At 73.5% G+C, this 57,671-nt stretch carries 44 protein-coding genes and 2 pseudogenes; 22 read left to right on the forward strand and 24 right to left on the reverse strand.

The window, feature by feature from the left end:
- Positions 1-129: 129 nt before the first annotated feature.
- The 7 genes from ABZ340_RS26615 to ABZ340_RS26645 form a co-directional block, all read right to left on the reverse strand.
- A complete protein-coding gene (locus ABZ340_RS26615; RefSeq protein ID WP_358784355.1) occupies positions 130-1,359 on the reverse strand; it encodes a wax ester/triacylglycerol synthase domain-containing protein in 1,230 nt (409 codons plus the stop codon).
- 184 nt (positions 1,360-1,543) lie between these two features.
- Entirely contained in the window at positions 1,544-2,650 is a 1,107-nt protein-coding gene (locus tag ABZ340_RS26620) for a diiron oxygenase (protein ID WP_358784356.1), read from the reverse strand.
- A 22-nt stretch (positions 2,651-2,672) separates the two neighbouring features.
- Positions 2,673-4,046 carry a hypothetical protein gene (locus ABZ340_RS26625; RefSeq protein WP_358784357.1) on the reverse strand — a complete coding sequence of 458 codons (1,374 nt, stop codon included), beginning with the start codon at positions 4,044-4,046 and terminating at the stop codon, positions 2,673-2,675.
- The gene (locus ABZ340_RS26630; protein WP_358784358.1) at positions 4,043-11,413 is read right to left on the reverse strand and encodes an SDR family NAD(P)-dependent oxidoreductase; all 7,371 of its coding nucleotides are present in this window, start codon (positions 11,411-11,413) and stop codon (positions 4,043-4,045) included. Before ABZ340_RS26630 ends, ABZ340_RS26625 begins: the two co-directional genes overlap by 4 nt.
- 425 nt (positions 11,414-11,838) lie before the next feature.
- A complete protein-coding gene (locus ABZ340_RS26635; RefSeq protein ID WP_358784398.1) occupies positions 11,839-13,470 on the reverse strand; it encodes an MMPL family transporter in 1,632 nt (543 codons plus the stop codon).
- Between the two features lie 210 nt (positions 13,471-13,680).
- Positions 13,681-13,935 carry a hypothetical protein gene (locus tag ABZ340_RS26640; RefSeq protein WP_358784359.1) on the reverse strand — a complete coding sequence of 85 codons (255 nt, stop codon included), beginning with the start codon at positions 13,933-13,935 and terminating at the stop codon, positions 13,681-13,683.
- Positions 13,936-14,242: 307 nt separating this feature from the next.
- Entirely contained in the window at positions 14,243-15,214 is a 972-nt protein-coding gene (locus ABZ340_RS26645; RefSeq protein WP_358784360.1) for a short-chain dehydrogenase/reductase, read from the reverse strand.
- A gap of 1,059 nt (positions 15,215-16,273) precedes the next feature.
- On the opposite strand from ABZ340_RS26645, the pseudogene ABZ340_RS26650 reads away from it, so the two are divergent.
- Positions 16,274-16,930: pseudogene (locus tag ABZ340_RS26650) on the forward strand (IS5 family transposase); the annotation flags it as partial.
- A 123-nt stretch (positions 16,931-17,053) separates the two neighbouring features.
- Here ABZ340_RS26650 and ABZ340_RS26655 read toward each other — a convergent pair.
- Positions 17,054-17,905 (reverse strand): SDR family oxidoreductase, encoded by an 852-nt coding sequence (locus ABZ340_RS26655; RefSeq protein ID WP_358784361.1) that lies wholly within the window; start codon positions 17,903-17,905, stop codon positions 17,054-17,056.
- Between the two features lie 102 nt (positions 17,906-18,007).
- Between ABZ340_RS26655 and ABZ340_RS26660 the strand changes: the two genes are divergently transcribed.
- Positions 18,008-18,583: a TetR/AcrR family transcriptional regulator gene (locus ABZ340_RS26660; RefSeq protein ID WP_358784362.1), complete on the forward strand. Its 576-nt coding sequence runs from the start codon at positions 18,008-18,010 to the stop codon at positions 18,581-18,583.
- Here ABZ340_RS26660 and ABZ340_RS26665 read toward each other — a convergent pair.
- The 6 genes from ABZ340_RS26665 to ABZ340_RS26690 all read right to left on the reverse strand — a co-directional run bounded on the left by ABZ340_RS26665 (position 18,493) and on the right by ABZ340_RS26690 (position 24,666).
- Complete coding sequence (locus ABZ340_RS26665; protein ID WP_358784363.1) at positions 18,493-19,287, reverse strand: dienelactone hydrolase family protein; 795 nt, start codon at positions 19,285-19,287, stop codon at positions 18,493-18,495. The genes ABZ340_RS26660 and ABZ340_RS26665 overlap by 91 nt on opposite strands.
- A gap of 17 nt (positions 19,288-19,304) precedes the next feature.
- On the reverse strand, positions 19,305-19,850 hold the full coding sequence (locus ABZ340_RS26670) for a hypothetical protein (RefSeq protein ID WP_358784364.1): 546 nt from the start codon (positions 19,848-19,850) through the stop codon (positions 19,305-19,307).
- A complete protein-coding gene (locus ABZ340_RS26675; protein ID WP_358784365.1) occupies positions 19,847-20,170 on the reverse strand; it encodes a S1 RNA-binding domain-containing protein in 324 nt (107 codons plus the stop codon). The genes ABZ340_RS26670 and ABZ340_RS26675 overlap by 4 nt, the downstream gene beginning before the upstream one ends.
- Positions 20,167-20,538: a hypothetical protein gene (locus tag ABZ340_RS26680; RefSeq protein WP_358784366.1), complete on the reverse strand. Its 372-nt coding sequence runs from the start codon at positions 20,536-20,538 to the stop codon at positions 20,167-20,169. The genes ABZ340_RS26675 and ABZ340_RS26680 overlap by 4 nt, the downstream gene beginning before the upstream one ends.
- Before the next feature lie 554 nt (positions 20,539-21,092).
- Positions 21,093-21,767: a hypothetical protein gene (locus ABZ340_RS26685; protein ID WP_358784367.1), complete on the reverse strand. Its 675-nt coding sequence runs from the start codon at positions 21,765-21,767 to the stop codon at positions 21,093-21,095.
- Positions 21,768-23,721: 1,954 nt separating this feature from the next.
- Positions 23,722-24,666, reverse strand: coding sequence for a hypothetical protein (locus ABZ340_RS26690; RefSeq protein WP_358784368.1), 945 nt, complete (start codon positions 24,664-24,666; stop codon positions 23,722-23,724).
- Positions 24,667-26,497: 1,831 nt separating this feature from the next.
- On the opposite strand from ABZ340_RS26690, the gene ABZ340_RS26695 reads away from it, so the two are divergent.
- Together ABZ340_RS26695 and ABZ340_RS26700 are read left to right on the forward strand one after the other, a co-directional pair.
- Entirely contained in the window at positions 26,498-26,629 is a 132-nt protein-coding gene (locus ABZ340_RS26695) for a hypothetical protein (protein WP_358784369.1), read from the forward strand.
- A gap of 345 nt (positions 26,630-26,974) precedes the next feature.
- The gene (locus ABZ340_RS26700; protein WP_358784370.1) at positions 26,975-27,178 is read left to right on the forward strand and encodes a hypothetical protein; all 204 of its coding nucleotides are present in this window, start codon (positions 26,975-26,977) and stop codon (positions 27,176-27,178) included.
- A gap of 380 nt (positions 27,179-27,558) precedes the next feature.
- On the opposite strand, the gene ABZ340_RS26705 is transcribed toward ABZ340_RS26700, so the two are convergent.
- A complete protein-coding gene (locus tag ABZ340_RS26705; RefSeq protein WP_358784371.1) occupies positions 27,559-28,308 on the reverse strand; it encodes a TioE family transcriptional regulator in 750 nt (249 codons plus the stop codon).
- A 58-nt stretch (positions 28,309-28,366) separates the two neighbouring features.
- Between ABZ340_RS26705 and ABZ340_RS26710 the strand changes: the two genes are divergently transcribed.
- The gene (locus ABZ340_RS26710) at positions 28,367-29,584 is read left to right on the forward strand and encodes an erythromycin esterase family protein (protein ID WP_358784372.1); all 1,218 of its coding nucleotides are present in this window, start codon (positions 28,367-28,369) and stop codon (positions 29,582-29,584) included.
- Here the strand turns inward: ABZ340_RS26710 and ABZ340_RS26715 are convergent.
- Positions 29,581-29,878, reverse strand: a pseudogene (locus tag ABZ340_RS26715) (integrase core domain-containing protein); the annotation flags it as partial. The gene ABZ340_RS26710 and the pseudogene ABZ340_RS26715 sit on opposite strands and share 4 nt — an antisense overlap.
- Positions 29,879-30,087: 209 nt before the next feature.
- Here ABZ340_RS26715 and ABZ340_RS26720 point away from each other — a divergent pair.
- Positions 30,088-30,534 carry a TIGR03618 family F420-dependent PPOX class oxidoreductase gene (locus ABZ340_RS26720; protein ID WP_358784373.1) on the forward strand — a complete coding sequence of 149 codons (447 nt, stop codon included), beginning with the start codon at positions 30,088-30,090 and terminating at the stop codon, positions 30,532-30,534.
- A gap of 356 nt (positions 30,535-30,890) precedes the next feature.
- Here ABZ340_RS26720 and ABZ340_RS26725 read toward each other — a convergent pair whose 3' ends face one another.
- Positions 30,891-31,778, reverse strand: a complete 888-nt coding sequence (locus tag ABZ340_RS26725; protein ID WP_358784374.1) for a DUF2690 domain-containing protein — start codon at positions 31,776-31,778, stop codon at positions 30,891-30,893.
- 8 nt (positions 31,779-31,786) lie between these two features.
- Positions 31,787-32,509: a helix-turn-helix domain-containing protein gene (locus tag ABZ340_RS26730; RefSeq protein ID WP_358784375.1), complete on the reverse strand. Its 723-nt coding sequence runs from the start codon at positions 32,507-32,509 to the stop codon at positions 31,787-31,789.
- Positions 32,510-32,905: 396 nt separating this feature from the next.
- Here ABZ340_RS26730 and ABZ340_RS26735 point away from each other — a divergent pair, with 396 nt between their 5' ends.
- The 15 genes from ABZ340_RS26735 to ABZ340_RS26805 all read left to right on the forward strand — a co-directional run bounded on the left by ABZ340_RS26735 (position 32,906) and on the right by ABZ340_RS26805 (position 51,264).
- On the forward strand, positions 32,906-33,358 hold the full coding sequence (locus ABZ340_RS26735; RefSeq protein ID WP_358784399.1) for a hypothetical protein: 453 nt from the start codon (positions 32,906-32,908) through the stop codon (positions 33,356-33,358).
- 61 nt (positions 33,359-33,419) lie between these two features.
- Complete coding sequence (locus ABZ340_RS26740; protein ID WP_358784376.1) at positions 33,420-33,992, forward strand: L,D-transpeptidase; 573 nt, start codon at positions 33,420-33,422, stop codon at positions 33,990-33,992.
- Positions 33,993-34,478: 486 nt separating this feature from the next.
- A complete protein-coding gene (locus ABZ340_RS26745) occupies positions 34,479-35,888 on the forward strand; it encodes an amidohydrolase (RefSeq protein WP_358784377.1) in 1,410 nt (469 codons plus the stop codon).
- Positions 35,889-36,014: 126 nt separating this feature from the next.
- Positions 36,015-37,466: a nucleobase:cation symporter-2 family protein gene (locus ABZ340_RS26750; RefSeq protein ID WP_358784378.1), complete on the forward strand. Its 1,452-nt coding sequence runs from the start codon at positions 36,015-36,017 to the stop codon at positions 37,464-37,466.
- 17 nt (positions 37,467-37,483) lie between these two features.
- Positions 37,484-38,254: a GntR family transcriptional regulator gene (locus ABZ340_RS26755; RefSeq protein ID WP_358784379.1), complete on the forward strand. Its 771-nt coding sequence runs from the start codon at positions 37,484-37,486 to the stop codon at positions 38,252-38,254.
- 108 nt (positions 38,255-38,362) lie between these two features.
- Positions 38,363-40,603: a molybdopterin cofactor-binding domain-containing protein gene (locus ABZ340_RS26760; RefSeq protein ID WP_358784380.1), complete on the forward strand. Its 2,241-nt coding sequence runs from the start codon at positions 38,363-38,365 to the stop codon at positions 40,601-40,603.
- A 138-nt stretch (positions 40,604-40,741) separates the two neighbouring features.
- A complete protein-coding gene (locus ABZ340_RS26765) occupies positions 40,742-41,683 on the forward strand; it encodes an amidohydrolase family protein (protein WP_358784381.1) in 942 nt (313 codons plus the stop codon).
- 106 nt (positions 41,684-41,789) lie between these two features.
- Complete coding sequence (locus ABZ340_RS26770) at positions 41,790-42,533, forward strand: hypothetical protein (RefSeq protein ID WP_358784382.1); 744 nt, start codon at positions 41,790-41,792, stop codon at positions 42,531-42,533.
- Positions 42,520-44,076, forward strand: coding sequence for a solute carrier family 23 protein (locus ABZ340_RS26775; protein ID WP_358784383.1), 1,557 nt, complete (start codon positions 42,520-42,522; stop codon positions 44,074-44,076). The genes ABZ340_RS26770 and ABZ340_RS26775 overlap by 14 nt, the downstream gene beginning before the upstream one ends.
- 17 nt (positions 44,077-44,093) lie before the next feature.
- A complete protein-coding gene (locus tag ABZ340_RS26780) occupies positions 44,094-44,864 on the forward strand; it encodes a GntR family transcriptional regulator (RefSeq protein ID WP_358784379.1) in 771 nt (256 codons plus the stop codon).
- 108 nt (positions 44,865-44,972) lie between these two features.
- Positions 44,973-47,213, forward strand: a complete 2,241-nt coding sequence (locus ABZ340_RS26785) for a molybdopterin cofactor-binding domain-containing protein (RefSeq protein WP_358784380.1) — start codon at positions 44,973-44,975, stop codon at positions 47,211-47,213.
- Between the two features lie 138 nt (positions 47,214-47,351).
- Positions 47,352-48,293, forward strand: a complete 942-nt coding sequence (locus tag ABZ340_RS26790) for an amidohydrolase family protein (protein WP_358784381.1) — start codon at positions 47,352-47,354, stop codon at positions 48,291-48,293.
- A 106-nt stretch (positions 48,294-48,399) separates the two neighbouring features.
- Positions 48,400-49,143 (forward strand): hypothetical protein, encoded by a 744-nt coding sequence (locus tag ABZ340_RS26795; protein WP_358784382.1) that lies wholly within the window; start codon positions 48,400-48,402, stop codon positions 49,141-49,143.
- Positions 49,130-50,692: a UbiD family decarboxylase gene (locus tag ABZ340_RS26800; RefSeq protein WP_358784384.1), complete on the forward strand. Its 1,563-nt coding sequence runs from the start codon at positions 49,130-49,132 to the stop codon at positions 50,690-50,692. Before ABZ340_RS26795 ends, ABZ340_RS26800 begins: the two co-directional genes overlap by 14 nt.
- Positions 50,683-51,264 (forward strand): UbiX family flavin prenyltransferase, encoded by a 582-nt coding sequence (locus tag ABZ340_RS26805; RefSeq protein ID WP_358784385.1) that lies wholly within the window; start codon positions 50,683-50,685, stop codon positions 51,262-51,264. The genes ABZ340_RS26800 and ABZ340_RS26805 overlap by 10 nt, the downstream gene beginning before the upstream one ends.
- Positions 51,265-51,449: 185 nt before the next feature.
- On the opposite strand, the gene ABZ340_RS26810 is transcribed toward ABZ340_RS26805, so the two are convergent.
- Entirely contained in the window at positions 51,450-51,998 is a 549-nt protein-coding gene (locus ABZ340_RS26810) for a DinB family protein (RefSeq protein WP_358784386.1), read from the reverse strand.
- Positions 51,999-52,363: 365 nt separating this feature from the next.
- Here ABZ340_RS26810 and ABZ340_RS26815 point away from each other — a divergent pair, with 365 nt between their 5' ends.
- The gene (locus tag ABZ340_RS26815) at positions 52,364-53,254 is read left to right on the forward strand and encodes an SDR family oxidoreductase (protein WP_358784387.1); all 891 of its coding nucleotides are present in this window, start codon (positions 52,364-52,366) and stop codon (positions 53,252-53,254) included.
- A 55-nt stretch (positions 53,255-53,309) separates the two neighbouring features.
- On the opposite strand, the gene ABZ340_RS26820 is transcribed toward ABZ340_RS26815, so the two are convergent.
- The 5 genes from ABZ340_RS26820 to ABZ340_RS26840 all read right to left on the reverse strand — a co-directional run bounded on the left by ABZ340_RS26820 (position 53,310) and on the right by ABZ340_RS26840 (position 57,251).
- Complete coding sequence (locus ABZ340_RS26820; RefSeq protein WP_358784388.1) at positions 53,310-53,660, reverse strand: hypothetical protein; 351 nt, start codon at positions 53,658-53,660, stop codon at positions 53,310-53,312.
- Positions 53,661-53,839: 179 nt separating this feature from the next.
- A complete protein-coding gene (locus tag ABZ340_RS26825) occupies positions 53,840-54,568 on the reverse strand; it encodes a GAF and ANTAR domain-containing protein (RefSeq protein ID WP_358784389.1) in 729 nt (242 codons plus the stop codon).
- Positions 54,569-54,706: 138 nt separating this feature from the next.
- Positions 54,707-55,564 carry an MBL fold metallo-hydrolase gene (locus ABZ340_RS26830; protein ID WP_358784390.1) on the reverse strand — a complete coding sequence of 286 codons (858 nt, stop codon included), beginning with the start codon at positions 55,562-55,564 and terminating at the stop codon, positions 54,707-54,709.
- Positions 55,565-55,614: 50 nt separating this feature from the next.
- The gene (locus tag ABZ340_RS26835; RefSeq protein WP_358784391.1) at positions 55,615-56,784 is read right to left on the reverse strand and encodes a zinc-dependent alcohol dehydrogenase; all 1,170 of its coding nucleotides are present in this window, start codon (positions 56,782-56,784) and stop codon (positions 55,615-55,617) included.
- The gene (locus tag ABZ340_RS26840; RefSeq protein WP_358784392.1) at positions 56,781-57,251 is read right to left on the reverse strand and encodes a hypothetical protein; all 471 of its coding nucleotides are present in this window, start codon (positions 57,249-57,251) and stop codon (positions 56,781-56,783) included. Before ABZ340_RS26840 ends, ABZ340_RS26835 begins: the two co-directional genes overlap by 4 nt.
- Between the last annotated feature and the right edge of the window lie 420 nt (positions 57,252-57,671).

The raw sequence follows: 57,671 nt of genomic DNA on the forward strand, positions 1-57,671 counted from the left end.
GCTGGTGGCGTACCTGGCCCACGACGGGCCCGCGCTGCCCGAAGCCATGGACTGCCGGACTTCATCCGGCACACGACCCGAGGACACGCTCAGCCGGAGAACTCACAGCGGGGCGCCCCGCTCCCCCGGTCACGGCCTCGCGGCTCCCCCGGCCACGGCCTCGCGCCACAGTGCCGGAACCGCCGACGCGCCGGGCAACGCGGCATCGTGGACGAGGCCGCACCGGACGACGCCCGCGGCGCGGGTGAAGGAGAGGTACCCCAGCCGGCCGCCGCAGAGATCGGATATCAGCGACGCGGCGCTCAGCGTTCCGTCGAAGCAGGTGAACCCGGCGGGCAGGGTGACGCTGCTGACGATCAGCGGAGCCGCCCGCTCGCCCAGCACGGCACCGGCGGCACGGTGTCCCAGTGCCGCCGGAAGAAGCCTCAGCGCGAGCCTGGACGCGTCGCGGACCCGGTGGCCGCGCAGCGCCCGGGTCTGCCTGTGGACGGGGCGGAGAGCTTGCTCCAGGCCGGAGAGGTGACAGGGAAGCGTGAGACGGTGCACGGTGGTCAACGTGCCCGGGGCGTACCGCTGATGGTCCTGACGGAAGGACATCGGCAGCAGGACCGGCAGCTTTGGGGCCGGGTGCGGGTGCGGGGTTGTGCGCAGCGTGCCGTGCCAGCGTCCGAGCGCGCCCGCCAGACCCGCCAGGCAGACGTCGTTGACGGTGACGCCGTACCGCCTCGCCAGCTCCCGCACACGGGGTTCGGGCACGTCCGCGCAGACCCACCGGGTCCGCTGCGACGGCGCCCGGCGCAGGACGTCCCAGCCCTTGGCCGGGCGCAGCACGGCCAGGCAGGACCGTCCGGCGAGCAGTGCCCCCGCCACGGTGGGCGGGGCGGCACGGTGAGGCCGGGGGCCCTCGGCCGCCCGGTCGGCCAGGAGGGCGAGCAGGGTGTGCGCCGCACCCACCCCGTCCTGGAGGGCGTGGTGGACGCGGTAGACGATACGGAAGCCGGGCCGGCCGGGGACGTGCAGCAGCCGCACGTCCCAGGGAGGGTGCGGCGGCCGGGGCAGCGGCTGGTCCAGGAGTGTCCGGACGGCCTCCGTCATGGCGCCGTCGTCGCAGCAGGCGACGTGGCGCACGTGCGCGTCCTGACGCAGCGGCTCCTGCCGCGAGGTCCACCGGTACCGGCCGGGCGGGGGCGGCAGCGAGCTCAGCGTCGCGTGGGAGGCCGCCCGCCGCACCACCCGCGCGGCGAGGCGCTCGGCCGGCGGCGCCGGGCCGTCGAAGTCCAGCACGAATCCGCAGGCGGTGCCGTTCCTGAGGAAATAGCGGTCCACCGGTCCGGTGGTCTGTGCGCTGCGCGTGGTCAAGCGTGTCTTCCTCGGGGGCGATGTGGTGTGGCCGGGCCGGTCCCGTGGAGGCCGGGCGCGTGCGGCGGCGAGGCCGGTCGGGGCCGGGTCCCCTCGTGTTCCCGGGCGCGGGGGCCCGGTCCGTGCGGCGCCGGTGTCCCGGCGCCTCGGGGGCGGCTGCGCGGACCGCGTGGAGCTGCCGCCGTCACGGGCCCGGGTCCTCTCCCAGGGCGATCATCTCGGTGATCTCCGTGGCGCGCGCCCTCTCCTCGGCGGCGAACCGTTCCGCGTCCAGCGCCTCGGCGATCTCGTCGTCCCGGCGCATCAGCCGCTCCAGGTCGCCGCCCCGTACGTCCCCGTCGCACAGGTCGGCGAACGCCTCCCGGACCTCGGGGCTCCACAGCCCGATGTCCCTGACGCAGGGCGCGATCCGGGAGAACAGCGCCCGGCGGAAGGTCCTGAGATAGCCGCTCTCCTCCGCGATGCGGACGGCCGCGGTACGGGGTACCCCGAAGTTCTCCAGCACGTCGGTGCCGCGCAACCGGTGCCGCATCAGATGGCAGCCCTCGACGACGAACTCCTCCCGCTCGGCCAGCTCGTTCGCGCTCAGGCCGCGGTAGTGGTCGCGCAGGGCCATGCGGCCGAAGGCGACATGGCGGGCCTCGTCCTGCATGACGTAGGCGAGCAGGCTCCGTGGAAGGGGCTTGGCGGTGCTGTCCCTCAGCAGCCCGAACGCCGCCAGCGCCAGTCCTTCGACGAGGACCTGCATGCCGAGATAGGGCAGGTCCCAGCGGGAGTCGCGCAAGGTGTCGTCCAGCAGGGTGCGCAGACTGCCGTCGACCGGGTAGGTCAGGCCGATCTTCTCTCCCAGGAAGCGGGAGAAGATCTCGACATGGCGGGCCTCGTCCATGGTCTGGGTCGCCGCGAAGAACTTGGCGTCGAGGCCGGGCGTGCTCTCCACGATGCGGGCCGAGCAGATCATGGCTCCCTGCTCACCGTGGAGGAACTGGCTGAACTGCCAGGCGGCGAAGTGCCGCCGCAGCTCGTCGCGCCGCTCGCTGCCCAGGCGTTCCCAGTACGGGGTGCCGTACAGGGGGAGCGCCTCGTCGGGGGTTCCCAGGGGGTCGGCGGGGTCCACCTCGGTGTCCCAGTCGATCCGGCGTACGGCGTCCCACTGCCGGTCCTTGCCGCGCTGGTAGAGCGCGAGCAGGCGTTCGCGTCCGTCGCCGTACCGCCAGGAGAAGGTGCTCGCCGCGCCGGCGGGCACCGTCCAGTGGCCGGCCGCGGACGGGGGCGGGATGGGAGATGTCACGGGCGCCGTCCTCCTTCCGGTGTTACAGGGGCTGGTCGACGTGGTCGGGGGTGTAGTGGACGGACCGGGCGTAGGCGTCCAGCAGTCCTTGCAGGGGCTGTCCGGGGAGGCCGGGCTTCCACAGTTCCACCGCCATCTCGCCGTGGTAGAGCATCGGCCAGCGGACGTACAGCCGGGGGTCCGCGGGGTCGTTGACGGCGCGCGAGCGGGCGACGGTGTCGGCGGCCACGTCGGCCATCAGGTCGGTGCCGCAGCCGAAGCCGTAGGGGTACAGCTCGCGGTTGGGCGGCACCGACTCGATCACCGAGGCGTCGGCGCGGCCGACTCCCACATGGGCGTGCACGCCGCCGCGGACGAGGGGCGCCGTGCGCTCGCCGTCGGGGTCCACGACCCACTGCCCGGCCGCCGACCGTCCGAGCCGGACCGTGGGCACGGAGGAGAGCAGGGCGCACACCTCCCACGCCTCCACCGACGGGCCCTTGGGGGCGAGGCCCTCCGGGGCGAGGACCCGCAGGCGGTCGCCGCGGCTTCGGGGGTGGAGCACGGTCACCTCGTCCTCGCGCAGGTCCCGCTTGTCGACGTCCCGGCTTCCGGAGGCGGTGACCACGACGGCGTCGAGGCCGGGGTCGTAGAGGAACAGCATGCCCTCGCTGAGCCGCTTCCAGCCGAGGTACTCGCGGTACAGGGAGGCGAGGCCGTCCGAGACGTAGCGGTCGATGCGGACCGGTTCGGGGAGCAGGCCGAGCCGGCCCATCCGCCGCCCGGCCGCCGCCAGGTGCGCCGGTGCCTCGGAGGCGGCCCAGGCGGTGGCGGGCAGGGCGTCGGGGACCACGTCGTAGCGGTCGCCGACGTCCTGGGCGCAGGCGGCGGTGACCAGCCGGTCCCGGATCCGGTCGGCGAGCCGCCCGGTCTCGGTGGGATGGCCGCCTTCCAGGGTGAACAGGGTGGCCTCCCGTCCGCCGTCGCCGACCAGGACCACGCGGGGGGCCGCGGTCCGCGCCATGACGGTCCGCCCGGTCTCGACCGCCTCGGTGTGCCGCAGACCGGCGAGGCGCTCGGGGACCTGGGCGACCACCACCGTGCGGCGGGAGCCCACCCGCAGTCCCAGCTCGCCGCAGATCCGGGCGCTCAGCGGAGGGCTCTCCTCGGGGACCCGGTCGGGCAGGGGCCGGGGGCCGGCCGGGATGTGGGTGACGATCAGGAGCAGGTCGACGTCGCCGTGCGAGGACTCCACGACGGTGTGGCCCTGTTCCTCGAAGGCCGCGGTGAGCCGGCGGACGAAGACGCCCAGCGCGGTGTCGTCCGGGTGGGGCCGCCCGGCGACCTGCACCACCAGCGGCCGCCACCACGGCAGTTCGTCGAGTTCGACCGCCGGGCGGTCCGGGACGCCGGTCATCGGCTGCCTCCCGCCATCAGCGGCAGGACGCGGCGGGCCAGATCGTCCAGGCAGCTCGCCGCCATCAGTTCCAGGGCGGGGATGTTGCAGCCCAGTGCGCGGTCCACGGCGACGGAGAGTTCGACGACCATGAGCGAGTCGAGTCCCAGCTGGTCCAGTTTGCAGGTGCGGTCGACCCGCTCGGGGGTGGTCTGCGCGACCTCGGCCACCAGGGCCGCCAGTTCGCCGGCGACCGCCTTCGCCGCCTCGTCGTCGGAGAGCGCGGCGAGCCGGGAGCGCAGCGCCTGGGCCCGGCTCACTCCCGCGCGGCCGGCGGCCTGCCGGCATGCGGCGAAGGCCGGCCGGTTCAGCCCGGCGAGCAGCTGTCCCATCGTCTCCCAGTCCACCCGGCCGAACACCCCGACGTCGGGCCCGTGCCCGGTCTGCCGCTCGAAGGCGCCCCAGATCTCCGCCGGCGTGACGGAGCCGAACCCCATGCGGTGCAGCGTCTGCTCGAAGCCGGTCCGGACGACGAAGCCGGTCTCGGCGACGCCGCCCAGGACCTGCGCGGTGCCCGGCAGGCCGCGGGCGCGGCGCTGCCGGACCAGGGCCTCCAGGTAGGCGTTGGCGGCGACGTAGGCGCTCTGGAGCTTGTTGCCGCCGAGGGCGGCCACCGAGGAGCACACGTGGAAGAAGTCCAGCTCGCGGCCGGCGGTGAGGTCGGACAGTACGGCGGCGCCGCGCACCTTGGGGTGCAGGACGGCGTCGAAGCGTTCGGCCGTCAGCTGGGCGAGCGGGGCGTCGTCGAGGACCATCGCCGCGTGCAGGACGCCCCGCACCGGGTGCCCCGCCTCGTCCGCGTCGGTGATCGCCCGCCGCATCGCCTCGCGGTCGGCCGCGTCGGCGGCGAGGGCCGTCACCCGTGCCCCGGCCGCCGCGAGCCGCTTCAGCAGCGCCGGTGCCTCCGGGGAGTCCGCGCCGCGCCGCCCGGCCAGGATCAGGTGCCGGGCTCCCCGGCCCACCAGATGCTCCGCCAGCGCCGCCCCGAGGCCGCTCAGGCCCCCGGTGACCAGATAGCTGGCGGTGGGGTCCGGGGCCGCCGCCGGCACCGGTTGTTCCACCGGGACCGGCTCGCCCAGCTCGATGACGATCTTCCCCAGGTGCCGGGAGTGGCGCAGGGAGCGGAACGCCTCGGGGAGGGCGTCGGCGGAGTGGACCTGGTGGGGCAGCGGCCGGTAGCGGCCCTCGGTGACACGGCGGCACAGTTCGGTGAACTCCTCGGCCGCGACCTGCGGCAGCTGCTCGGGGAGGGTCGCCACGTCGACGCCGAAGTAGGCGATGTTGCGCCGGAAGGGACCGAGGAGCACGGGCGTGTTGGCGTAGAGGTCGCGCTTGCCGAGCTCGACGAACCGGCCGCCGGGGCTCAGGCATTCCAGGCCGCGCGTGATGGCCTCGCCCGCCAGCGAGTTCAGCACCACGTCGACGCCGCGGCCGTCGGTCAGCGCGCGGACGTCCTCGGCGAAGCTCAGGTCCCGTGAGTTCAGGACGTGCCGGACACCGAGCATCCGCAGCAGGTCGCGCTTGGCCGGCGTGCCCGCGGTCGCGATGACCTCGGCGCCCACGGACCAGGCGTACTGGAGGGCGGCCAGGCCCACTCCCCCGGCCGCTCCGTGGACCAGCACCCGCTCGCCGGGGCGCAGGCGGGCCAGGCGTTCCAGCCCGTACTGGACGGTGAGGAAGACCGCGGGCAGGGTGGCCGCCTCGGCGAAGGTCATCCCTTCCGGGATCCGGCCCACCTGTTCGGCCCTCAGGACGATGTGGGAGGCGAACCAGCCGGCCCCGCTGCCGAAGACGCGGTCCCCGGGGGCGAGGCCGGTCACTCCCGCTCCCACGGCGACCACCTCGCCGGCGCCTTCCAGTCCCAGGGCGGGGCCCTGGAGTCCGGGGACCGGCTGGTCGTCCGGGATGAGCCCGGTGGCGAGCATCACGTCGCGGTAGTTCAGGGCGGCGGCCCGGACGGCGACCAGCACCTCGCCGGCCGCGGGGGCGGGGACGTCCCGCGGTTCCCACACCAGCCGGTGGGACATGCCGGGGTCGCGCAGGCTCAGCCGGTATCCGTCGGCCTGCCGGCGTACGGGCGGCGCGGCCGTGGTGAACCGGGGGACGAAACGGCCCGCGCCGGTCAGGACGATCTCTCGTTCGGGCCCGGGGCCGCGCAGTTCGGCGAGGAGCCGCGCCGCGTCCCGGCCGGGGTCGTCCGAGCGTTCCAGCGAGACCATCCGCACCTGGAGGGAGGGGTACTCGCTGGCGACGGTGCGGCCCAGGGCCCACAGGGCGGCGGCCTCGGGGGCCTGGGGGCGTTCCGGGGCCGGGAAGAGACCGGTCGGGGGCAGGACCAGCCACAGGGCGGCTTCCCGGCGCTCCCCGAGGGCGGCCGCCGCGTCCCGGACGTGGCAGGCGGCGCGGGTGATGGCGGCGGCCGGATCGGACGCCGGACCGGTCTCCTCCAGCAGCAGGACCAGGTGGACGGGGGTGTCCGGTTCGCGGGGCACCGTCGTGGCCCGGTCCGGGCCGTCGAGCGGCAGGGGCCGGGTGCCGAGCGCCTCGGCGAGCCGGTCGGGCAGGGCGCCGGGGGTGGCCGCCGCCACCAGCCACCGGCCGGCCGGCTCCGGTGCCGGGGCGGGTGGCGGACAGGCGGGGGCGGGGGTGGCCGCGCGCCGGGCGAGGATCACCGAGTCGCTCGCGCGCCGCGCGTCCGGTGCCTCGCCGGTGCAGGCCACGGCGTCGAATCCGTGTGCGGTGAGCAGGTCCTTCCACTGCTCGCGGCTCAGGAGGGGGGAGTCCTGCCGCAGGGCGGTGTCCGTGTAGTCCCAGTAGTCGTCCAGCACGCCGAAGAAGGTGGACACCCAGTCGCTGTCGTGGCTCTCCAGGGCGAGCAGCATGCCCTCGTCGGCGAGCAGGGTGGCGAGCCGGCCGACGGCGGCGGCCAGGTCCTTGGCGGTGTGCAGCGCGTTGGCGGCGACGACCAGGTCGAAACGGCCGGCGGGCAGGTCCTGTCCGGCGGGGTCGCGGTCGAGGTCGAAGGTGGCGTACTCGACGAAGTCGTACGCGGCGAAGCGGGACTTCGCCTTCGCCAGGAATCCGGCCGAGCGGTCGGTGAACAGGTAGCGGGTGCGTTCGGGGGGCAGTACGGGCAGCAGCGCGCCGGTCATGCCGCCGGTGCCGGCGCCGACTTCCAGGACGCGCAGCGGCCGGCCGGCGGGCCAGTGCCCGGCCATGGCCTCCAGCAGCTTCCCGGCGTAGGCGTTGTGCAGGCGCAGGTGGGGCGCGTTGCCGTAGAGCTGGGTGAGGAAGTGCTGGTCGGCCTCGCCGAAGAGGACCTCGCGGGGGTCGTCCTCGCCCCGCAGCAGCCGGGCGAGCCGCAGTCCGCAGCGCAGGCCGGGCAGGGTCAGGGTCAGCGCGTCGGGCAGGTCGGCGAGGAGGGAGCGGATCCGTTCCAGCGGGTCGGTGGCGGTCGTCTGTCCGGTGAGCCGCCAGTGGTCGGGGGCGGTCTGCTCGGCGAGGCCGGACGCGCACATGGTCCCGGCCAGCCGGCGCAGGTAGGGCCGGTACTTCGGCAGCGCGCCGGCCGCGCACAGGTCGTCGAGTCCGAACTCGGTCCTGTCCGGCAGGAGCGTCTCGACGGCGCGCCGGGCGAACATCGCCGCGATCTCCCCGGTGCGGGCGGTCACCTGCTCGTAGCGGTCGTCGATGCGTGCGCGCAGGCGGGCCCGGGCGGGGGCCGTCTGCGCCATCAGGCCGGCGGGGTCGGGCAGCCGCACCGGTGCGGTGTCGTCGTCCCGCGGGGCTGCCCGGAGCACGAGTTCCTGCACCGTGGCGGCGGTGTCGCCGTGCTGGTCGAAGCGGCGCAGCCGGCAGCCCTCCAGTTCCATGCAGACCCGGCCGTCCGGGTCCGTCAGGGACACGTCCCAGACGGCTTCCCGGCCGGTGGCGTGGACCAGCCGCAGGTGCAGGTGGCCCTCGGGCGCCGGCGGGTGCCACCGGCGTACGGCCGTCAGCTGGGCGGGCAGGAAGAGGGCCTGGCCGGTCAGCGCGGCCAGGAGCGGGGCTCCGGCCTGGAGGGCGCCGTCGGTCACCACCGGGTGGGCGAGGTAGCCGTCCATGCTCTGCTCGGTGCGGTAGGAGGCGAGCAGTTCCCCCTCCCCGAGCCGGAACTCGGTGAGGACCTGGAAGGCGGGGCCGTGGGTGATGCCACCGGCGACCAGGCCCTGGTAGTGCGCGGCGGCGGGCACGGGGTCGGGATGGAGGCGGGCGCGCAGCGCGGCCAGGTCGAGGGGGGCCGGCTCCGGCCGCAGCAGGCGGCGTACGCGCCCCTGCGCGTGGTGCTGCCAGGGGCCGTCCGCTCCGGTGCGGCCGGCGATGGTCACCGTGCCGGTCCGCGGCTCCAGGGTGGTCTGGAGCAGCAGGTCGTCGGTGCTGTCCTCGCCGGGCAGGACGCAGGCGCTGGTGACGGCGAGGTCGGTGACCTCCAGTGCGGTCGTGTCCAGGACCCGGTGGCCGGCGGCGAGGGCGGCTTCCAGGTATCCGGTGGCCGGGAGCACGGTGGTCCGGCCGACGCGGTGTTCGGACAGCCAGGGGCTGCGGACCGTGCTCAGTACGCCGTGCCAGGCGGGCCCGGCCGTGACGGCGCGCTGGCCGAGCAGCGGGTGCCGGGACACGCCGTCGCTGACGATGCCGGACCACCAGCTCGGCTCGGCGTCCCAGTGCCGTTCCCGCTGCCACGGATAGGGGGGCAGTTCCACCGGCGGGACCGGCCGGGGGAAGTGCGCGCCGGTGTCGACCGCGGCACCGGCGGCCAGCAGGTGGGCGACGGCCGTCCGGAGGGCCGCCGGGCCGTCGGCCCGCCGGGAGCCGGTCTTCACCACCGCGGCGGGCGAGGAGCCGTCCTGGGTCAGCCGGCGCAGGTAGGGGCCGAGGACGGAGTGCGGGCCGATCTCGACGAAGACGTCGAAGCCCTCGGCGGCCAGCGCCTCGACGGCCGGGGCGAAGCGCACCGGCTCGCGGACGTTGCGCCACCAGTACGCGGCGTCCAGCGGGACGGTGTCCAGGACGCCGCCGGTCACCGTGGAGGCGAACGGCAGCGCGGGTTTCGTGGACGACAGGCCCGCCAGAGAGGTGAGCAGGGTCTGCCGGATCGGGTCCATGGCGGCGCTGTGGAAGGCGTAGTCGAGATCCAGTTCCCGCGCGAACACCCCGCGTTCCTGGAGGCGTTCGCTCAGGAGTGCCAGGTCGGCGGCCCGTCCGGCGACCGTGGTGTCGGTCCTGCTGTTGACGCCGGCCAGTTCCAGCCGGCCGTCGTGGCGCGCGAGTTCGGCCGTCAGTTCCTCCTCGGACAGTCCGACGGCCGCCATGCGTCCCGTGCCGGCCGTGGCCTCCTGGGCCCTGCTCCGCGCGGCGACCACCCGGGCGGCGGACGCCAGGTCGAGCGCTCCGGCGACGCAGGCCGCGGCGATCTCCCCGACGCTGTGCCCGACGACGGCCCGGGGCCGCACGCCGTGCGTGCGGAGTACCTCGGCCACGCCGAGCTGATAGGCGAACAGCAACGGCTGCGCCACCTCGGTGGACCGCAGCCGCCGCGCGTCGCCCGCCGCCATCGCGTCGACGACCGACCAGCCGAGCAGCTCGTCGAGGACGCCCGCGACACGCTCCACGGCCCGCCGGAAGACCGGCTCGGTCCGCAGCAGTTCGGCCCCCATGCCGGGCCACTGGGAGCCGTTCCCGGAGAAGGCGAACGCCACCCGGCCGTGCGCCACCGCCCGGGCCGTGGCCGAACCCGGCGCCGGGCGTTCCCCGCGGGCGGCCGCCAGCAGGGCGGACGCCGCCTCCTGCGCGGTCTCGGCCAGCACCACGGTGCGGTGGTCGTGCCGGGCCCGGCGGCGCGTCGTGGTGTGGGCGATGCCGTAGAAGTCGCTCGCGTCGGATGCGTGGAGTCTCCCGGCCAGCCGGTCGCACGCCTCGGCGAGGGCGCCCTGGCCGCGGGCGGTGACCATGACGGGCAGCGGGCCCTCGGCCGCCGCCCGGGGGCCGGGAGCGGACGGGGCGGGGCCCAGCAGCACATGCGCGTTGGCGCCGCCGAAGCCGAAGGAGTTGACGCCGACCACCGCGTCGGGGGGCACCTCGATACGGTGCGGCCGGAGGGTGGGGATGAGGTTGAGGCCGGTGAAGCCGATGCGCGGGTTCAGCGGCTCGGCGTGCAGGGTGGGCGGCACCAGGCCATGCCGCAGCACCAGGATGGCCTTCAGCAGGCCGGGCACCCCGGAGGCCGGTTCCAGGTGCCCCAGGTTGGTCTTCACCGAGCCGATGGGCAGGGGGCCGACGGTGCGCCGGGAGCCGAGGGCGCGGCCGATGGCCTCGCACTCGACGGGGTCGCCGATCGGGGTGCCGGTCCCGTGGGCCTCCACGTAGACGAGGCGGTCGGGGTGCACCGACGCCGCCGCGTAGGTGGCCGTCAGGAGGCTCTGCTGGGCCTTCCCGCTCGGCAGGGCGATGCCCGGGGTGCGGCCGTCGTTGTTGGCGCCGCTGCCGAGGACGACCGCGTGGATCCGGTCGCCGTCGGCCAGGGCGTCGGGCAGCCGCTTGAGCAGCAGCAGGCCGCCGCCCTCGGAGCGGACGTAGCCGTCCGCGTCCGCAGAGAAGGCCCGGCACCGGCCCGTGGGCGACAGCATCGACGCGTTGGAGAACCCGGCGAACACGCGGGGGTCCAGCAGGATGTTGACACCGCCCGCCAGGGCCAGCCGGGCACGGCCGGCGCACAGGTGCTCGTACGCGCGGTGGACCGCGGTCAGCGCCGAGGAGCAGGCGGTGTCGAGGGCGAAGCTCTCCCCGTGCCAGTCCAGCAGGTGCGAGATGCGGTTGGCGGTGTTGGCCAGGGCGATGCCCGACATCGAGTGGACATCGCCCATGGCGGGCCTGGACTGCGCCAGGCGGCCGAAGTCGTGGCCGGAGCAGCCGACGAAGACCGCGCCGTCGGTCCCCGCGCAGCGCGCCGGGTCCACGCCCGCGTCGTCCAGCGCCTCGACCGCCAGCTCCAGCAGCAGCCTCTGCTGCGGGTCCATGTGCTGCGCCTCCCGGGGGGAGATGCCGCGGAAGTACTCGCAGTCGAAACCCTGGACGTCCGGCAGGAAGCCGCCGGCCACGGTGTAGGTCCGTCCGGGCCGGCGCCGGCCGCCGTCCAGGAAGTCCGCCGGGTCGAACCGGTCCGGCGGGACCTCCCCGACCAGGTCCTCTCCCTTGACCAGAGCGGTCCACAGGCCGTCCAGGTCGCTGATGCCGCCCGGCAGTCGGCAGGCGGTGCCGATGACGGCGACGGCTTGATCCAGCTCGGCCATGGAGCTCCTCATGTTGGACTGTCGGAAGGTGGGAAGGTCGGAAGGTGGGAAGAAGGCCACTGGGAGTCTCCAGCGCCCGGTCGGCGCGGCGGGAGCGCGTTCACTCGAACGGTCCCCATCACCACCCCTTCAGGTGGCGTCCCGGCTGGGTCCGCCCCGCCGCCGGAACGTATGCGTTAAGAGCCCCGGACAGAAGGGGCGTCCGGTCAGCTCGCGGCGTCCGGTGCGTGCGAGCGCAAGGCGCCATAGCGCCCACGTGGCAGAGCCACGTGGGCGCTATGGCAATGCGGCGAGCGTGCGTGCCGGGCCTCGCGAGCCGGACGCCCCTTCTGTCCGGGGCTCCAAGGCCGCGGTGCGGGTCGCGGTCACCCGCTCTCCACGTCGGCGGGACGGTGTGGCGCGGGTCGCCGGCGCACCGCGGGCGATCACCGGTTCGCCTTCCCGGCCGGCTGCGTCGCCGCCGGGACGAGGACGCCCCGCACGACGGTGGCACCGAGGACGACGATCGCGGCCATCGTGGCGCCGAGGACCACCAGGAGGCTGACCTGGGACGGCATCAGGGCGCCCGTGCCGACGGCGACCACCGGCGCGGCGGCGGTGAACAGCCGGCCGGTGTGCTCGCCACCGAACACGATGGCGGCGGTGTTCCGGCGGGTGCGCCGCCGCTCCTCCGCCATGCGGGAGACGAGGAAGACCTCGTGGTCCGCACAGAGGCCGAACGCCAGAGCGGCGGCGAGCAGCGGCATGGTGATCTCCGGCACGCCCTCGCCGCCTCCGGCCGGCGGCTCCAGGATCTGCAGCCGCTGGAAGAGCAGCACCATCGGTCCGAGCGCCGCGCCGATGGCCGACGCCCCCAGGACGGCGGCCTTCAGCGCGGCCGGCAGGCTCCTGGTGAACAGGAGCAGCATGACGAACACACCGCTGAGCATCAGGGCCGGCCACCGGAGAAGCGCGTCCGTCACGGCCTGCCGGGTGCCGGCGAGGTGGACGGCGGTCCCCGCGACCTGCGCGGGCCCCGGCGCCGGAGTGCCGCGCACCGCGGCGGCCAGGGCGGCGGTGCTCCGCGACTGGACGGGGCCCGCCGCGAACACCACGACCAGCGTTCCGCGCCGTCCGGTCGCCTCGGTGTGCCGTGCCCCGGCGAGCCGTCCGCCGGTGTGATCACCTGCCTCGGTGCTCATCCGGGCAGCGCCGCCAGGCGCCGCGCGCAGGCGTCCAGCTCGGCTGCCCGGGCCGCCGGGTCCGTCCGTGGCAGTACCACCGTCAGTCGCCGCTCGGGCGGGTGGGGGGAAGTCCGCGCGGACGGCTTGCGCGGCGGTCCGCGCCTCGGCGTGGGACGGCAGGACGGTCTCGTCCATCAGGGCGGGCCTGAGCCCGGTGACGGGCGCGGCCAGCCCCAGCAGCAGGGCGGAACCGGCCGCCGCCCACAGCACCGGCCGTCCGGTCACCGTGAGCGCGGCCCGGCGCCAGGCAGGGCTCACCGAGGGGCCGGTGACGGACCGGCGCCACGGCGGCCGGCGGGACGCGCCGAGGCCGCCGAGCCGGCTGCCCGACACGGCCACCAGGGCGGGAAGCAGGAACAGGGTGCCCACCGCGCAGAACGCGACGACGACGAGCGAGGCGATCGCCGGCGACCGGATCGGTCCGAGCGGGAACACCAGCAGCGCCGCCATGGGCCAGGCCATGGTCAGGGCGCAGAAGACCACGGCCCGGCCGGTGGTGGGCATCGCCCGTCCCACGGCCTCCTGCGGGTCCAGGCCGCGGGCACGCTCCTCGCGGTAGCGCGAGAGGGTGAACAAGGCGCAGGCGACGGCGAGGCCGGGGCCGAGGGCGCAGCCGAGTCGACGGCGAAGACCGGGACCGGCGTCAGCCGGGTCGCCACCGCCGGCAGGGCCAGGGCGCCCGGCGCGGCGGTGGCACCGATCACCAGAGGGAGGAGGGTGGCGCCCAGGGAGCCGAAGGCCGGCACCAGGACCAGGAACGTCACGGGCAGGTCGAACAGTTCCGAGTGCGGCAGGTCCCGCTTCGCCTGGTCGGTGGCGGTCACGTCGACCCAGGCGGGGCCGCTCGCCGACAGTCTCGGCTCCGAGGCCGCGGCCCGCAGGGCCGGCATCAGGGCGTGGGCGGTGCGGGCGGCCTCGGTCTCGTCCCCTTCGAAGTCGATGCGCAGCAGGGCGCCGCGCCCGTGGGCCGCGCGGAGCGGGTCCAGCCCGGTGTTCCCGTACGACAGTGCCGACGCGCCCCCGGGAAGCGGGCGGCGCGTTCGGTCAGCCGCCGTCCCTGTTCCGCCGCCTCGGGGTGTCGGCCGGGCGGCCGGAGCGTGCGTACAGGACCAGGCCGGGTGCGCCGGCGGCGAACTCCCGGGCGGCGGTCTCGGCGCGCCGGGCGGCCGTGCCGTCCGCGCTGTAGCCGCCGTTGGACCACCGGTCGCCACCGCTCAGGCCGGCGGACGCGCCGCGTGCGAGCAGGCAGGCCGCCGTGCCGAGCACGAGACGGCCGTGCCGGTAGGACCACCGCGCCACGGCGCCCGGCCACTTCGCCCCCCGCTCGGTGACGTCCTCGTCCGAGGGGGGGCGTCGCCGGGCGGGGAAGGCGTGGCCGCGCGGAGCCGAGGCAGGCCCTCACCCGCGCTCCGAGACGCGCGGTGAGGCGGGATGCCGACGGGGTCCCGCCGTGCGTGGACGTGGTGGCCGCGGTCCCCTTGTCGGGTATCCGGCCGTCCTGTCCCTTCGGATGGCCGGGTCCTGGCCGGCGTGTCGTCCAGCTGGGGCGGCCTCCTGCCCACCGTCCGGCGCGGCGCGGCGGATACGGCAGGGCGCGGTGTCCGGGTCAGCCGGGCTCCGGGGGCGTCGGCCCGGCCGAAGGGGCGGCGCGCCTCGGTGCCGGAGGCGGTGGCGGCGGGACGGCCCCGTGGGACCCGGCCGGCGTGTCACCCGAGGGGGCGGCCCCGGGCGTTCCGTCCTCCAGTGCCCGCAGGAGGTGCCGGAGCCTGGTGTCGCGGCTCAGGAGGCGGTCGCAGAGGGGATTGACCATGCCGCGCAGAATCCCGACCGGCTGCCAGCGGCGGGGGACCGTGATGCTCGCGGTGCGCCGCTCGATGCCCTGGACCACACGTCCGGCGACGGCTTCCGCGGGGATCGCGGCGGCGAAGGGACGGGGAAAGCCGGCTTCGCGCATCCTGGTCGCCAGGTCGTCCCCTCCGAAGGCCGGCCGGGCCATCTCGGTCTCCACCCACCCCGGGTGGAGGACACCGGCGGTGGCACCGTGAGGGCTCAGCTCCACGCGCAGGGCGCGGGTGATCTGCTCGACCGCGGCTTTGGAGGCGGCGTAGGCGGCGTTCACGGCGCCGTTGACGTAGGCGTAGACGGAGGCGTTGACCAAGACATGACCGCGGTGGGCGATGACCTGGGGCAGCGCCGCGCGCACGGTGCGCCAGACGCCCAGGAGGTTCACCTCGACGACGTGCTCGAACACCGCGGGGTCGACGGTGGCGACGGTCGCGGGACGTGCCGGGCCGGCGCCCGCGTTGGCGAAGACGACGTCGAGCCGTCCGAAGCGGTCCACGGTACGGGCCACCGCGTCGTCCAGCGCCGCCCGGTCCGTCACGTCCACGCTCAAGGGCAGCGTTCTCTCCTCGCCCAGTTCGCGGGCCAGTGCGGCGACCGAGGAGGCGGTGCGGCCGGCCAGCACCAGGTTCGCGCCCCGGGCGTGCAGTGCTCGCGCACAGGCTGCTCCGATGCCGCCGGCGGCGCCGGTGATGAGCACGGTCTTGCCGGGGAGCGGGTAATGGGGCACTGACATCGTCCTCGCTGGTGGGCCGGAGTTGCTGGTTCTGCCTGCGTGCGCGCGGGGCGGCAGGGGCGGGGTCGTGGTGCTCGGCGCGGGGCACCGGCAGGACGGTTCCGACCGTCCCGGCCCGGAGCACCGTCCTTCCTGGCCCGGCCGGTTGTGGCGCCCTGGCAGGCGCAGACGGGCGGGGCCGGTCCGAGGGCCGCGTCCGCCGGCGCCGGCCCGGACGCCGCGACCGGCCGGGCGGTACAAGGGTCCCGGTCCGCGCGGATCGCCCGGCCCCGAAGACACGAACGAGCGACAAACGGGCGACACGTGTTGACACATGCGTCCCGGGCGGTCCCGGCGGGGGCGGGAAGGACCGGGGCCGGCAGGGTCCTGGTCTCCGGCACCTTGCGGGGCAGCCGGGGAACGCGGCCCGGCGCCCGCACCGAGGTGGTACGCCCGCTCGGGCGAGCGAATCCGCCGCCCCTGCCGTGCGGAGGCCGTACGGGCACCCGTCTGCACCGCGGAGCCCGCTCTCGCGCCGCCGGGAGGTGGGACCGGGCCCGTGCCGGCGAACGACTGCGCTCAGGCCCGGCATTTCCTCTTGCGTCCCGGTGCCCCGGTGGCGCGTGGCTCGGACGCCGGGAGAGGCGCGGAGTACGCCTCGTCGAGCGGGGCACCCCGATGGCAGTACCGCCGTACCACGTCACCGCCGAGGACGAGGTCCGCCGGGGTGTACCGCTCGGTGCCGGCCGGTCGCACGGCAAGGCTTTCGGGGGCCGCGAACAGCCCAGGACGAGGAACGGGGGCTTCTTGCTGGTCCCCGTGCCGAAGGAGTTCCGGATGGGGCTCATCGGAGCGCAGGGCTCGACCGGTGGGCCAGATTGGCGGCTGGAAGACCGGTACGGGGGAGAGCCCTGTGCGGCGGGCCGCCGCCATGCACTGCCGACGGTCATCCGCCCCGGGGGCTGTCGCAGCCACAGGCCGGGAACCGCGCAGTCGCCCTCTGCGAGACCACGGCGGGCATCGGCCCGGTGGGGCGGGGCGTGTCCCCCGTGATGGGCGCGGCCCGGGCACGATTTCGCGCTGTACACCGGGATCGCCTGGAACCATCTGCCGCAGGAACGCGGCTTCGGGTCGGAAACGACCTGCTGGCGCCGCCTGGCCGAGTGGTCCGAGGCAGGCGTACGGCCCCAGCTGCACGGGGTCCTCCTCACCGGACTCCGCAGCGCGAATGCCCTCGTTTTTCTCCCGTGCAGCCGTCGACGGCTCCCGCATCCGGGCGTTGAAGGGAGGCGCCGAGACTGGACGGAGCCCGGTGGAGCGTGGGAGGACAGGCAGCAGACACCACCTGATCACCGACGCCACCGGCATCCCGCTCGCCGCCACCCCGGCTTGGAGGCAACCGCGACGATGCCACCCGGCTGATCCCGCTCCTCCGAGCTGTGCCGCCCGCGCGCGGCAAGCGCGGCCGGCCCCGACGCCGCCCCGACGCGGTGCTACCGACCGCGGCTACGGCCACGACGAATACGCCGACCGGTCCGGGTTCCCGGAGTGAAGCCGCTGATCGCCCGCCGCGGCACCGGGTAGGGCTCCGGACCGGGCACCCGATGCCGGGGCGTGGAGCGTGCGTTCGCCCCTCTGCCTTGGTTCCGCCGCTTGCGAATCCGGTGGGAGATACGCGACGGCATCCACGAAGCGTTCCTCGCTCTCGGATGCGCCCTCATCTGCCGGCGACGCCTGATGCGATCGCGCAGGAGTGCCGGCCGAGACGAGGTGCCGGACTTTCCGGACGCCGCAGTTGCCGAGAGGCACGCAGCCGTGATGGCGCCGGGATTTCCTGACGTGTCGTGCCGGTCGGGCGGATCAGTGGGTGAAGGCGACGGATTCAGCGAGGTCCTTCTGGGCTTCGAGCGTGGTGAGACGTTCGGTGAGTGCCGCGTGGATTGCGCTGTAGGTGTCGGAGCCGAGGGCCAGGCGCAGGGGCGGGCTCGGGTGGCGGGTGGTGTCGTAGATGGCTGCGGCCAGCTTGGCCGGGTCACCGGTGAAGGCGTTCTCGTCTGCGGTTTGCAGGTAGCGCCGGGTCCGGCCGACGGCATTGTCGCAGTAGACGGTCGTTTCGGTGGTGTATTGCAGGGCTGAAGCGAAGCCGGTGCGGGTGGCGCCGGGCTCGACCAGAGTGAGGTGGATGTTGAAGTCGGAGACCTCGCGGCTGACGCTCTCGGTAAAGCCCTCCAGCCCCCACTTGCCCGCGTGATAGGAGCTGTGAGTGGGGATGCCGACCTGGCCGCCCACACTGGAGATCTGGATGATCCGGCCTCCGCCCTGCTCACGCATCGGCTTCAGGAAAGCCCGGGTGATCAGCATGGGAGCGAGCAGGAGAACCTCGATCTGGTCGCGGATCTGCTCGACGGTCATTTCCTCGGCGGCGCCCACGACTGCGTATCCGGCATTGTTGACCACAATGTCCACCGGCCCGGACCGGAGAGTCCTGCCGACCACCTTGTCCACGTCGGCCGGCCGCGTGAGGTCGAGGATCTCGACAGTCAGCCGGTCGCCGTGCGTCTCCCGCAGGTCTTCCAGAGCTGCGGGACGGCGGACCGTCGCCGTGACGCGGTCGCCGTTCCTGAGGGCGTGCTCGGTGAGATGGCGGCCCAGTCCGCCGGAGGCCCCGGTGACGAACCAGTGACGTAAGACCTTGTCGGAGGGGGCGGGCATGGGAGTCTCCTGGAGTAGCGTGATACCGGAATGCGTTCCGCTCAAGAGTTAAGCGGAATAAGTTCCGGAAAACAACCGGAGACCGACACCGGAGGAACCCGCATGCCCGCCACGCCCCGCCGCACCAGGAGTGACGCGCTGCAGAACCGGGAGCGCCTGCTGGAGGTCGCCGCGCAGGCCTTCGCCGAGCAGGGGCTGGACGCCGCGCCTGCAGCCATCGCCAAGCAGGCGGGCGTCGGTGTCGGCACGCTCTACCGGCACTTCCCGACCCGGGAAGTCCTCATCGACGCCGCCTACCGGCGCCAACTCACCCAGGTGTGCGAGAAGGTGAACGACCTCCTCACCCAGCACCCGGCCGCCGAGGCCACCCGGATATGGATGGAACACTTCATCCACTACGCCACGGCGAAGAGCGGAATGTCCGAAGCCCTCAACGCGGTCATCGCCTCCGGCATCGATCCGTACTCCGACAGCCGTGCACTCCTCACCGACGCCGTCGCCGCCCTCCTCGCGGCCGGCGCCCGGGACGGAAGCCTGCGAACCGACGTCACCCCCGACAATGTCCTCCTCCTCATGGGTGGCATCGCCTATTCCGTGCAGCACGGCACCGAAGAGCAGGCCCGCCCGCTCGTCGACCTCTTCATGGACGCGCTGACCAAGGACTCGACCGCGAGTTGAGCCCAAGCTCCCGGGCCGGCACGCCAACGCGAGCGCGTCCACGATCGATTCGCCGAGTGGCCCTGTCGGCTCTCGCCAGGTTCTGGATGCCGCGCACCGAGTTCCGAGCGCACTCCGCCCGGGGTTCTTGATGCGGTGGGGAGGAAGTCGAGCACCCGTTGGCGGGCCTGCGTTGCGGCCGGTTCGCCGTAGGGCAGGAGGCTGCTGCCGGCGAACAGGTGCCTGCCGCCGGGACAGAGGAACAACTCGGCATCGGCAGCCGCCCCGGCGACCGCGCGGGCGGCGTCCACGTCACCCTCCCCGGCGAAGAACGGATCTGTGTCCATACCGTGGACCTGGACCGGGACGTCCTGGGACCAGGCCTCACCGAAATCCGAGACCGGGACCGCATGCCTCGAGCAACAGCGCTTCCTTTGCGCCGGGGCGAGTCGGTGCCGGCTTCTGCGCGGCATGACGCCGAGTGAGAATCCGACGTGGACGAGCTCCGCAGGCAGCCCCTCGGCGGCGGCGATTCCGCACTCAGTGGTCATGCCGAACCCGGCGTTCCCGGCGTAGCCGACGCCTTCCTCGAGGCTGTCGAACACCTGCCCCTCGTACAGGTCTGGGGCATGGACGGTGTGTCCGGCCCGTCGCAGGTACTCGGCGAACTCGCGAACGCCGGTGGTCAGCCCATGTCCATGGCGGAAAACCGGCACCTCGGCCATGTCGCTTCCCTCGTACTTCAGAAGCTCCAGCTGTAGAGCCCTCCACCTCTGCTCACCGCAGACGCCGCGAGCCTGGCAACTCCCTGCAGGACCGCCGGCAGATCATCGTCGGTCATATCGTCCCCGTCGGCATGCCTGAGCCTGGTGGCCCAGCGATCTGCGAGCGCCTCCAGCTCGGCTGGGCCGGCGCCGGCCAGCGCCCGGGTCAGCCGCTGCGGCAGAGCAAACACCTCGATGCCATCGTTCAAGGGGGCCGTGACCTGGTCCGGCCACGGCCACCGAAGGAGCCGATCAAGCGGCGGAACCTCGGCCGAGGGCTCCTCGAAGTACATGTCCCACTCGGCGATGGCACTGTCCGGCTCGATGAAACGGCAGGTCACCGTCTCGAATGTCTGATCAGGTCCCCGCAGGCGCGTCGCGGCGGCAGTCTCGTCGTCGGGAGCGAGGAAGAACACGGTGTCGTGGGCCATCTCGACATGATGGCCCTGCGCGGACTCCTGTGCCGGCACGGCGACGCTCTTCGCGGTGATCGAACCGAATCGGGCACCGGCATGTCTGTTCACCAGGTTCCGTCCGTTCCGCCGGCGGCGCTCAGCCGCACCCGACGACGCCGGAGGTCGGCCTCGGCGGCCTTCACCGTGATCAGCTCGCCTTCCTCGACAAGGTGATCCGGGCTCTCGGCCGCCTCATCGGTCAGCTCCGAGAGGTGAAGGAACCCCACAACGTCTGGAGCAAGCTGCACGAACACGCCAAAAGGAAGGATCTCGGTGACTGGCCCGGTGAGGACCCGGCCGACCTGATCCGCAAACCGAATGAGCGGATCTTCCTGCAGAGCCTTCAACGAGAGCGTGACCTGCCCGGAGCGCGTCTCGGCGATGATCACCTCAGCGGTGAGACCGTCCCGGTGACCACCTGCCCACGTTCGAAAGCGAGGAGAAAGGACCGCAAGGCCGGAATCTCGCACGCCCTGGCGGAGAGGTGAAGCCGGCCTTCGTGCCAACGCCCGATCTCTTCGGCCTCGATCTCCTGGCCGACCTCGACCAGCTCGGACGGATGTTCCGTCCGACGCATCGATGCCTCATGTCGAGGGATGCGGGCGATCCCGGCTTTCTCGCCTTCGGCATCCACGAGCTGCACCAGGACGTCCGCTCCGTCGAACCCGGTGACCTTCACCGTTCTCACGGCCCCCGGCCGAAGCCGGTCGGCCAAGGACTGCATGCGCGGGTCGGGGGCAGGGGCCGGCTCGGACATGGAGGTGAGCCCAGTCGGCACCGGCCGAACCGGTTCCCGCTCTCGTGACCAGGTCCCGACCAGCGCGTCACGGCTCGACCTCAACGGAGCGTCACCTGATCGAGACCCGCGATGCAGCGCCTCCACCCGCACACCACGGGCCCCGGTCACAGGTGCGGCCCGCAGTTTCAGCGAACCGCTGGAACCCGGGGCGCAGGAACCGGCCGAAATACAGGTGTTCGAAATCTCTGCCGGGTCGTTGGACCTCACGACACAGCCACAACCACGCAGACGGAGGACCGACGTCGACCACGACCGAACCAGACCACGACATGCCGCAGATCGCGCGGAAGACGGCAGCAGCCGACGGGGTCTCAAACGCCGAACACGAGCTGTAGGGCGGACGGCTCCGCTACGACCAGTCCTACGTCCGCCATGAGGGCCCGCTGACCCGGCTCGGCTTCGGGCACATGGCGGCCGCGCTGCCGCGCATGTCGGCGTACACGCGGGCATACCCAGCCGCGTACAGGTGAACGTGCTCAGCGTTCGGGTACGCCTGATCGTGGGCAGCGCCGTTACAGAGCCCAGATGTGGAGGGCGTGGTTGAGGCTGGACACGGTGTACCAGGTGCCGTCTCCGAGAGCCTTGGGCAGGCCGGGCACCTCGAAGGGATAGGCGATCTGGCCGATCAGCTGCATGTGGACCGCGTCGACGAGCCAGTGCCGGCCTGTGCCGAACTCCTCGTCGCTCTCGACGGTCCCGACTACGAGGGTGTTTTCGTCGACGAAGCCGCCCTCGTAGTCGAAGAACGCCTGCGCCTCGTCATCTGTGGTCTCCTCCTCGAACACGGGATGCGGGGGAAGCACCTCCGCGTTCAGTTCGGCCACCACGGAGCCGTCGGCGACCCGATGAACGGCGAGAACGTCCTGGTCATGGGTCACTGTGAGCAGACGGTCTCCGCTCGGGCTCACCCCCAGCAGGACGCGGTCCTCGTCGCCGAAGCTGTGGACAATGAGGGCGTGACCGTCCCACTTTCCCCAGCGCAGGGGTGATCCGTCCTGGCCTTCTCCGATGGTCAGACCCATCTGGCCGGGGTCCGGATGCGGGACGTGGACGGAGCCCGCCGCGGCCGTGCGAGTCTGGGTGCGGGCCAGCACCGTGCCGTCAGCGGCGTCGATGACCAGCCACTCTTCCCTGCGGTCGTGGTCCGGAGCGTCGTGCTCCAGAGGACCGTGGACATGGGCCCACACGGTCTTCCCGTCCGAGGAGAAGCCGGCCGAGCCACGGTTGGCATAGCGGTGGTCTCTGTTGTCTGCGTACTCGGAGAAGTCTGTGTGCCCCGCGCACCCTGCCCAGCAGCGGTGCCGCAGTTCCCACCGTGGGCTTCCCGACTGGTCAACGGCTCGCAGTGCATGCGGTCCGGCGAAGACAACCAGGTCAGCGGCAGGCGACACTGCGCTTGTGCCGAACCGGCGAGGCCAGGGCGCCGGAAAGGAGACGGTCGAGGTCGTGGCCGGTGGCTGGTCTTCTTGGACGATCAGCTCTGTGTCCCCTCGCTGTACGAGGAGCCGCGGTGTGGGCCGGGGCTCCAGATGAGGCGCTGCGTCGGCCCCGGAGAACGGGAGAGGGGCCGCGAGCGTAGTCACAAGGCGAGCAAGGCGGGGCACAGGCGCTCCGAAAGGACTGGGGGACTCTTGCCGGGACTCTATGACAGGCCGCTGGCCCCCTGCGCAGTCAGCCCTCTCCACAGCACTGACCAGGATGCACGGCACCGGAGGGATGCAGAAAGAGGGCACGTTTCTCCGTACCCGCCTGGGCACAGAAGGGCGTACCCCGACACCGGCCTGTTACGGGGTTTTGTGGTGGCTGCCGGCCGGCGGTGGTCTGCCACTGGCTGTCGGGGGACCGAGGTGATCGCCATCCGTACCGCGACCGCGCGGCTTACTTCCCTGGTGCAGCAGGACAACTGGCTGCACCAGGAGTTGCTGTTCCTCGCCGGCACGGAAGACGCCGTCGAGGTGGCGAGTGAGCACGCCATCCCGCGCACCGGCACGCCATTGCCCTCACCGGCGCGGGAGGTGCGGACGGAGAGGGTGCCGTTCACCTACCCGGGAGCCGGCTCTCCTTCCCTGAAGGGGGTGAGCGCGCGAGTACGCCGTTCAGCGGCGTGTCCGAGCGCCGCCTCCCGGTTCCCCGCACGCGGACGCCCGAGAAGGTTTCCGGCTGTCTGCGCGGCACGTCCTGTGCCCGCCCCGGCTGTCCGCCGCCCGCCACCGCGCGTTCGGGGCCGAAGCCCTCCGCCTCCTCGACGCGCACGCCGCGGGCGGGGTGCCGCAGGAAGAGGCCGTTTTCACCGTGCTGCCCGCCCGCCGCCCCGGAGGACACACACGACCGGCGCACAACGGCGGCACACCGAGCCGCTCGACGTCCGCCTCATCGCACTCCGCGACGGCAAGGCCGGACCCGGAGTGCTCCTGTCGCACCGGGACGGCGCCGTCCGGAGGGGCGGCTCCGGCGCACTACGGCCATGAGCGCGCCTCCTCGTATTCCGCCGTTCTTCACCATGGCGTCGTCAGGCGCGCCTTGGGCCGTTTCCTCAGGTGACAGGGGACTCGGGGCGGGACCGGCACGCGGTCCGGCGGAGTGTGCGGCAGTGTCTGTGCGAGCGCTGTGAAGCGCGTCTGCCGAGGTCAGCCGCTTCGGCCGGTGGACGCCTCGCCGGATGCCCCACTGCAGACGTACGCGCAAGCCCGGCACGAAGTCGCCCCGATGCTGCTGGACCGGCTCGCCGACGCCGAAGAGGCCATCCGTGGCGGTCTGCGCTGACACACCCGCCACCGGGCAGGCGGTGGATCGATGAGCAAGTTCCCTGCCCGGAGCAGAGCGAACCCGCGCGCGCGTCGCACCCTCCAGGGTTCCGCGGACCCGTCGGCTTCCGGCTGCTCCACGGCCAAGGTGCGCCCACGTCCACGGGAGAACCGCTGGTCACCGGCTATGTGTCAGCCGCAATGGCCCCATCCCTCAGCAGCCGCGCCAGGCCGCGGCCACCGAGCCCGCCGGGCTGCGCGAGCGTGCCGAGCGCGCGGCCCGGCAGGGCAGGACCGCACGGAGCAGTGCGTGCCACGCGGCCGAGTCCCGTGTGCCGGCTTACGGGGCCGGACCGCGTGTCGCGCGAGAAGACGCTGACGGGGTGGGCCCGTCATGTCACAGCAGCCCTCCCAGCGGCAGGATGCGCTCGGTGATCCGTCCACACAGCTTCCCTTGGGCGATGTCGGCCTCGGCGAGCCAGTCGGCGGCGATCAGCAGTTCGGCGTGCTCGGCGACTTGCTCGGGCGGCACGCCGCAGAAAGCGGCGGCGTGGTCCAGGTGGAGTCCGCCGTCCTCGGCGTGCCCGAGGCGGCCGTCGGGGCGGGTGTGGGCGACGGTGTACAAGGCCAGGAGCCGGGTGGTGGCGCCCAGCTTCTTCTTGCGGATCTTCCGGTCGCCCACGACTTTCTGGGCCCAGCCGGAGAGCCTCGCTCGGGTGGTCTTGCCGAAGTCGAACGGGCGAGGGTGTTCGGGCAGCAGCGCGGGGACGGTGAGGGTGGTGGGGTCCTCGGGCCGGGAGGCCATCACCTGGGCGACGGTGCCGGGCAGGCGCAGCCAGCCGGCGTCGACCAGCCGTTCCAGTACCTTCTCGGCCTCGCCTTGGAGCCAGCCGGTGAGGTCCTGGCCGGTGACGTTCCCGGTACCGGCTCTCGCGGCACGCAGGGTGAGCATGAGCACCGCCAGGCGCACCTCGGCGTCCGGGTGGGGTGTGTGGGCGGTGACGTAGTCCAGCACGGTGCGGGCGTGCGCGGCCTGTTGCCGGGTCAGCAGCCGTTCCACCACCGGCTGGTCACCGGAGGCCGGGTCGCCGACGGGCCGGCCGGTGCGGTTGGCGTGCATCTCGCGAGTGGTCTGCGCGGCTTTCTCGGCGCGCTCCGCCTCGTGGCGCAGGGAGACGTCGCCGCTCACGTCGGCCCACAGGCGGAAGGCGCGGGCCTTTCGGTCGTGGAGTTCGGCGAGGAGGGCGAGGTCGGGCTCGGTGCGCTGCTGGTAGGCGCGGAACGCGTCCCCGAGCTCGACGAGTTCCACTCGCAGGACATCGGGTTCGAGGTCGTGCGGCACGACCCGCTGCGCGATCTTCCCCCATCGCTTCGTCCGCCGGGACGCTGCTCCCGGTGAGGCGGCGCGGGCACGCGGCACCGGACCCGGTGCCGTGGCCGGGGAAGACGAGGCCCCGGCCGCCTGGGGAGGACTGTGGTCGGAGAAGACCGTCGGCACACCGTTCGCCCCTGTGGCACCTGCGGGTTCCCGCTCCGCGGCCGGCTTCGCGATCGCCGCCCGGTCCGCCGTGGCCGTGGCGGTGCGGGCCGGGGAGGGGGCGGTGTCCAGGACACGGCACTCGGGAGTGGCGGCTGCGCACCGTGCGCACATCTCCGCGATCCGCCACAGCCTTCCCGTCCGGTCCGCGTACACCGTCAGGACGATCGGGCCCCCGCATCTCACCGTCCCCGCTGCCGGCCGCGTCCCGTGGCGCCGTCCGGCGGCGGGGACGGGGGTGTGCCACGCGCAGTCGGCGGCATGGCAGGCACACCACGCCTCACCGTGTGGCCCACCGCCCTCGCGGATACGGGCCAGGTGCATGTTGACGTGTTCGACCGCGGCCTTGCGTCCCGCAGCGGCGCCGCCGGGAAAGCGTTGATCGGCGCAGGCGGGGCGGGAGCAGGAGAGCCTCACCGCGCCGGCGGAGAGGCGACCGTAAGGGTCCAGGCGCACCGTCCATACCCGCCCCGCGACGCGCTCCTGCTGCGTGTCGGTCTCCACCGCCATGTTGCGTCCTCCAGCGTTGCTTGTTCTCCGGGCGGTCCCCATCATCGGGGATACCAGAAGCGCCCGGCCCGGCCCGGCGTGTCGGCATCCCGTCCCTCGGAGCGGCGAGTTCGAGCGGCGCCGTGAACATCTGCTGCGGCGTCGGGCGCGGTGGGCCGGTAGCGTACTCCGGACGACCGCGGGAAATGATACGACTTGGCTGGTTGTCATCCGGGAGAATCCGGCATCGGGCAAGTCGTCGGTGGCGGCGAAGGTCCGGGACCGGTTCGGCCGCGGTCCGGTTCTGGTCGGGCAGGGCAGCCTCCGCAGAGCCGTACTGCCGCGAGCGTGGCCTTCTTCCCGGTGGGTCCGTGACCGTCGTCGGCGCCGTCAGCCCACCGTGCGCCATGACCGACCGCGTCATGAACAGCACCGGCCTGGCGCGGCTTCCCGCACATGCCGGGTGAGGCCCCTTCGTGGGCTTCTCCTCTCAGGTCCATGAGCCGCAGACGGACTGACGGTCGGTATCTGTCCCCAAGCGGACCGATGCGGTCAGTCATGCACCGAGAAAGTGGGTGTTGTGTTCTTCTCCGGGACTTGAGGGATTCGGTCGGCCGGTGACCGCATATGGTCAGGTGATGCTTGCGAGGGATGTGTGGCCTGTGCACTGCACGAGCCGGGATCTGCCACAGCAGCGTGAGCTGCCGTGGCTCCCGCCGAACGCGCCTCACGAGCACGGGTCGGGATGGGATGAGGCCGTGGTTCCCGACGGGATGCCCTACCCGCTGTCACCGTGCTTCGCGGACGATGTCGAGCTGAATGCGTACTGGTTGCGCCCCGAACTGATCGAGACGCCGCTCGACAGATCCGGGATGTCGGCGGCGGCTCCTGCCAGGGCCGGCACATCGGTGAACCGCTCGGCTCCCCGGTGGACTCTCTGTTCACCGTCTACGGCGAGCACCAGCGCCCCGCCCGGGCAACCCGCTGCCCTGGACACAGCCTCACTGCGCTCGGCCACGCCCAGGGCGTGGCGGCATGACCGCCCCATCCCGGCCAGGCCACTCGTCGGCGCCGCCCGCCCGCGGCCCGACGGATGATTCGCTCCCGGCCGGACCGCCTCCTCCGGTACCCGGGACTGAGGGGATGAATGAGCAACAACATCGTGTCGGTCTCCGATCGAAGGGTGGCGGCGATCCCCGTCCGGGAGTGCGGCGAGGATCTGCGTGCCGTCCGCGACGACGACGCAGAGGTGCGGTCGGCGGCGGACGGCTCCCGCTGAAGCGCGACCGTGTTCCCTCTCGCCGAGGCCGAGCGCCTGTCGTTCAGCGACTTGACGACGGGTGACCGCCCCGAGGCCCTTCTGAACTCCTGAAAGGATCAGTTGGCTTGTCGTTCCGAGCCCCCAGCGCGTCTCGCCGGTCTTCAGGATCCCGGACGGCGAGAGGACGGACCGGGGTTCTGCTTTGCCGGCCGGAGACATGGCATGTGCCCGCACCGCCGCGGCGGCCTGCGCAAGGGCGTCACTCAGGCGGGGAACCGCCACGTGATCCGTGACGAGAACCGCCCGCAACCGGCCCCGGCCCCCTGGAGGGCTGCCCTACGAGACCACCGGATACTTGCCGTCATGTCCCTGAATCCCGATGACGAGATCCACAGCCGCGCGGAGCCGGCAGCTTTCGTCCGTGAGCTGCACCAGGACTTCCTGCGGCAAGGCGATGCGTGGGAGAACAGCACACGCGCCCGCTCCCCGGAAGCCCTCGCCGCATGGGTGGACGACTCCCCGGGCTGGTACCGGAACTTCGGCAAAGAGCTTCCGGCAGGAGGTTGACTGGACCTTCATCGCCCGCGCGCTCCAGGCAGCCAAGGTCTACGAGTAGTCCATGGCCGGTCTTGTGCCGCAGGGATCCATCGTCACAGCGGGGGCGGTGCGCAGTTCCTCGGCTGCGCTGCGGTTCTCGTCCGGGCCCAGGACGGCGCTGGGCCGGCAACGCGTCCGGCACCGGCCGCACGTGCGGCTGCCGGCCGGTCACCACCGCACGGCGCCGACCACACGTCATCACCGGCTCGTCGGACGTATCGAACGAACCGGCCGACTACCGGTGGACGTCACAGCGGGACCGTCCGCCGCGGGAAGACACTCGCCGCTCTGCGGCGGCCCGAAGGCCGAAGAACAAGCCGAGCAGGCGTTCTTGGCCTCGAAACCGCGGATCAGGCCCCACTTGGTCCGCGCTCGCGGAGGTATGCCTCCAGCTCTGCGGCTCCGGTCAGCATCGCCCGCCCACGGGCGGACAGCCGACCGTGCCAGTCGCGCAGGGCTGCCTCCAGCGGCTCCAGCCCGCCGGCCGCCCGCACCCGGGCGATCAGCAGGGCGATCTGCTCCAGCGGGTAGCCGCCCCGCCTGAGCTGGTGGGCCAGCCGGGCGTCCCGTACGTCGGCCTCGTCGTAGACGCGGTAGCCGGTCTGCGGGTCGCGGCGTGGGCGCACGAGCCCGGCGCGCTCCCATTTACGCAACGTCGCGGGCCGGATCCCGAGCTTTCCCGCCAGCGGCCCGATGAACGTGCCGTCGGTGCTGGGCACCGCGGCCGGCTCGGGCCCGGACGCCGTGGTGGTCTCCAGGTCACGGAGGGCTTTCTCCACGGCCCGGAGGGTCCGTCGGTCGTCGAGCAGCTGGGCGTGGCTCTCGTCGATGAGACGGAACGCCTCGTCGGCCGCGCCCTGGTTCACGGCCCGCATGATCGAGGCCGCCCTCTGGTGACCGTGGCCGGGCACCAGGGCGAGGAACGCGCGCAGGGCTCCCGCGTGCAGCGAGGTATAGGTGCGGTAGCCGTGGGGGGTGCGACCGGCGGCCGGAAGGATGCCGGCCTCCTCATAGTTCCTGATCGCCTGTGTGGACAGACCGTGCCCGCGCGCCAGGTCGACCGGCCTGAGCCGATCGCCGCTTTGAGGGTTTCGCTGCACTCGGCCGACGATATCGCGGAAAAGTTTCAACCGAAGGTTGAACGATAGCGTTGAAGGCATGGCTACCGACATCAAGGACACCGCCCATGCCGTCGAGGCCGCCGCCGTCATGAGGCTGCTTCCGGCCCGGCCACGGCTGCTCGCCCTGGGGGAGCCCACTCACGGCGAGGACGCTCTGCTCGACCTGCGCAACGAACTCTTCCGCCGGCTTGTCGAGCAGGAGGGCTACCGGACGATCGCGATCGAGAGCGACTGCCTGAGGGGCCTGGTCGTCGATGACTACGTCACCTCGGGCACGGGCACCCTCGATGAGGCCATGGAGCGCGGATTCAGCCACGGGTGGGGCGCGTCCGCGGCCAACCGCGAACTCGTGCGCTGGATGCGCGCCTACAACGTCCGCGCCGACAGCGACGGCCGGCCCGTCTCCGAGCGGCTCCGCTTCGCCGGTTTCGACGGTCCGCTGGAGATCACCCACGCCGCGAGCCCCCGGCAGGCCCTCACCGCGCTCCACGGCTACCTCGCGGCCCGGGTGGACCCGGACCTGCTCCCCTGCACCGCGGACATCCTCGACCGCCTGCTCGGCACCGACGACCGGTGGACCGACACCGCTGCGATGACGGACCCGGCCCGGTCCGTGGGGCAGTCGGCCGAGGCCGGCCGGCTGCGCCTGCTCGCCGACGACCTGGTGGCGCTGCTCGACGCGCAGACGCCGCACCTGCTCGCGGCGACCTCGCGGGACGATGTGGAGCGGGCGCGCCTGTACGGGCGTACCGCGGCCGGCCTGCTGCGCTACCACCACTGGATGGCCGACACCTCACCGGCCCGCATGGCACGGCTGTGCGCGCTGCGGGATGTGATGATGGCCGACAACCTCCTCGCCGCCGCCGCTCGGGGCCCCGTCCTCGTCCACGCCCACAACTCCCATCTCCAGCGGGAGAAGAGCACGATGCGGATGTGGGAGGGGCCGGTGGAGTGGTGGAGCGCCGGTGCGCTGGTGAGCGCCCGGCTCGGTGAGGAGTACGCTTTCGTGGCCACGGCCCTCGGCACGATCCGGCACCGGGGAGTGGGCACCCCGCCCCCGGACACCGTCGAAGGACTCCTGTACGCGCTCCCGGAAGACCGGTGCGTCGTCGACGCCCCACGGCTGGCCGCCGTCCTCGGGGACGCGCGGCCCGCGCCCCGCGTATCCCCCTGGTTCGGCTACGCACCGCTCGACCCGGCCCGCCTGGCGGGCAACGACGGCGTCGTGTTCGTCAAGGACGTCCCGCAGAGCTAGCCGTACGGGGCCAGGACGTCGGTCACGCCTGTGCATAGTCGCCAGACCGGCGGTTGGCCTCCTGCTGCACCGTGGGGCCGGCGGTATTCGTGGTGGATGTTCCAGACGCTGAGGGCGTCACGGCGTTGGTCTTCGGAACCGTCTGCGGGTGTGGGGGAACTCTTCGGCGATGATCCGGTCGTAGCGCTCCACCGTGCCGTTGCGGCGAGGCGTGTACGGCGTGATGCACTGGTGACGCGCACCGGGCGGGGCCCGGGCGAAGGCGCCGGCGCGGCGGCAAGTGCCGTTGCTCGTTGTACCTGCAGCCGACGCCCAGGAGCCCCGCGTTCTTCCGGCACCCGCCAGGACGAAGTGAAGAGCTGCTCAGGCGTCACCGACCTGACGTCCCGCAACAACCAGCGCGCCCGGTTCACCACACGGTTCGTGACCGAGCGCCTCGGCCGGCGAGTGCGTGCTCGAGACCTCCGGGCCGCTCCGCCGATCATGGTTGGTAGCCTCCCGGAATGACTGCGACCTTCGGCCAAACCGTCCGCGCCCGGCTGCAAGCCCCCAACATCTGGTACGTCGGCACCGTGTTCGCCGACGGAGCGCCACAGGTCAGCCCGATGTGGGTGGATCTGGAGGGAGAGGGGGAGCTGTCGTTCAACACCTCGGTGGGCCGGGTGAAGGAGGAGAACCTGCGCCGCGACCCCCGTGTCTATCTCTCGCACGCGGACGCCGCCGATCCCTTCGACCGAGTGCAGATCAGCGGTGTGGTGGCCCGCTTCATCGAGGGCGAGGAAGCGCACGACCGGATGGACCGGCTGGCCCGGAAGTACCTGGGCAGCGAGCGGTTCGAGTGGCTCATGCCGGGAGAGCAGCGGGTCGCGGTGATCGTGCGTCCGGTCAAGGTGCGGCACATCGTCGGGGTGGAGCGGTTCCGGCCCGGCGGCCCCGTTCCCGCTCCCTGACGGCGCGACGCCGGCAGGGGAACGATCCGGTCAAGACCAGGACGGCAGGGAAGAACGGCGAGGGCTACGGCACCGGTCTCCGGAAGCACGTCCTTCCTGTCGACGCGGACGAAACCGCCCGTGCAGCCGCCGACCGACTGGAGCGGCTGTGATCACCATGCCCCACGGCCACGCCCCTCCCAGCCGGGACGACCGCGTACCGGCGACTGCCGCCGGCCACCGGGCGCTCATCGGGTGACGAGCCGAACACCACAGCATCGGCGCCGCCCCTTGCCCGTGCCCGGCTCCGTGGCGTTCACAGGTTCGGCCTCCCTGTGCCGTCGAGAGGGTGAAGCACGCGGCCGCCCGCTGCCTCTTCAGCCTCCGATGCACACCCGGGGGCCCTGCTTGGGCAGGTAGCAGGCGCTGACCTGTCCGGGAGTGTCCGTCGTCAGCATGGGTGTGGTGTGATAGCCGCCGGTCTTCGCCGGGTCGTCGTCGGTCACACCGAGCTGTTCCTCGCCCAGGGTGACGACGAGCCGGTCCCCTGGCCGGGAGAACCACATACGGCCCCATGCCGCCCGGCACGCCGGGCGGTAACGGATCTCGAACCGCACACCGCTGTCGGTGCGTTTCCCCGCGACCGCCTCCGAGCCGCTGACGCACCACGCCGCCGCGGGGTTCTCACCGTGACAGGCGCGGCCGGTGCACAGCGTCTGCGCGGTGGAGACGGCCACGGCGGGCCCCGGTGCGGTCGTCCCTCCCACGCTGCCGGCCAGCCACCAGGTGAGGGGAAGAGTGACGGCGGCCACCAGGACGGCGGTGATCGCGACCGTCCGCAAAGAGTAGTGCCGCCAGGCGCCCTTGTCCCTTGACGCCGGAGCCGAGGCCGACGGGGCAGGTGTGGTCTGCGCCGGATGCCGCCCTGTCGTCGTCCGCGCCCGTACCGGGGCCTGGGGCACGGGCGCACCGCCCGCCGGTGCTCCGCCGAGCGACGCGCGGCCGCTCCAGGTGAGTTCCGCCAGCTCCCACAGGGCGAGAAGCGGGCCGGTGGGCTGTCCGGCCAGTCGGCACAGGGCTTCCACCGCCTGCCGCGGGGGCAGGGCCCTGCCGTTCAGGCAGCGGTCCCAGGAGGACTTGCTGTACGCCGTCCGCTCCGCCAGCGCAGCCAGGCTCACATCAGCGTGGTCCTTCAGCTCACGCAGCCTGGTGACGAACCGCAGGCACTCCGGGCTGAGTGTGTCCGGTAACGGTTTCCACGGCATGGTCGTGTTCACCACTCCCGGCGCAGCACGGGCCAGGTGTGCCGGCCGACGATTCCGTCGGGCACCTCGCCGGCGTCCCGCTGCGCCCGCCTGGCGGCGTTGCGCGTGGCGATGTCGTACAGGCCGTCCACCCGGCCGGTGTCGTAACCGTGGTAGCCGAGCAGGCACTCCGCCTCCGCCACTGCCTCCCCTGCGTAGCCGAGCGCGATCGTCTTCTTCCATGTCCGGCTGTGTCCGGCGTGAAGGGCACCGTCTTCCGATCGCACGTCGCATCGCACCGGTGCCGGCCGTGTCGCCGCCTGTGCCTCTTGCCACGGCTTCAGGCCGAGCAGGGCACCGGCTGTGGCGGCGACGACGAAGGCCGCCGTCACCACCAGCGCGAAGAGCGATGCCCTGACGCCGGTGCGGGTCACGGGTTCCGGGCCAGTCGTCGGGCCTGCGGTGTCCTCGCCTCCGGTGGAGGAGGCGGGCCAGACCGTCTCCGCGACTTCCCGCAGCGCGAGCAGCCGGACCGGATCGGCTCCGCTCAGCTCGCACAGGCTTTCCACCGCACGTTGCGGCGGCAGAGTGTGCCCGTTCAGGTACCGCTCCCACGACGATCTGCTGCAGCCGGTCTTGGCTTCCAGCGCTGCCAGGCTCAGCCCACCGCGGTCCTTGAGTCTGCGCAGCTGTCCGACCAGTTGGCGGACGCTGGGGTCCGTCCCCTCGGGCAGCGGCTTCCAACGCGGCATTCCCACCCCCGGTGCACCAGCCGTCGATCAGTCCGTGGCTCCACCTTTTACCGAAAGTCATCGCCATGGAACAAATCGTGATCTCTGTTCGCACACCCGAACGAGAACTCGTGTCCCGGCATGAAAGCGCCGTCCCGGTGGAGAAGGGCCGTCCCACCGCACCGTCCCGCACGTCCCGCCGTTCCGTCCCGAATCTCGGTGTCTTCGCAGGTCAACGCGCGGGACATCCCGTTTCCACCGCACCGCCCGGCCGAAGCTGGCCGGGACGGCGGCCGCGCCGACACGATCGGATCCACCGGCGGCGCGGATCACCCCCGCACCGCCCCGGACCCACCGTGAAGGAAAGGAAATCCCGTGACCGTCAAGCGTCTTGCGCACCGTGGTTACGCCGCTCTCGTGGCCGTCGCCGCAGCGGCCGCCGTCTGCCTGCCCGCCGCCACCGCGGAGGCGAGCGGCACCAAACTGACGCACAACCAGGCCGCCGCCAAGCTCCGGGCGGCCGGCATCACCTGGTCCTCCAGCGGCAACTGCTCCGACCGCAACCGGAAGACCTGCACCTCCTTCTCCCAGATCAACTCCGGCACCGTGAACGGGATCATCGCCTTCAAGCGCGCCAGCGGCTGCCGGGTCAACATCACCGGCGGCACGGAGACGGGACACGCCCGGGGGACGTACAGCCACTGGAACGGCCACAAGGTCGACATCACGCCCACGACCTGCGTCAACCGGTACATCAAGGGCCACTACAAGTACGTCGGCAAGCGGGGCGACGGCGCGTCCATGTACCGGTCCGCAGCCGGCAACGTCTACGCCAACGAGGGCAACCACTGGGACATCACGTACAAGTGACCGGCGCGCGAACCACCGGACACATCCTGCAACCGCCAGTAAAGGAGGTACCTCCGTGTCCATGAGCGTGCCCGTGTTCATCCGGTCCGCCGTCATCACCGTGGCGGCCGCGGCGGTGCTCGTGCCCGCCGCCGCGGCCGCCCTCGGCGGACATGCCGCTCAGGCGCAGACGGCCACCACCCTGAAGTTCGTCCGCAACGCCGCCGACCCGCAGAAGTCGCAGCTGACGGTATTGCGCGGCGACCGCGCCGTGGCGTCCTACCGCGCCGGTTCCGGCCTCGGTGCCGGCCATGCCAAGGGACGGGACGACTGTGCGAAGAACCAGGGGTGGCTGCCGAAGGGCACCTACACCGTCGGCGCCCGCCACACGCGCTACAACGGCACCGTCATCAAGGGTTACGCCATTCCGCTGAGCGACAAGCTCTGCGCGAACGGTCGGACCGAGCGCACGGACCTGTTCATCCACAGCGAGATGACCCGGACCGGCGGACAAGGACGGCCGGAGAACCAGCGCTGGGACGGCCCGGCCGACTACAGGTCGCAGGGGTGCATCAAGCTCTCCCCCGCCGACATCAAGAAGCTGTTCGCCGTCCTCGCCGACGGACCGGCGCCGCGCCGGCTCACCGTCGTCTGAGCATCCCAGGAGCGCAGGGCGCCACGGGAGGTCGGGAGACCTTCCCCGTGGCGCCCTGAAGCGCTCGGGTCCGCCTCATGACGTTCGGCACTGCGGCCGGAGGGGGCGGGCCGCGCGACGGCGCAGGCTCCGGCTTTCGGGCCGCCCGGGTCTTCGTCCCGGACCGCCTCGATCAGCGCGTCCGGGCCTCGGCCTCGGCCGGCAGACGCCGCTGCCGCCGCTGCCGCTGACGCGGGCGGGAAACACCGCCTCGGACTACGCGGCGAGGTGATTCCCGATCTCACCGGCATCTCACCGGCGGCTCGGGAGAGCCCGTCGCGTCCGGAGCCGTCTCTCTCCCCCTTCGCTCTCCCTGTCCTCTTCTCTCCCCCGGGCATCAGCCTCGTACCGCCCAGAAGTCCGGGCGGTGCGTGGAGGGTTGACAGTCCGTTTGGCCGGAATATGTTGCATGCAATATGGAACATGTCATCGATTCCGGGGGGTTCTGTGACCGGTTCACACGTACGGCACTGTGATCTGCTGCTGTCCGGCGGCCGGGTCGTCACCGTCGGGGAGCGGCGGGCGGTGTACGAGCCGGGTTCCGTCGCGATCGCCGGCGGCCGCGTCGTGGCGGTCGGCCCCGCCGCCGAGACCGACGCGGCCTGGCGGGCCGCGAGGACCGTGGACTGCCGCAACCGCGCCGTGCTGCCGGGGTTCACGGACGGGCACACCCATCTGTTCCAGTCACTGGCGCGCGGTCTGGGCGAAGGGCTGCCGATCTGGCCGTGGCTGAACGAGTTCATGTGGCCCTACGCGATCGCCGTGGGGTCCGAGGACGCCCGTGTCGCGGCCACCCTGGGCGCGGTGGAGGCGCTGCGCTCGGGGATCACGTCGGTGGTCGACCACCACTACGGGCCCACCGATCCCGGGACCGTGCTCGCGGTGGCGGACGCGATCGAGGCGGCCGGGCTGCGCGGTGCCGTGGCGCGGGGCATGCTCGGGACGAAGACCGCCGTCGCGGCGGCCCGGGGACTTCCGGACGCCCTCTACCGGTACTCGACGGCCGAGGAGCTGGAGCTGACCCGGGCCTGTCTGGAGAAACGGCCGCCCGGGTCGCGGGTGACCGTCTGGCCGGCTCCGCTCAACCTGAGCTACGGGGACCTGGATCTGACGCGGGGCGCGGTGGCGCTGGCGCGCGAGTTCGGCACCCGCTGGCACACCCACTGCTGTGAGGGCGCCAAGGATCCCGCGAGCTTCCTGGAGGCGTACGGCGTACGGCCCGTGGAGTGGCTGGAGCGGGAGGGGCTGCTCGACGCGCGGGCGACGCTCGCGCACGCGATCTGGCTCGACGGCGCCGAAGCCGAGTGGATCGGCGAGCGCGGGGCGGGGGTCGCCCACAACCCGCCGTCCAACGCCTATCTGGCGTCGGGAGTGATGCCGTTGCGGGAGCTGCGGACGGCCGGCGCGACGGTGGCGCTGGGCACGGACGGGCCGAGCGCGGGGCACCGCCAGGACATGTTCGAGGTGATGAAGCAGGCCCTGTTCGCCCGGCGGCTGCACACCCTGGACCCGGCGTCCGTGCGGGCGGAGGAGGTGCTGGAGCTGGCCACCCGTGAGGGTGCCCGCTACGCGGGGACGGGCGCGGGCGAACTGCGGCCCGGGGCCCCGGCCGACGTGGCCGTCGTGGCCCTGGACCGGCCGCACCTGACGCCGCTGCACCGGGTGGTGCCCGCGCTCGTGTACGCGGCGCGCGGCGGGGACGTGGTGATGACGATCGTCGGCGGGCGGGTGGTGTTCGAGGACGGCCGCTGCGTCCTGGTCGACGAGGACGCCCTCTTCGCCGAGGTGCGGGAGCGGGCCGAACACCTCGTGCGGCGGGCCGGGTTCGACGGCCTGCGGGTGCCCTGGCGGTTCTGACTCCCGCACCGCCGGCGGGCCGCGGCCGGTGTCCGCGGCCCGCCGGGTTCTCATGGCTGCCCGTCCGCGGCCCCGTATGTGTGGCACAGACGACGCCCCCTTCGGGCGGGCGGAGGGAGAACGCACATGTCGTTCCGGAAAGCGCGGCGGAGGGGTTCCGACCCGGTGGAGGCGGTGCCGGCCGTGTGGCGGCTGGTGGTGTACGGGGTGCAGCACGTGCTCGCGTTCTACGCGGGGGCGGTGGTGATGCCGCTGCTGGTGGCGGAGGGGCTCGGCCTGGGCGGCGAGGACATCGGGCGGCTGGTGAACGCGTCCCTGCTGACGTGCGGGATCGCCACGCTGCTGCAGTCGGTCGGGCTGCCGGGGGTGGGGATACGGCTGCCCGTGGTGCAGGGCACGTCGACGACGGCGGTGCCGTCGCTGGTCTCGGTGGGGCTGGCGGCGGGCGGGGCCCACGCGGGGCTGCCGACGGTGTTCGGGGCGGTGATCGCGGCGGGGCTGGCGCTCTTCGTGATCGCGCCCGTGTTCAGCAGGCTGGTGCGGTTCTTCCCGCCGCTGGTGACCGGGACGATCGTGACGATCGTCGGGATCACGCTGCTGGCGGTGGCCGCCCGGCAGGTCGGCGGCGGGGACCCGGCCGCGAGCTCCTTCGGCTCCCCCGCCCACCTGGGGCTGGCGGCGGTCACGCTGGGCGTGATCGTGGTCCTGCACAAGGTGTCGCGGGGGTTCCTCGCCACGGTGGCCGTGCTGGTCGGGCTGGCCCTGGGCACGGCCGTCGCGGCACTCGCCGGGCAGGGGGACTTCTCCGGGATCGGCCACTCGCCGTGGGTGGGCATCGCGGCGCCGCTGCACTACGGGACGCCGCAGCTGGACGCGACGGCCGTACTGTCCCTGTTCCTGGTGATGGTCATCATCGCGGTGGAGTCCATCGGGCAGTTCTTCGCCGTCGGGCGGATCGTGGGCCGTGAGGTGGACGGCCGGCAGGTCACCCGGGCACTGCGCGCGGACGGTCTGGCGACCGCCGTGGCCGGCACGCTGAACTCCTTCCCCAGCACGGTGTACTCGCAGAACATCGGGCTGATCCAGCTCACCGGGGTGAAGTCGCGGTGGATCGTCGCGGCGGGCGGCGGGATCATGATGGTGCTCGGGCTCATGCCGAAGGTGGGTGCCGCGGTGGCGGCCATGCCCGCCTCGGTGCTCGGCGGCGCCACCCTGGTGCTGTTCTCCTCGATCGCCGTGGTGGGCGTGCAGATCCTCGGCCGGGCCGACCTGTCCGACCACCGCAACACCGTGCTCGTCGCGGCGAGTCTGGGCATCGGTTTCCTGCCCACCGCCTTCCCGCAGTTCGCCGAGCGGATGCCGGGCCGGCACCTGCATGTGCTGTTCGAGAGCGGCATCATCCTCGGCACGCTCGCGGCCGTCCTGCTCAATCTGTTCTTCCATCACCTCCCGCTTCCGGGAGGCGGGAAAAAGCCGGACGGTTCCGTTGACCCGCCGGAACATTACATGCAACATGTAGGGAATAGCGGGGAGTTGACGGGACAAGGCCACGAGGCGGGCGGGAACGCCCGTCCGTGACAGGGGAGTTGGAGGACATGCCGACACAGAGGTCACCGCGGGCGGTGCGCGGGGAGACGGGGTCCGGGGAGTCGTTCCGGCCGGTGAATCCGGTCTCGGCGGGGAGCCTGCTCGCGGAGCGCGCCTACGAGGAGCTGAAGGGCGCCGTGCTCGCCGGCCGGCTCAGTCCCGGTGACGCCTTGTCCGTGCCGGCGCTCGCCGCCCAGATGGGCATCAGCCGCAGTCCCGTCCGGGAGGCGGTGCAGCGGCTGATCCACGACGGCCTGGCCACGCACGTGGCCCACCGGGGCGCGGTGGTCGCCACCGTCGACATCGAGGACGTGCGGCAGCTGTACGTCGTCCGCGAGGTGATGGAGGGGCTGGCGGCCCGGCTCGCCACCGAGCGCCTCGACGCCGCCCGGGTGGCCGGGCTGCGGGAACTGCTGGAACGGCACGAGGCGCAGGTCGCCTCCGGGTTCGACGAGCGGACCCACACGGACATGGACATGGCCTACCACCGTCTGATCCGGGAGGCCGCCGGGAACAGTCATCTGACGGCGGCGCTCGACACCGTCCAGGGCAAGGCCCATCTGGCGCTGCACTCGCTGTGGCGCAGCCCGGAGGGGGCCCGGCTGGCGGTCGAGGAGCACCGGCGGATCTTCGAGGCGATGGTCTCCGGGGACCCCGACGCCGCGGAGCGGGCCGCCCGGGAGCACATCCGGCGGCTGCGGATCCGGCTCTCCCAGGCGGTCGGGTCCGGGCCGCCGGGTCCGCGGGACGCGGACGCGCCCGTCCGGCCCATCGCCTGAGCGCCGGGGACCGGCCCCGGTCCCCGGACACCGGCCTTCGAGCCCCGCGGCTCGGGCCCCGGCGGGGCGGCCGTCTCTCTCATCCCCTGCGAGAGGAAGTGACCGATCGTGAGGAGCACCATCGGACCGGCCGCGGGCACGCGGCACGGTGTGGGCGAGAGCGTGCGGCGGCCCGACGGGCGGCTGAAGGTCGGCGGCGCGTTCGCGTACGCCTCCGATCTGCGCTGGGACTCCATGGTGTGGGGGGCCACCCTGCGCAGCCCGCACCCGTCGGCGCGGATCGTCCGGCTGGACGCCTCGCAGGCCCGGCTGCTGCCGGGCGTGGTGGCGGTGCTGACGCACGAGGACGTGCCGGGCTCCCCCCGGTACGGGATGAAGGTCGCCGACCAGCCGGTGCTCGCCGCCGGCCGGGTGCGCCACCAGGGCGAACCGGTGGCGCTGGTGGCCGCGGAACACCCCGAGACGGCCCGCCGGGCGCTGCGGCTGATCGACGTGACGTACGAGGAGCTGCCCGCGCTCACCGATCCCGAGGTGGCGGTGGCGGGCGGCGGCCCGCCGGTGCACGAGCGGCGCGTGGACGGCGGCAGCGGCAACGTCGTCCGGCACGTCCGCATCCGCCACGGCGACCTGGCCGAGGCCCGGCGCCTGGCCGAGGTCGTCGTGGCGGGGACGTACGAGGTCGGCATGCAGGACCAGGCGTTCCTCGGCCCGGAGGCGGGGCTGGCGGTACCGGGCGAGGACGGCGGGGTGGACATGTACGTGTCCACCCAGTGGCTGCACGACGACCGGCGCCAGATGTGCGCGGCGCTGGGACTGCCGCCGGAGAAGGTACGGCTGACCCTGTCGGGGGTGGGCGGCGCGTTCGGCGGGCGGGAGGACGTGTCCGTGCAGATCCACGCGGCGATGCTCGCGCTGCACACCGGCCGCCCGGTGAAGATGAGCTACCACCGCGAGGAGTCCTTCTTCGGGCATGTGCACCGGCACCCGGCCAGGATGCGCTTCGAGCACGGCGCCACCCGGGACGGCCGGCTGGTCTACGTGAAGGCGCGGCTGCTGTTCGACGGCGGCGCGTACACGTCCACCTCGCAGGTCGTCATCGCCAACGGCTCCTACTTCGCGGCGGGCGCCTACGACGTGCCGCACGCCGAGATCGACGGCTACGCGGTGTTCACCAACAACCCGCCGTGCGGGGCCATGCGCGGCTTCGGGGCCGTGCAGTCCTGCTACGGCGTGGAGTCCAACCTCGACAGACTCGCCCGCGCGCTGCGGATGGACCCGCTGGAGCTGCGGCTGCGCAACGCGATGACGACGGGCACGGTCCTGCCCACGGGGCAGTCCGTGGACGGCCCGGCACCGGCCGCGGAGCTGCTGTGCCGGCTGCGCGACCGGCCGCTGCCGCCCCCGCCCACCGGGGCGTTCGCCCGTCCCGGCGGGCTGAACAACACCTCGCACGGCGAGGGGGTCCGGCGCGGTGTCGGTTACGCCATCGGGGTGAAGGCCATCGGTTTCTCCGGCGGCGTCGACGACCGGTCGACGGCCCGGGTGCGGCTGTCCCTGGCGGGCGGCGAGCCGGTCGCCGAGGTCCACACGGCCGCCGCCGAGTGCGGGCAGGGCATCGTGACCGTGCAGGCGCAGATCGTCCGGACCGAGCTGGGGGTGGAGCGGGTGGTGGTGCTGCCCGCGGACACCCGGGCGGGCGACGCGGGCTCGTCGTCGGCGTCCCGGATCACCTGGATGAGCGGCGGCGCGGTGCGGGGCGCCTGCCGGGCCGTGCGGGAGCGGCTCGCCGAACGCGGTGACGGGCCGCCGGCCGAGCTGCTGAAGGACGGCCCGGTGGAGGCCGAGTACACCTACGCGCACCGCCGCACGTACCCGATCGACCCCGAACGCGGGCAGGGGGACGCGCACATCGCGTTCGCGTTCGCCGCGCACCGGGCCGTCGTCGACGTCGACACCGAACTGGGACTGGTGAAGGTGGTCGAGCTGGCCACCGCCCAGGACGTCGGCAAGGCGGTGAACCCCCTCGCCGTGGAGGGGCAGATCGAGGGCGGCACCGCGCAGGGACTGGGCCTCGCGCTGATGGAGGAGCTCCAGGTGTCCGGCGGCCGGGTGCGCAACCCGTCGTTCACGGACTACCTCATCCCCACCATCGCGGACATGCCGCCGGTCCCCGTCGACCTGCTCGAACTGCCGCACCCCGACTCGCCGTACGGGCTCAACGGCGTCGGTGAGCCGCCGGCCCTGTCCTCGACCCCGGCCGTCGTCAACGCGCTGCGCGCCGCGACCGGCCGGGAGCTGCCCCGGGTCCCCGTGCGGCCCGACGACTTCCTCGACCTGGAAGGGAGGTGATGCGGGCCCGCCCCCGGGTCCCCCGACGGTTCACCCCGGCCCGGCGGAGGCCCCTTGCGGTCCACCCGCCGCGGACGACGGTCCAGCGACACACGGCCAGAACCTCTTGGGCCTGAACCACTGGGAAGGAACAGCACCTTGATCATCGACACCCACATGCATCCGACGAACATCGTCGACCAGGCGTGGCGGCACGACGGCTCCCCCTTCACGGGCGAGCGCACCCTGGAGATGATGAACGGCCCGTACATGATCAACGGCAAGCCGCGCCGCATCGACTACGGCTGCATCATGCCGCCGCCCGGCAACAGCGTGTGGCAGGACGGGATGCGCACGGGACGCGAGGGCATCCGCGACTACATGTCGTACATCACCGAACTGGTGACGACGTACCCGGACCGGTTCATCGGGAACTTCATGTACAACCCGCGCTTCGGGCCGGAGAACGGGGCGAAGGAACTGGAGTTCCACGTCAAGGAGTACGGCTACAAGATGATGAAGCTGCATGCGAACATGCATGCCTACCGGCCCGACCGGGCGCTGGACTGGCTGCGGCCGGTGCTCCGCGTCTGCGACGAGCTGGGCGTCGTCGTCCTCATCCACACCGGTGACGGGCCGTACTCGATCCCGACGCAGTTCTACCCGGTCATCCGGGAGTTCCGGGACGTCAACTTCATCCTGGCGCACTTCGGGGTGCAGACCGGCGGCGTGTACTGCTTCGAGGCGCTGTACATGATCCTCGACTCGCCGAACGTGTACGGGGAGTCGGGCTGGCTGCTGCAGTCGCGGATCGTGGAGTTCGCGCAGCAGATGGAGCGCCACCAGCTCGTCTTCGGCACCGACTCGCCGCCCAACGAGCCCGGCATGTGGGCGCGGGAGCTGGAGGTGCTGTGCGGCCCGCCGCCGCAGGGCATGAACCTGTCCGAGGAGGACCTGGAGGGCTACCTCGGCAACAACATGGCCAAGCTGCTCGGGCTGAAGCCGACGCCGCCGCCGCGCAACCAGGAGGAGGCGCAGCTGCGGCTGAAGGACACCTACGCCTCGCTGGACACGGCGGGCCCGTCCTCGGTGCGCGCGTAGCCGCGCGGACGCGGCGCTCCCGCCCCGGTGCTGGCCCGGCCCGTACGGCCGTACGGGCCGGGCCAGCCCCGTCGCTCCCCTCCCCCGATCGAGAAACGGGTGCCTCATGCAGCGCATCGGTCATCTTCTGCCCGTCCCCTGTCTCGGCGCCGCCCGGTGGGCCGCCGGGATCTGTGCTCCCGGCTCCGCCGAGACGGTGCATCCGACGGCCCGGGCGGTCCTCCCGGAGGTGCTGTACGGACCGGCGGTGGCCCCGCCCCAGGCGCGGGAACTGCTGCGGGCCGCCGAGCAGCTGGCGCAGGTCGGGGCGGACGCGGTGGTGTGGGGCGGCAGTTCGGCGGATCTGCACGGCGCGGCCCACGCCCGTGCCGTCGCCCGGTGGATCGAGGAGGCGGCGGGGGTCCCGGCCTCGACGGTCACCCTCGGTCAGCTCGGCCTGCTGCGCCGGCAGGGCCTCGGCTCGCTGGCCCTGGTCACGGCCGGTTCCGCCGGCGTCGCGGGCCGCCTCGCCGACACGTACGTCGCCGAGGGGCTGAAGGTGGCCTCCGTCACGGCGCTGGGCCTGCCCACGGCGCGGGAGGCGGCTGAAGTACCGGTGGCGCGGTTGCGCCGGCTGCTGCTGGAGGCGGACGTGCCGGACGCCGAGTGCCTGGTGGTGGCGGGTACGGAGCTGCCGGTGGCGCCGGTGGCGGCGCTGCTGGAGCGGGAGCTGGGCAAGCCGGTGTACGACGGGGCGCGGGTCGCCGTGCGCACGGGCCTGGACCTCGTGGGTCTGGCCGTCGACGCGCCGTCGTGGGGGTCCCTCTTCACGGCGGGCGGGCACACGGGGGTGTGCTGTGACAGCCACTGAGGCCGCCGGGACCGGTCGCGGCCGGGCCCAGGATCTGCGGGGCTTCCTGGCGGCGCTGCGGTCGGCGCACGCCGGTGAGGTGCTCACCGTCGAGGAGGAGGTCGAGGGCGAGGCCCTGGCGGCGCTGGTGGCGGAGCTGGCGTCCCGGGGCCGGGACGAGGTGCTGCTGTGCCCGCGGGTGAAGGGGGCCGGCGCGACGGTCGTCACGAACGTGTTCGCCTCCCGGCGGCGGATCGCGCGGCTGCTCGGCACCGGCCCCGCGGGGCTGCACGGCGCCTACCACGAGGCCGCCGCCCGCGCGGTGGAGCCGCGCGTGGTGCCGGACGGCCCGGTCCTCCAGGCGGTGCGCGAGGGCGCCGCGGTGGATCTCACGGACCCCGCGCAGCTGCCGGTCCTGCGGCACTTCGCCTCCGACCGCGCGCCCTACATCACCGGCGGTGTCGTCGCCGTCGAAGCACCGCCGTACGCCCCCGGACGGGCCGGCAACCTCAGTTTCCACCGCGCCCTGGTGCACAGCCGCACCGAGCTGGCCACCAGCCTGCACTCGCGCGGGCACCTGTGGCAGCTGCTGCGCATGGCGGAGGAACGCGGGGAGCGGCTGCCGGTGGCGATGGTGATCGGCGCGCACCCCCTGTTCCTGCTCGCCGCCTCCGCGCGGGTCGGCCCCGGCACCGACGAACGGGACATCGCCGGGGGGCTGTTCGGAGCGCCCCTGGACGTGGTGCGCACCCCGCGGTACGGCATCCGGGTCCCGGCCGGCGCCGAGATCGTCCTGGAGGGCGCCATCGACCCCGGCCGCCACGCCGACGAGGGCCCCTTCGGCGAGTTCTCCGGCTACTCCTCGCACCGCTCCACCCGCAACGTGCTGACGGTCGAGACGGTGCTGCGCCGACGGGACGCGCTGCTGCTGGACGTGACCGGCGGCAACAGCGCCGACCATCTCAACCTGGCCCGTGTCCCTCGCGAGGCGGACGGTCTGGCGACCGCCGTGGCCGGCACGCTGAACTCCTTCCCCAGCACGGTGTACTCGCAGAACATCGGGCTGATCCAGCTCACCGGGGTGAAGTCGCGGTGGATCGTCGCGGCGGGCGGCGGGATCATGATGGTGCTCGGGCTCATGCCGAAGGTGGGTGCCGCGGTGGCGGCCATGCCCGCCTCGGTGCTCGGCGGCGCCACCCTGGTGCTGTTCTCCTCGATCGCCGTGGTGGGCGTGCAGATCCTCGGCCGGGCCGACCTGTCCGACCACCGCAACACCGTGCTCGTCGCGGCGAGTCTGGGCATCGGTTTCCTGCCCACCGCCTTCCCGCAGTTCGCCGAGCGGATGCCGGGCCGGCACCTGCATGTGCTGTTCGAGAGCGGCATCATCCTCGGCACGCTCGCGGCCGTCCTGCTCAATCTGTTCTTCCATCACCTCCCGCTTCCGGGAGGCGGGAAAAAGCCGGACGGTTCCGTTGACCCGCCGGAACATTACATGCAACATGTAGGGAATAGCGGGGAGTTGACGGGACAAGGCCACGAGGCGGGCGGGAACGCCCGTCCGTGACAGGGGAGTTGGAGGACATGCCGACACAGAGGTCACCGCGGGCGGTGCGCGGGGAGACGGGGTCCGGGGAGTCGTTCCGGCCGGTGAATCCGGTCTCGGCGGGGAGCCTGCTCGCGGAGCGCGCCTACGAGGAGCTGAAGGGCGCCGTGCTCGCCGGCCGGCTCAGTCCCGGTGACGCCTTGTCCGTGCCGGCGCTCGCCGCCCAGATGGGCATCAGCCGCAGTCCCGTCCGGGAGGCGGTGCAGCGGCTGATCCACGACGGCCTGGCCACGCACGTGGCCCACCGGGGCGCGGTGGTCGCCACCGTCGACATCGAGGACGTGCGGCAGCTGTACGTCGTCCGCGAGGTGATGGAGGGGCTGGCGGCCCGGCTCGCCACCGAGCGCCTCGACGCCGCCCGGGTGGCCGGGCTGCGGGAACTGCTGGAACGGCACGAGGCGCAGGTCGCCTCCGGGTTCGACGAGCGGACCCACACGGACATGGACATGGCCTACCACCGTCTGATCCGGGAGGCCGCCGGGAACAGTCATCTGACGGCGGCGCTCGACACCGTCCAGGGCAAGGCCCATCTGGCGCTGCACTCGCTGTGGCGCAGCCCGGAGGGGGCCCGGCTGGCGGTCGAGGAGCACCGGCGGATCTTCGAGGCGATGGTCTCCGGGGACCCCGACGCCGCGGAGCGGGCCGCCCGGGAGCACATCCGGCGGCTGCGGATCCGGCTCTCCCAGGCGGTCGGGTCCGGGCCGCCGGGTCCGCGGGACGCGGACGCGCCCGTCCGGCCCATCGCCTGAGCGCCGGGGACCGGCCCCGGTCCCCGGACACCGGCCTTCGAGCCCCGCGGCTCGGGCCCCGGCGGGGCGGCCGTCTCTCTCATCCCCTGCGAGAGGAAGTGACCGATCGTGAGGAGCACCATCGGACCGGCCGCGGGCACGCGGCACGGTGTGGGCGAGAGCGTGCGGCGGCCCGACGGGCGGCTGAAGGTCGGCGGCGCGTTCGCGTACGCCTCCGATCTGCGCTGGGACTCCATGGTGTGGGGGGCCACCCTGCGCAGCCCGCACCCGTCGGCGCGGATCGTCCGGCTGGACGCCTCGCAGGCCCGGCTGCTGCCGGGCGTGGTGGCGGTGCTGACGCACGAGGACGTGCCGGGCTCCCCCCGGTACGGGATGAAGGTCGCCGACCAGCCGGTGCTCGCCGCCGGCCGGGTGCGCCACCAGGGCGAACCGGTGGCGCTGGTGGCCGCGGAACACCCCGAGACGGCCCGCCGGGCGCTGCGGCTGATCGACGTGACGTACGAGGAGCTGCCCGCGCTCACCGATCCCGAGGTGGCGGTGGCGGGCGGCGGCCCGCCGGTGCACGAGCGGCGCGTGGACGGCGGCAGCGGCAACGTCGTCCGGCACGTCCGCATCCGCCACGGCGACCTGGCCGAGGCCCGGCGCCTGGCCGAGGTCGTCGTGGCGGGGACGTACGAGGTCGGCATGCAGGACCAGGCGTTCCTCGGCCCGGAGGCGGGGCTGGCGGTACCGGGCGAGGACGGCGGGGTGGACATGTACGTGTCCACCCAGTGGCTGCACGACGACCGGCGCCAGATGTGCGCGGCGCTGGGACTGCCGCCGGAGAAGGTACGGCTGACCCTGTCGGGGGTGGGCGGCGCGTTCGGCGGGCGGGAGGACGTGTCCGTGCAGATCCACGCGGCGATGCTCGCGCTGCACACCGGCCGCCCGGTGAAGATGAGCTACCACCGCGAGGAGTCCTTCTTCGGGCATGTGCACCGGCACCCGGCCAGGATGCGCTTCGAGCACGGCGCCACCCGGGACGGCCGGCTGGTCTACGTGAAGGCGCGGCTGCTGTTCGACGGCGGCGCGTACACGTCCACCTCGCAGGTCGTCATCGCCAACGGCTCCTACTTCGCGGCGGGCGCCTACGACGTGCCGCACGCCGAGATCGACGGCTACGCGGTGTTCACCAACAACCCGCCGTGCGGGGCCATGCGCGGCTTCGGGGCCGTGCAGTCCTGCTACGGCGTGGAGTCCAACCTCGACAGACTCGCCCGCGCGCTGCGGATGGACCCGCTGGAGCTGCGGCTGCGCAACGCGATGACGACGGGCACGGTCCTGCCCACGGGGCAGTCCGTGGACGGCCCGGCACCGGCCGCGGAGCTGCTGTGCCGGCTGCGCGACCGGCCGCTGCCGCCCCCGCCCACCGGGGCGTTCGCCCGTCCCGGCGGGCTGAACAACACCTCGCACGGCGAGGGGGTCCGGCGCGGTGTCGGTTACGCCATCGGGGTGAAGGCCATCGGTTTCTCCGGCGGCGTCGACGACCGGTCGACGGCCCGGGTGCGGCTGTCCCTGGCGGGCGGCGAGCCGGTCGCCGAGGTCCACACGGCCGCCGCCGAGTGCGGGCAGGGCATCGTGACCGTGCAGGCGCAGATCGTCCGGACCGAGCTGGGGGTGGAGCGGGTGGTGGTGCTGCCCGCGGACACCCGGGCGGGCGACGCGGGCTCGTCGTCGGCGTCCCGGATCACCTGGATGAGCGGCGGCGCGGTGCGGGGCGCCTGCCGGGCCGTGCGGGAGCGGCTCGCCGAACGCGGTGACGGGCCGCCGGCCGAGCTGCTGAAGGACGGCCCGGTGGAGGCCGAGTACACCTACGCGCACCGCCGCACGTACCCGATCGACCCCGAACGCGGGCAGGGGGACGCGCACATCGCGTTCGCGTTCGCCGCGCACCGGGCCGTCGTCGACGTCGACACCGAACTGGGACTGGTGAAGGTGGTCGAGCTGGCCACCGCCCAGGACGTCGGCAAGGCGGTGAACCCCCTCGCCGTGGAGGGGCAGATCGAGGGCGGCACCGCGCAGGGACTGGGCCTCGCGCTGATGGAGGAGCTCCAGGTGTCCGGCGGCCGGGTGCGCAACCCGTCGTTCACGGACTACCTCATCCCCACCATCGCGGACATGCCGCCGGTCCCCGTCGACCTGCTCGAACTGCCGCACCCCGACTCGCCGTACGGGCTCAACGGCGTCGGTGAGCCGCCGGCCCTGTCCTCGACCCCGGCCGTCGTCAACGCGCTGCGCGCCGCGACCGGCCGGGAGCTGCCCCGGGTCCCCGTGCGGCCCGACGACTTCCTCGACCTGGAAGGGAGGTGATGCGGGCCCGCCCCCGGGTCCCCCGACGGTTCACCCCGGCCCGGCGGAGGCCCCTTGCGGTCCACCCGCCGCGGACGACGGTCCAGCGACACACGGCCAGAACCTCTTGGGCCTGAACCACTGGGAAGGAACAGCACCTTGATCATCGACACCCACATGCATCCGACGAACATCGTCGACCAGGCGTGGCGGCACGACGGCTCCCCCTTCACGGGCGAGCGCACCCTGGAGATGATGAACGGCCCGTACATGATCAACGGCAAGCCGCGCCGCATCGACTACGGCTGCATCATGCCGCCGCCCGGCAACAGCGTGTGGCAGGACGGGATGCGCACGGGACGCGAGGGCATCCGCGACTACATGTCGTACATCACCGAACTGGTGACGACGTACCCGGACCGGTTCATCGGGAACTTCATGTACAACCCGCGCTTCGGGCCGGAGAACGGGGCGAAGGAACTGGAGTTCCACGTCAAGGAGTACGGCTACAAGATGATGAAGCTGCATGCGAACATGCATGCCTACCGGCCCGACCGGGCGCTGGACTGGCTGCGGCCGGTGCTCCGCGTCTGCGACGAGCTGGGCGTCGTCGTCCTCATCCACACCGGTGACGGGCCGTACTCGATCCCGACGCAGTTCTACCCGGTCATCCGGGAGTTCCGGGACGTCAACTTCATCCTGGCGCACTTCGGGGTGCAGACCGGCGGCGTGTACTGCTTCGAGGCGCTGTACATGATCCTCGACTCGCCGAACGTGTACGGGGAGTCGGGCTGGCTGCTGCAGTCGCGGATCGTGGAGTTCGCGCAGCAGATGGAGCGCCACCAGCTCGTCTTCGGCACCGACTCGCCGCCCAACGAGCCCGGCATGTGGGCGCGGGAGCTGGAGGTGCTGTGCGGCCCGCCGCCGCAGGGCATGAACCTGTCCGAGGAGGACCTGGAGGGCTACCTCGGCAACAACATGGCCAAGCTGCTCGGGCTGAAGCCGACGCCGCCGCCGCGCAACCAGGAGGAGGCGCAGCTGCGGCTGAAGGACACCTACGCCTCGCTGGACACGGCGGGCCCGTCCTCGGTGCGCGCGTAGCCGCGCGGACGCGGCGCTCCCGCCCCGGTGCTGGCCCGGCCCGTACGGCCGTACGGGCCGGGCCAGCCCCGTCGCTCCCCTCCCCCGATCGAGAAACGGGTGCCTCATGCAGCGCATCGGTCATCTTCTGCCCGTCCCCTGTCTCGGCGCCGCCCGGTGGGCCGCCGGGATCTGTGCTCCCGGCTCCGCCGAGACGGTGCATCCGACGGCCCGGGCGGTCCTCCCGGAGGTGCTGTACGGACCGGCGGTGGCCCCGCCCCAGGCGCGGGAACTGCTGCGGGCCGCCGAGCAGCTGGCGCAGGTCGGGGCGGACGCGGTGGTGTGGGGCGGCAGTTCGGCGGATCTGCACGGCGCGGCCCACGCCCGTGCCGTCGCCCGGTGGATCGAGGAGGCGGCGGGGGTCCCGGCCTCGACGGTCACCCTCGGTCAGCTCGGCCTGCTGCGCCGGCAGGGCCTCGGCTCGCTGGCCCTGGTCACGGCCGGTTCCGCCGGCGTCGCGGGCCGCCTCGCCGACACGTACGTCGCCGAGGGGCTGAAGGTGGCCTCCGTCACGGCGCTGGGCCTGCCCACGGCGCGGGAGGCGGCTGAAGTACCGGTGGCGCGGTTGCGCCGGCTGCTGCTGGAGGCGGACGTGCCGGACGCCGAGTGCCTGGTGGTGGCGGGTACGGAGCTGCCGGTGGCGCCGGTGGCGGCGCTGCTGGAGCGGGAGCTGGGCAAGCCGGTGTACGACGGGGCGCGGGTCGCCGTGCGCACGGGCCTGGACCTCGTGGGTCTGGCCGTCGACGCGCCGTCGTGGGGGTCCCTCTTCACGGCGGGCGGGCACACGGGGGTGTGCTGTGACAGCCACTGAGGCCGCCGGGACCGGTCGCGGCCGGGCCCAGGATCTGCGGGGCTTCCTGGCGGCGCTGCGGTCGGCGCACGCCGGTGAGGTGCTCACCGTCGAGGAGGAGGTCGAGGGCGAGGCCCTGGCGGCGCTGGTGGCGGAGCTGGCGTCCCGGGGCCGGGACGAGGTGCTGCTGTGCCCGCGGGTGAAGGGGGCCGGCGCGACGGTCGTCACGAACGTGTTCGCCTCCCGGCGGCGGATCGCGCGGCTGCTCGGCACCGGCCCCGCGGGGCTGCACGGCGCCTACCACGAGGCCGCCGCCCGCGCGGTGGAGCCGCGCGTGGTGCCGGACGGCCCGGTCCTCCAGGCGGTGCGCGAGGGCGCCGCGGTGGATCTCACGGACCCCGCGCAGCTGCCGGTCCTGCGGCACTTCGCCTCCGACCGCGCGCCCTACATCACCGGCGGTGTCGTCGCCGTCGAAGCACCGCCGTACGCCCCCGGACGGGCCGGCAACCTCAGTTTCCACCGCGCCCTGGTGCACAGCCGCACCGAGCTGGCCACCAGCCTGCACTCGCGCGGGCACCTGTGGCAGCTGCTGCGCATGGCGGAGGAACGCGGGGAGCGGCTGCCGGTGGCGATGGTGATCGGCGCGCACCCCCTGTTCCTGCTCGCCGCCTCCGCGCGGGTCGGCCCCGGCACCGACGAACGGGACATCGCCGGGGGGCTGTTCGGAGCGCCCCTGGACGTGGTGCGCACCCCGCGGTACGGCATCCGGGTCCCGGCCGGCGCCGAGATCGTCCTGGAGGGCGCCATCGACCCCGGCCGCCACGCCGACGAGGGCCCCTTCGGCGAGTTCTCCGGCTACTCCTCGCACCGCTCCACCCGCAACGTGCTGACGGTCGAGACGGTGCTGCGCCGACGGGACGCGCTGCTGCTGGACGTGACCGGCGGCAACAGCGCCGACCATCTCAACCTGGCCCGTGTCCCTCGCGAGTCGGAGATGGCGCACAAGCTGCGCGAGCGGTTCCCGGAGGTCACGGCGCTCCACTACCCGGCCTCGGGCACCCACTTCCACGCCTACGTGGCGCTGCGTCCGGGCCGGCCGGGGCAGGCCCGGCAGGTCATGCTGGGGCTGCTGGGCTGGGACCCGTACCTGAAGACGGTGGTCGCGGTCGACGACGACGTGGACGTCACGCGTGATGCCGAGGTGCTGTGGGCCCTGGCCACGCACCTCCAGCCGGACCGCGACGTGTTCGTGGTCGACGGCCTGCCCGGCAGCCCGCTGGACCCGTCCTCCTCCCCCGAGGGCACCACGTCCCGGATGGCGCTGGACGCGACCCGCTCCCCCGGCTTCGACGGCGAGCGGATCCGTATCGCGCCGGAGCACCTCGCGGCGGCGCGCCGCCTGCTGGACATCCGCACGCGGCTTCCGGGGGCCGGCGCGCGGCCGGACGGCGCCGGACGGCGGACGGGTCTCCCCGGCCGGCCGGGCGATGACGACACGGAAGGGCCGGGCGGCGCCGGGCCGTCGGGCGGCACGGCGGGGCGTGCCTGCGGCGGGACACCATGCGGCTGATCGTCGGCATGACCGGGGCGACCGGAGCGATCCTCGGCATCCGGCTGCTGGAAACCCTGCGCCCGCTGGCCGGGGTGGAGACCCACCTCGTCCTCAGCCGCTGGGCACGCACCACGATCGAGCTGGAGACGGACCGTACGGCAGGGCAGGTGGCCGCGCTCGCCGACGTCGTGCACCGTCCGGGGGACCAGGCCGCCGCCGTGTCGTCGGGCTCGTTCCGGGCCGACGCCATGGTCGTCGTGCCGTGCAGCATGAAGACGCTCGCCGGGATCCGGGCCGGATACGCGGACGGGCTCATCGGGCGGGCCGCCGACGTCACGCTCAAGGAGCGCCGTCCGCTCGTGCTGGTGCCCCGCGAGACGCCGTTGCACGAGATCCACCTCGAGAACATGCTGGCCCTGGCCCGGATGGGCGTGGCCGTCGTCCCGCCGATGCCCGCCTTCTACGACCGCCCCGCCACCGTCACCGCTCTCGTCGACCACATCGTGGCCCGCGTCCTCGACCAGGTGGGGCTTCCCGGCCCGCCGGTCCCCCGGTGGGCCGGGAAGCCGGACGCGGCCGGCGGCCGGTGACCTGCCGCGCGGCTGCGGTCCGGGCCACGGCCGCCGACCGGGTACGGGCCGGACGGGCGCTCGTCACCCGGGCGCGGACCGGACGGAGCGGAGGAGCACGCGCCGCGCGTGGGCGACGAGCGCGCCGGCCGGCCGTGGGCGGGTCGCCGGTCCGCCCACGGCGGCGGGACGCGGACCGCCCGACGTCACACCCCGACCGCGCCGTCGATCCGTTCGCGGATCAGGTCGGCGTGTCCGTTGTGACGGGCGTACTCCTCGATCATGTGGATGAGCACCCAGCGCAGACAGACCGTGCCCCGCCAGGGGTCGTGGCCCTCGATGCCGAGGTGCGGGGCGTCGGCGACGAAGGCTTTCGCGAAGGCGACCTCGGCGTGCCAGGCCGCCCAGGACGCTGCGACGGCCTCGGGGCCGGCGCCGTCGAAGTCGCCCTCGGGGACCTCTGGGGAGGAGAAGCGCAGCTCGGCGTCGTACCCGGCGAGCACGGCACGGAACCAGCGTCGTTCCACGTCGGCGAGGTGCCGGACGAGGCCGAGCAGGGAGAGCGAGGACGGGGACACGGACCGCAGGGCCATCTCCTGCGGTCCCAGCCCGGAGCACTTCAGCTCCAGAGTGGCGCGCTGGGCGTCCAGCACGGCCACCAGCATGCTCCGCTCGTCACCGGTCGCGGGGCCGGCGAACCGGTGCTCGCTGCCGGTGCCGGTGAACAGTTCGATCCGCCGGTCGGGAATCTTCATGCCCTCATCCTGGCCTCCGGGCGGCCGTTCCCGGTACCCGCGGCGCACTTCCGGTACGTGGCGGTGGGCTCCCGGGACTCGAGCACGGGCCGGCATGGCGGGCGCGGCCCGGGCCGCCCGCGCCCGCCGCGCCTGCCGCACCCGCCGCCTCCCGGCCGGGTCCGGCCGGGAGGCGGCGGGGAGGCGTACGGCACGCTCCCGGCGGAGCGCCTCGCGGGGAGCGTGCCGCCGGACAGGCGGCCGGGGCGGCGCGCGTCCGGCAGGTGACCGCGTACGGCCCCGGACGCGGCGGACCGGGCTTTTCGTCCGGCGTGATCCGGGAACCCGGTCGTCCGCCCGGTTCACTCGACAGACAGGAGGCCATCGTGGCGGACGACCAGCACTCCCGGCAGGACCCCACCACCCGGCACCCCCGCCCCGACTTTCCCCAGCAGGACCAGGCGCACCCGGGCTGGACGGGGCCGATGGACCCGCCGCCCGACCACGGTGAGGAGACGTACCGGGGCTGCGGCCGCCTGGAAGGGCGCAAGGCGGTCGTCACGGGCGGGGACTCCGGTATCGGCCGCGCGGTGGCCCTGGCCTTCGCGCGTGAGGGCGCCGACGTGCTGTTCACCCACCTCGACGAGGAGGAGAGCGACGCACGGGAGACGGCGCGCCTGGTGGAGGGCGCGGGCCGCAAGGCCGTGGCCGTCTCCTGCGACATCCGGGAGGAGGACAACTGCCGCGCGCTGATCGACCGGGCCGTCGCGGAGTTCGGGCGCGTCGACGTCCTGGTGAACAACGCCGCCTACCAGATGGCGCAGCCGGACGGCATCGAGGCGATCCCGACCGAACAGTTCGACCGGGTGATGCGGACCAATCTCTACGGCATGTTCTGGCTGACCAAGTTCGCCCTGCCGCACATGCCCCGGGGCGGCAGCGTCATCAACACCACGTCGGTCCAGGCGTACCAGCCGAGCCCGCATCTGCTGGACTACGCGATGACGAAGGGCGCGATCGTCACCTTCACCCAGGGTCTGGCCCAGATGGTCGCCGGGCGCGGGATCCGCGTGAACGCGGTCGCGCCGGGTCCGGTGTGGACGCCGCTCATCCCCTCGACGCTGCCGGACACGGCGGAGTTCGGCAAGCAGAGCCCGCTGGGGCGGCCGGCCCAGCCGGCCGAGCTGGCCCCCGCGTACGTCTACCTCGCCTCGCAGGAGGCGAGCTTCGTCACCGCGGAGATCCTCAACGCGACCGGCGGAACGCCGCTGCCCTGACATGGGCTCCAGCCCTGACGCGCCCGGGCGTCCCGCAGGGGGGCGCCCGGGCGCGTCAGGCCGCCGCGGTGAAGCAGGCGGCGACGGCCGTGTCCATCCGTGTGTACAGGGCCAGGCGGGGGTAGGCCGCGTCCGCGCGCTCCCCCAGCAGACGCCGCAGCGGGGCGCTCCGGGTGACGACGGACATCGACACGCCGTGGCGGCTGCACAGCTGATGGGCGCGGAGCACGGCGCTGACCGTGGCGTCGCTCGCGGCCGGGTCGGTGAGGTCGACGACGACCGGGGTGGGCACATGCGCTTCGATCAGGTGGGTCATCCGGGTGGACAGCGCTGCCCGCCCGTCGATTCCCGGGTCCCGGTCCACCGTGATGACCAGAACACCGTGCTCCGTGGTGTGTGACAGCATCGCAGTCTCCGTTCCGAGGCCGTGCGGGATGGGTGCCCCGTGAACGTGCCCCGTCATGGATGTGCCATGCACCGGGTCCCGGTGGGACGAGGAGGTCGCGGTGAAGCGGCGGCGGCCGGCCTGTCCGCCGGCTCCCTCGCCCGCCGCCCGGGGAGGACCCCGTCAGGGGCGGGGGCCCGTCAGGGGCGGGGGCCCATGTCCGGGGCGGTGGGCGGCCGGCCGGTGAGGTCGGTGATCAGTTCGGTGCAGAGGTCGCGGAGTTTGAGGTTGCGGTGCTGGGAAGCGGTGCGCAGGATGCCGAAGGCCTCCTCGGCGGTGCAGCGCCGCCGGCCCATGACCACCCCGAGGGCCTGGTCGATGACGCTGCGCGACTGCATCGCGGTACGCATCTGGTCGGCGAACTCCCGGGTGTCGGAGAGGCGCTGGGCCAGTGCGATGCCGCCCGTGGCCTGCGCGGCCAGCGAGCGCAGGGCATCGAGGCCGATGTCCCTGAACGCGTGGGGCGGGCCGGCGTAGAGGTTGAGGGCGCCGGCGGTGCGGGTGCGGGCGGCGATCGGCAGGGAGAGGGAGGAGCGGATACCGCAGGCCGCGGCGTAGACGGGGTAGTCGCCCCAGCGGTCCTCGCGCAGCATGTCGTCGATGACGATTTCCTCTCCGGTGCGCAGGGCCCGCAGGCAGGGTCCGTCGTCCTGGCCGTACTGCTTCTCGTCCAGCTTCGGCGCCGGCGGGCCCGCGCTCACCACCGTCAGGGGCCTGCCGTCGCGTTCCAGGGTCACCCCGGTGCCTTCGACGTGGGACAGCTCCAGTGCGGCGTCGGCCAGGGTCTGCAGGAAGTCTTCCAGTGACTCGGTCTCGAGCAGCCACTGGGTGATCGGGGTGCTGCTGTCGTACGTATGGTCAGCGCTCACCGCACAGTCCTTCGCGGGGGACGGGGTTCTCGTCTCGTGGCCGGTCCGGCACGGACACCTCACCGATGTACCGATCTGCCCCTTATAAGCCACCCTACACAGAGGCGCACGCGGGGCGGCCCTCGATGGGGCCGGGGTCTACAGGACCGTCGGGACCGCTCCGGAGCCGCCGGCCAGACGGGCACGCCGGCCGTGGCGGCAGTGCACGATCCGGTCGCCCAGCCCGATGCCGTCGGCCGCGGTGAGGAACGCGTCCAGCGGCGAGCGCATGACCGTGTAGTCGCCGTAGTGCACGGGCAGGAGCAGGCGGGGGCCGAGGCGCCGCGCGAGCTCCGCTCCCTGCGCTCCGTCCATGGTGACCAGGAAGCCTCCGGGCAGCCGGGTGCCTCCCAGGTGGAGGACGGCCAGGTCGGCGGCCGGGAAGCGGTCGGCGATCTCGTCGAGGCCGTCGTACACCAGCGTGTCGCCCGAGAGGTACAGCCGCAGTGCCACCGGCCCCGCGACGGGACCGAATTCCAGCATGCTCCCCATCACCGGCGGCAGCAGACCGCGCAGCAGCCGGTGACCGGCGTGCCGGCCCGGCAGGGCGGTGACCTTCACCTGGACCCCGCCGCGCCGGAGCGTGAGCGCCTGCCAGGTACGCAGCCCCGCCGTGCGGTGGAAGCCGTGCACGACCTTGAGGCGGCGCGCGGCGTGCGGCGTGGTCAGGACCGGCACCGTGTGGTCCAGCCGTCGGCGGGTCCGGCGGTCCCAGTGGTCCCCGTGCAGGTGGGACAGGACGACTCCGTCGAGGCGGGGGAGCCCGTCCACGTCGAGGGCCGGTTCGGTCAGGCGCCGGCTCAGCAGGCCGTAACCGAGGTAGGCGTACTGCCCGCGGTGCAGGAAGTTGGGGTCGGTGAGCAGGGTGAGCGGGCCGTACCGCAGGAGGACGGTCGCGTTGCCGATGAAGTGGACGTCGAGCACACCGTCGCCGGCGTGCTCCGTGCTCCGTGTCATCGTGCTCCCCTCCGGGCGTCGGAGTGCCCGCGCCGGGCGCCGGACGAGCGCTACGGGCGGATGACGGCGCGGACGCAGCCGTCGGTCTTCTGCTTGAACAGGTCGTACGCCGTCGGTGCCTGGTCGAGGGGGACGCTGTGGGTGGCCAGGTGGGAGGTCCGCAGCTCACCGGCGGCCAGTCGCTCCAGCAGCATGGGGATGTACCGCTGGCCGTGCATCTGGGCCCCGCGCACGGTCAGTCCCTTGTTGATCACGGCGCCGAGCGGGAACTTGTCGACGGCACCGGCGAAGACGCCCAGGATGAAGACGGTGCCGGCCTTGCGGCAGGCGTGGATGGCCTGGCGTACGGCGGTGGGGCGGTCGGTGTGCAGGCGCAGCTGCTGTTTGGCCTGGTCGTACAGGTACATCGGGCCGTCGCTGTGGGCCTCCATGCCGACGGCCTCGATGCACACGTCCGGGCCGCGTCCGCCGGTGCGTTCGCGCAGCTCGGCGGCGACGTCCGTGGCCGTGTAGTCGATGGTCTCGCAGCCCGCGTACCGCTCGGCCATGGCCAGCCGCTCGGGGATGCGGTCGATGGCGACGACCCGTTCCGCGCCGAGCAGGCTCGCCGCCCGGGCCGCCATCTGCCCCACGGCGCCGCAGCCCCAGACGGCGACGACGTCGCCGGGTTTCACCCCGGCGAGGTCGGCGCCCATCCATCCGGTGGGCACCGAGTCGGAGACGAACAGGGCGCTGACGTCGTCGATCCCGTCGGGGACGCGGAAGGCGCCGTAGTCGGCGAAGGGGACGCGGACGTACTCGGCGTGGCTGCCGCGCAGGCCGCCCATGGCGTGGGAGTAGCCGAAGATGCCGGCCGTCTCGTAGCCGAACAGGGCCTGGCCGATGCCGGGGTTGGTGTTGGTGTTGTCGCACAGGGACCACAGGTCGTTCGCGCAGTACCAGCAGCGTCCGCAGCCCACGAACGAGCAGACGACGACCCGGTCGCCCACCCGGTGGCGGCGCACGCCGGGACCGGTCTCCACGACCTCCCCGACGAACTCGTGCCCGATCACGTCCCCGGCGCGCATCGCCGGGATGTATCCGCCGATGAGGTGCAGGTCGGAGCCGCAGGTCGTGCCCGCGACGAGCCGCACGATCATGTCCTGGTCGTTGCGCAGTTCCGGGTCGGGGACGTTCTCGACGGACAGCTTGTTCACGCCCTGCCAGCACAGCGCCTTCACAGCACTCCCTCCCCACCGGAACGGCGGTCGAGCAGCCCGATCAGCTTGCCGGCCGGGGTCGGCCGGGTCGTCGGCGGCGCGTCGGGGCGCAGCACTTCCCCGGCCTCCAGGAGGGCCTTGGCCTCGCGCAGCGCGAGCCGGAGTTCCTGGCGGGGGTCCTCGCCGGCCAGCCGTGCGGGCAGCGAGGAGGACGTGCCCTCCGGCGCCGGCCCGGCCGGCCGCACGGCCAGCTCCGTGCCGCGGTCGCCGGGTGCCGGCCGGATCCGTACGTCCACCGAGTCCCCGAACCGGTCCAGCGGCGGGGGCGGCTTCTCCTCCGTCCCCACCTCCGCGACCGGCCGGTTGACCGTCACGGTCAGCCACCGGCCGTCCGGCCGGCCGCCGGGGCGGGAACCGGACCTGGCCCGCCACGCCGCCGCGACGCCCGCCGCGCCGACGAGCGGCACCATCCACACCGTCTTCCTCATACGACCGTCTCCGCTCCGGCGCGTGACCTCGCGCGTGACCATGACCGTCCCGCGCCGGGTTTCCGCGACCGGCGGGGCCAAACGACGGCCGGACGCCGAACCGGGCACCGCCTGATCCGCACCTCGCCGACGACGGCACCGGTACCCCGGGAACGCGTGGAACCGGCGCCGGGGAGAACCGGCCCGACCACGGACCCCGGCCGGTGGAGCCATGCGGACGCCACCACCGGCCGGGAGCGGATCACGCGGGCCGGGCTGACGGCCGGGCGGGAGGAGTCCGTGCCGGAGGGCGACGGCGGTCATGCCCCGCTCTACGCGACCCGCATCTCCACGAGCGGTTCGAGCCGGGCGGCCCACTCCGGGTACATCGCCGTCTTCCGCTCGTGCAGCGCCATGATCCTGCCGCCGGGCTCCGGGGCC

This window comes from Streptomyces sp. NPDC006134 (genome assembly GCF_040628835.1).
GTDB lineage: Bacteria > Actinomycetota > Actinomycetes > Streptomycetales > Streptomycetaceae > Streptomyces.

What these genes read in the sequence shown, in the direction of transcription:
- ABZ340_RS26700 (WP_358784370.1), top strand. Translation starts at nt 26,975, where the DNA reads ATGTCCCTGAATCCCGATGACGAGATCCACAGCCGCGCGGAGCCGGCA.
- ABZ340_RS26830 (WP_358784390.1), bottom strand. Translation starts at nt 55,564, where the DNA reads ATGACACGGAGCACGGAGCACGCCGGCGACGGTGTGCTCGACGTCCAC.
- ABZ340_RS26780 (WP_358784379.1), top strand. Translation starts at nt 44,094, where the DNA reads ATGCCGACACAGAGGTCACCGCGGGCGGTGCGCGGGGAGACGGGGTCC.
- ABZ340_RS26655 (WP_358784361.1), bottom strand. Translation starts at nt 17,905, where the DNA reads ATGCCCGCCCCCTCCGACAAGGTCTTACGTCACTGGTTCGTCACCGGG.
- ABZ340_RS26680 (WP_358784366.1), bottom strand. Translation starts at nt 20,538, where the DNA reads ATGTCCGAGCCGGCCCCTGCCCCCGACCCGCGCATGCAGTCCTTGGCC.
- ABZ340_RS26645 (WP_358784360.1), bottom strand. Translation starts at nt 15,214, where the DNA reads ATGTCAGTGCCCCATTACCCGCTCCCCGGCAAGACCGTGCTCATCACC.
- ABZ340_RS26720 (WP_358784373.1), top strand. Translation starts at nt 30,088, where the DNA reads ATGACTGCGACCTTCGGCCAAACCGTCCGCGCCCGGCTGCAAGCCCCC.
- ABZ340_RS26805 (WP_358784385.1), top strand. Translation starts at nt 50,683, where the DNA reads ATGCGGCTGATCGTCGGCATGACCGGGGCGACCGGAGCGATCCTCGGC.
- ABZ340_RS26810 (WP_358784386.1), bottom strand. Translation starts at nt 51,998, where the DNA reads ATGAAGATTCCCGACCGGCGGATCGAACTGTTCACCGGCACCGGCAGC.
- ABZ340_RS26795 (WP_358784382.1), top strand. Translation starts at nt 48,400, where the DNA reads ATGCAGCGCATCGGTCATCTTCTGCCCGTCCCCTGTCTCGGCGCCGCC.
- ABZ340_RS26750 (WP_358784378.1), top strand. Translation starts at nt 36,015, where the DNA reads ATGTCGTTCCGGAAAGCGCGGCGGAGGGGTTCCGACCCGGTGGAGGCG.
- ABZ340_RS26710 (WP_358784372.1), top strand. Translation starts at nt 28,367, where the DNA reads ATGGCTACCGACATCAAGGACACCGCCCATGCCGTCGAGGCCGCCGCC.
- ABZ340_RS26730 (WP_358784375.1), bottom strand. Translation starts at nt 32,509, where the DNA reads ATGCCGCGTTGGAAGCCGCTGCCCGAGGGGACGGACCCCAGCGTCCGC.
- ABZ340_RS26725 (WP_358784374.1), bottom strand. Translation starts at nt 31,778, where the DNA reads ATGCCGTGGAAACCGTTACCGGACACACTCAGCCCGGAGTGCCTGCGG.
- ABZ340_RS26840 (WP_358784392.1), bottom strand. Translation starts at nt 57,251, where the DNA reads ATGAGGAAGACGGTGTGGATGGTGCCGCTCGTCGGCGCGGCGGGCGTC.
- ABZ340_RS26820 (WP_358784388.1), bottom strand. Translation starts at nt 53,660, where the DNA reads ATGCTGTCACACACCACGGAGCACGGTGTTCTGGTCATCACGGTGGAC.
- ABZ340_RS26630 (WP_358784358.1), bottom strand. Translation starts at nt 11,413, where the DNA reads ATGGCCGAGCTGGATCAAGCCGTCGCCGTCATCGGCACCGCCTGCCGA.
- ABZ340_RS26695 (WP_358784369.1), top strand. Translation starts at nt 26,498, where the DNA reads ATGAGCAACAACATCGTGTCGGTCTCCGATCGAAGGGTGGCGGCGATC.
- ABZ340_RS26740 (WP_358784376.1), top strand. Translation starts at nt 33,420, where the DNA reads ATGAGCGTGCCCGTGTTCATCCGGTCCGCCGTCATCACCGTGGCGGCC.
- ABZ340_RS26660 (WP_358784362.1), top strand. Translation starts at nt 18,008, where the DNA reads ATGCCCGCCACGCCCCGCCGCACCAGGAGTGACGCGCTGCAGAACCGG.
- ABZ340_RS26625 (WP_358784357.1), bottom strand. Translation starts at nt 4,046, where the DNA reads ATGACCGGCGTCCCGGACCGCCCGGCGGTCGAACTCGACGAACTGCCG.
- ABZ340_RS26665 (WP_358784363.1), bottom strand. Translation starts at nt 19,287, where the DNA reads ATGGCCGAGGTGCCGGTTTTCCGCCATGGACATGGGCTGACCACCGGC.
- ABZ340_RS26770 (WP_358784382.1), top strand. Translation starts at nt 41,790, where the DNA reads ATGCAGCGCATCGGTCATCTTCTGCCCGTCCCCTGTCTCGGCGCCGCC.
- ABZ340_RS26755 (WP_358784379.1), top strand. Translation starts at nt 37,484, where the DNA reads ATGCCGACACAGAGGTCACCGCGGGCGGTGCGCGGGGAGACGGGGTCC.